We start from the raw sequence: 57,671 nt of genomic DNA, 5'->3' as shown, positions 1-57,671 counted from the left end.
GGCGACCGGCGTCCCCGTCACCATCGCCAAGGCGGGCGGCAACCCGGTCAACGCCGCGTCGATGCTGGCGCTGCTGGGCCTGGGTGCGCAGGGCGGCGAGGAGATCGTTCTCGCTTCCGAGGCCGAAGGTGCGGACGCGGCTCTGGACCGTCTCGCGAAGCTGGTCGCCGAGGGCCTGGACGAGCTCCCCGAGACCGTCTGACCTTCTCGGGCCCCATTGGGCCGCGCCCGTACGGGCGAATTCTGCAGCGGAAGCCGCGGCACCCAGAATTCGGGGGCCGCGGCTTCTTTGCTGTCCCAGGGAATTGGGTGGGGGGCGCGGTTGCGTCCTGGGGAAAGTGGATTACGAAGATGTATGCGTGCCCGGAAATGTACGGAAGTCCTGTATACGGCCCTGTTGTTAAATCCGGCCGCCCGCCACGTTGACGGCATGTTGCGGAATCCTCATGCGGTACGAGGCCGTCGTCCGTTCCGCGTGCCGCGCGGTCAGCGCCCTGGCCCGGTCCGCGTCGCGCCTAACCACCGCGTCGACGATCGCACCGCGCTCCGCCCATGTCTCGGCGGGACGGGCCGCCCGTTCCGCCACGTACATCCAGGCGATCTTGTGCTGCAACTGGGTCAGCAGGGTGATGAGGCCGGGGCTGGCGGACGCCTGGGCGAGAGTCTCGTGGAACCAGCCGGTGAGGGCTCCCAGGTCCTCGCCCTCCGCCCGCCCGGCCCGCTCCTGCCCCAGCCTGACCAGCCCGCGGAGCACCTTGAGGTGCGCCTCCGTCCGCCGAACAGCCGCACGCGCCGCACCCAGCGGCTCCAGCAGCGCACGCATCTCCAGCAGGTCCCCGGCCTCCTGCGCGGTCGGCTCCGCGACGCAGGCGCCCGCGTGCCTGCGCAGGGTCACGAAGCCCTCGGCCTGGAGGGTGCGCAGCGCCTCGCGGACCGGGACGCGCGAGACGCCGTACCGGCGGGCCAGGACTTCCTCGGTGAGCCGGCTGCCCCGTGGCAGGACGCCGGACACGATGTCGTCGCGGATCGCCCTGCACACCGAATGCGCGGGAATGCGCATGACCCGACCTCCGTCTGCCCGCCGAAGCAATTCGTCAACCGCATTGCAACGTACGGGAATTACGGCGGAGTTGTCATGACGTCACGGAAACAATTCCGGTGCCGTCGGTGCACGCGATTTCTTCCGCCCCCTTGAGTAACCTCCGTACGCCTGGGCATGCCGAAGGCCCCGGCTCACGAGGAGCCGGGGCCTTCGGGACAATCCGCTCCCGATGGGAGCGGCAGGTTCGGTCAGACGCTGACGCCGTGGCCGCGCAGGTAGGCGACCGGGTCGATGTCCGAGCCGTACTCGGGCGAGGTACGGGCCTCGAAGTGCAGGTGCGGGCCCGTGGAGTTGCCCGTGGAGCCGGAGAGGGCTATCTGCTCGCCGGACGCGACGGACTGGCCGACGGAGACACCGATCGAGGAGAGGTGGCCGTACTGGGTGTACGAGCCGTCGTTCATCTTGATCACGATGTTGTTGCCGTACGCCCCGCCCCAGCCGGCCTCGACGACGGTGCCGGCGCCGACGGCGACGACGGAGGTGCCGGAGGCGGCGTGGAAGTCGACGCCCGAGTGGCTCCCGGAGGACCACAGCGAACCGCCGGACTGGTAGCCGGTGGAGACGTACGAGCCGGCGACGGGCAGCCGGAAGGCGTTGAGGCGCTTGCGCTCCGCCTCGCGGGCGGCGCGCTCGCGGTCCTCGCGCTCCTTCTTGGCCTTGGCCTCCGCCTTGCGCTTGGCCTCGGCCTTGCGCTCCGCCTCGGCCTTGCGCTCGGCCTCGGCCTTCTCGTAGGCCTGCTTCTGCGCGGTGGCCTGGGCCTCGACCTGGGCGGTGAGGGTCTCGGTCACGGAGTTCTCCATGACGACGGCGCGGATGGTGCCGGTGTCCTCCGCGGCCATGTCGTGCTCGGCGGCGATGGCCTGCGGGGCCAGCGTTCCGATGACACCGGTCGTGGTGAGGGCGGCGACTCCGGCGATTTTTGCGCTCTTGCGCGACAGCACGGAGGGACGCCGGTGCTTCCCGGCGGCACGGGTGAACGCCATGAAGTGGCTGTTTCCTTTCCTTCCTTCTCGCCTACCGGGTTAGCTGACGGGTTCGGAGCAGGAAGGTCTCCTACGGGCCCCACCGGCCCGATGAGGGCGATGGCGTCCGATTCACCCCAGGGACTGAGTGGGTCCCCGGCTCCCCAGGCTCGCGCCTGACGGGGACTCGGCGATGACTGCCCGGTGCCGCGGTTGCGACGCACTTCGACGGACAGCCGGACCGACGCTAAGCGGCACTTCTTTCAATCACCAAACAGACAGCCCCTTTTGTAACGGAGCCCACACGGCAGACAGGCAACCTCTCCAATAAATCGGACATAAGGGAGGACCCCGACGACCTGCCGGTCGCCGGGGCCCCTCTTGTCCTGATTTGTACGGGTTGACCGGCTGACCTTTGATCGGTCATCCGGTCAACCGGGCGCCGTCGACCGATCACCCTCAACGGTCTTCGCCGGCTGTTCTCCGTAGGCCGGTCAGCCCGTGACGACCGTGACCTCTCCGATGTCCAGTGCCCGTACGGCGTCCGCGATCCGCGCGGCGTCACCGACCAGAACCGTGACCAGCTTGTCCACCGGGAACGCGCTGACCACGGCCGCGGTCGCCTCCACGGTGCCGGTCGCGGCGAGCTTCGCGTACAGCTGCGCCTGGAAGTCGTCGGGCAGGTGCTGCTCGACCTGGTCGGCCAGGGTGGCCGCGACGGCCGAGGCCGTCTCGTACTTGAGCGGGGCGACGCCCACCAGGTTCTGCACGGCGACGTCACGCTCGGCGTCGGTGAGGCCCTCGGCCGCGAGCGTCCGCAGGACCTTCCAGAGGTCGTCCAGGGCGGGACCGGTGGACTCGGTGTCCACGGAGCCGCTGATGGCCAGCATGGCGGCCCCCGTGCCCTCCGCCGTGGAGCGCAGCACCTGGCCGAACGCGCGGACGCCGTAGGTGTAACCCTTCTCCTCGCGCAGGACGCGGTCCAGTCGCGAGGTGAGGGTGCCGCCGAGGCAGTACGTGCCGAGGACCTGGGCGGGCCAGACCCGGTCGTGCCGGTCGGCGCCGATGCGGCCGATCAGCAGCTGGGTCTGCACCGCGCCGGGGCGGTCCACGATGACCACCCGGCCGGTGTCGTCCGCGGTCACCGGCGTCGCCGGGCGCGGGGCGGCGGTGTTGCCCGTCCACTCCCCCAGCGTGTCGGCCAGGACGGCGTCCAGGTCGGTCTCGGTCAGGTCGCCGACCACCACGGCGGTGGCGGTGGCGGGCCGCACGTGCGCCTCGTAGAAGGCGCGGACGGCCGCGGAGTCGATGGCCTTGACCGTCTCCTCGGTGCCCTGGCGGGGCCGCGACATCCGCAGGTCCGCCGGGAAGAGCTCCTTGGAGAGCTGCTTGGCGGCCCGCCTGGACGGGTTGGCCGCCTCGTGCGGGAGCTCGTCGAGACGGTTGCGTACGAGGCGCTCGATCTCGGCGTCCGCGAACGCGGGGGCGCGCAGCGCGTCGGCGAGCAGCCCGAGCGCCTTGGGCAGCCGGGAGACCGGGACCTCCAGGGAGACCCGGACACCGGGGTGGTCGGCGAACGCGTCGAGGGTGGCGCCGCAGCGCTCCAGCTCGGCGGCGAACTCCTCGGCGGAGTGCTTGTCGGTGCCCTCGGTGAAGGCGCGCGACATGATCGTGGCCACGCCGTCCAGGCCCTTGGGTTCCGCCTCCAGCGGCGCCGCGAGGAAGACCTCGACGGCGACCAGCTTCTGGCCGGGGCGATCGCAGCGCAGCACGGTCAGGCCGTTGGCCAGGGCGCCGCGGTCGGGGGCCGGGAAGGCCCACGGGGTGGCGGGGCCCGCCTGCGGCTGCGGGTGGAACTGCATGTCGCTGGTCACAGCTGCGGTCTCCGTCACTGGTCCGCCCCTTCGTGCTGGTCTTCCTGTACGTCGTCGGCGGCCGTGCCGTCGGCGGACCCGGCGGCGGCCGCGAGCGGCTCGTACACCAGGGACGCGCGGTTGTCCGGGCGCAGACGCGCCTCGGCGACGGCCCTGACCTCGTCCGCCGTCACCTCCAGCACGCGTCCCACCGCGGTCAGGGCGAGCTGCGGGTCGCCGAACAGCACGGCGTACCGGCAGAGTTCGTCGGCGCGGCCCGCGACCGTACCCAGCCGGTCCAGCCACTCGCGCTCCAACTGGGCCTGGGCGCGCTCCATCTCCTCGGCCGTCGGGCCCTCGGCGGCGAACCGCGCGAGCTCCTCGTCGACGGCCACCTCGACCTGCGGGATCTCGACGCCGCCGGACGTCTTGACGTCCAGCCAGCCGAGCGAGGGGGCCCCGGAGAGGCGCAGCAGTCCGAAGCCGGCCGCCACGGCCGTCTGATCGCGTCGCACCAGTCGGTTGTGGAGTCGGGAGGACTCGCCGCCGCCGAGGATGGTGAGCGCCAGGTCGGCGGCGTCCGCCTCGCGGGTGCCGTCGCTGGGCAGCCGGTAGGCGGACATCAGCGCACGCGCCGGGACCTCCTCCTCGACGACCTCGCGCAGTTCGCCACCGATGACGTCGGGCAGCGCGCCGTCGCGCGGCGGCTGCTTGCCGTCGTGCGAGGGGATCGAGCCGAAGTACTTCTCGACCCAGGCCAGCGTCGCCTCGGGGTCGATGTCGCCGACCACGGACAGCACCGCGTTGTTGGGCGCGTAGTACGTACGGAAGAAGGCGCGGGCGTCTTCCAGCGTGGCCGCGTCCAGGTCGGCCATCGAGCCGATCGGGGTGTGGTGGTAGGGGTGGCCCTCGGGGTACATCAGGGCGGTGAGCTTCTCGAAGGCGGTGCCGTAGGGCACGTTGTCGTAACGCTGGCGGCGCTCGTTCTTGACGACGTCGCGCTGGTTCTCCATGGACTCGTCGTCGAGCGCGGTGAGCAGCGAGCCCATCCGGTCGGCTTCCAGCCACAGCGCCAGCTCCAGCTGGTGCGCGGGCATCGTCTCGAAGTAGTTGGTGCGCTCGAAGCTGGTGGTGCCGTTGAGCGATCCGCCGGCGCCCTGCACCAGCTCGAAGTGCCCGTTGCCGTGCACCTGGGCGGAGCCCTGGAACATCAGGTGCTCGAAGAGGTGCGCAAGGCCCGTACGGCCCTTGACCTCGTGGCGGGAGCCGACGTCGTACCAGAGGCAGACCGCGGCGACCGGGGTCAGGTGGTCCTCGGAGAGGATCACCCGCAGACCGTTCGCAAGCCGGTGCTCGGTCGCTGTCAGGCCGCCGGAGCCGGCCTGCGCTGTGGCCGTGTGACCCATGGGCATGTACGTCCCTTCGATCGCGTGTGGATCAGGTCCTGCAATTAGGTCCTGCCACTGTATGCAAGCGCACTGACAGTCCGCGAAGTTCCCGTTCCGGGCAGTCTCCCCGGAGATGCCCCAGAATCCGCTACGGACGGGTCGAGGTCGGCGTTGTCGGTGGGGCGGTCCACAATGGTCCGCGTCACCACCCTCGCGTCCCGCACCACGAACCCAGCAACCGCCCGTCGAACAGTGAGAAGGAGCCGCAGCCGCGATGGCCCGCCGCAGCACGAAGACCCCGCAGCCTGACGAGGCGTTCGAGGAGAAGATCCTCGACGTCGACGTCGTCGACGAGATGCAGGGCTCCTTCCTCGAGTACGCGTACTCGGTGATCTACTCGCGCGCCCTGCCGGACGCGCGGGACGGCCTGAAGCCGGTGCACCGCCGCATCGTCTACCAGATGAACGAGATGGGCCTGCGCCCCGACCGGGGGTACGTCAAGTGCGCCCGGGTCGTCGGCGAGGTGATGGGCAAGCTGCACCCGCACGGCGACGCGTCCATCTACGACGCGCTGGTCCGCATGGCGCAGCCGTTCTCCATGCGGCTGCCGCTGGTCGACGGGCACGGCAACTTCGGCTCGCTCGGCAACGACGACCCGCCGGCCGCGATGCGTTACACCGAGTGCAAGATGGCCGACGCGACATCGCTGATGACGGAGTCGATCGACGAGAACACGGTCGACTTCAACCCGAACTACGACGGCAAGGAGCGCGAGCCCGTCGCGCTGCCGGCCGCGTACCCGAACCTGCTGGTCAACGGCGCCACCGGGATCGCGGTCGGCATGGCCACCAACATGCCGCCGCACAACCTCGGCGAGGTCGTCTCGGCCGCCCGCCACCTGATCAAGCACCCGGGCGCCGACCTCGACACGCTCATGCGTTTCGTGCCCGGCCCCGACCTGCCCACCGGCGGCCGGATCGTCGGCCTGACCGGCATCAAGGACGCGTACGAGAAGGGCCGCGGCAGCTTCAAGATCCGCGCCACGGTCGCCGTGGAGAACGTCACGGCGCGCCGCAAGGGGCTCGTCGTCACCGAACTGCCCTTCACCGTCGGCCCGGAGAAGGTGATCGCGAAGATCAAGGACCTGGTCGGCGCGAAGAAGATCCAGGGCATCGCGGACGTCAAGGACCTCACCGACCGGTCGCACGGCCTGCGCCTGGTCATCGAGATCAAGAACGGCTTCGTGCCGGAGGCCGTCCTGGAGCAGCTCTACAAGCTGACGCCGATGGAGGAGTCCTTCGGCATCAACAACGTGGCCCTGGTGGACGGTCAGCCGCTCACCCTCGGCCTCAAGGAGCTCCTTGAGGTCTACCTCGACCACCGCTTCGAGGTCGTACGACGACGCAGCGAGTTCCGCCGCACCAAGCGCCGGGACCGGCTGCACCTGGTCGAGGGCCTGCTCGTCGCGCTCATCGACATCGACGAGGTCATCCGCCTCATCCGCTCCAGCGAGAACTCGGCGCAGGCCAAGGAACGGCTGATCGAGCGCTTCGGGCTGAGCGAGATCCAGACGCAGTACATCCTGGACACCCCGCTGCGCCGGCTGACCAAGTTCGACCGCATCGAGCTGGAGTCGGAGCGCGACCGGCTGAACGGCGAGATCGACGAGCTGACCGGCATCCTGGATTCGGACGCGGAGCTGCGCAAGCTGGTCTCGGCGGAACTGGCCGCGGTGGCCAAGAAGTTCGGCACCGAGCGGCGCACGGTGCTGCTGGAGTCCGGTGCGTCAGCCGTCGCCACCGTTGCGCTCGAAGTCCCCGACGACCCGTGCCGCGTGCTGCTCTCGTCCACCGGACTGCTCGCCCGTACGCCCAACGGCGAACCGCTCGCGCTCGACGACGCACGGCGCACCAAGCACGACGTGATCGTCTCCGCGGTCCCCGCGACGGCCCGGGGTGACATCGGCGCGGTGACGTCGGCGGGCCGCCTGCTCCGCCTCTCCGTCATCGATCTGCCGCAGCTTCCCGACACGGCGTCCGCGCCGAACCTGTCGGGCGGGGCCCCGATGGCGGAGTTCCTGTCCCTCGAAGGCGACGAGACACTCATCTGCCTGACCACGCTCGACGAGTCCTCACCCGGACTGGCGATCGGCACCGAGCAGGGCGTCGTCAAGCGGGTCGTGCCCGACTACCCCTCCCACAAGGACGAGTTGGAGGTGATCTCCCTGCGGGGCGGTGACCGCATCGTCGGCGCGCAGGAACTGCGCACCGGCGAGGAGGACCTCGTCTTCATCACGGACGACGCCCAACTCCTGCGCTACCAGGCCTCGCAGGTCCGCCCGCAGGGACGCCCGGCGGGCGGTATGGCGGGCGTGAAGCTGAGCGCGGGCGCCAAGGTGATCGCCTTCAGCGCGGTGGACCCGGCTGCGGACGCGGCGGTCTTCACCGTCGCGGGCTCGAAGGGCACCCTGCTCGGCGACGCCGAGTCGTCCGCGAAACTCACCCCGTTCGACCAGTACCCGCGCAAGGGCCGGGCCACCGGCGGAGTGCGCTGCCAGCGGTTCCTGCGGGGCGAGGACATCCTGATGCTGGCCTGGGCGGGCCCTGCCCCGGCCCGCGCGGCCCAGAAGAACGGCACCCCGGTCGACCTCCCGGCCCCGGACCCCCGCAGGGACGGCTCGGGCGTCCCCCTGCCGAAGCAGGTGGCGGCGCTGGCGGGGCCGGTGTAGCCCGGGGGCGGAGGAGCGCGGGGGCCCGGGGGCGGGATAGCCCGGGGGCCCGGGGCGGCGGCATGTGGCACGGCCGGGGTGGCGCGGCGGTCCCGGCTGCGGTGGTGCGTGCGGCGGTCCCGGCCGGGGTAGCGCGGCGGTCCCGGCCGGGGTCGCCGGGTGCGCGTCGGCGCGTCCTCGGTGCCGCTTCGCCGCGGCCGGGCTCTGGCTGGCCGGGTGCGGCTCCCGCCGGGTGGGTCAGGCCAGGGACGGGGGTCCGGCCGTGTCCCGCCCATCGGACTGCTCATCGGGCTGCTCATCGGACTGCTCATCTGGCTGCTCATCTGGCTGCTCCACGTAACGCAGCACGCCCCACATGGCACGGTCACCCGGGGTGTCCGGCTCGGAACCCGGGTCGCCTGCTTCCGTCTCCACGTCCCCGGTCGCCGGCGGGGCCGTCGCCAGGTCAGGCGTCGGGCCCGTCGCGACACAGTCCCGCAGCTCCGCACGCAGCGACTCGCTGTCCGTGCCCGATCCGATGAGCACGAGCTGCGTGAGGCGCTCCTCGCCGTTCCCCCACGGCTCCGGGTAGAACCGCAGGAACCTGCCCACCGCGTGCACCGCGTACCTGTTCCGCACGTCGCCGGCGCCGAAGTCCACGTACCCCTTGATCCGGTAGAGGCCCTCGGGCCGCTCGTCGAGGAAGCGCATCAGCCGCTGCGGGTCCATCGGTACGTCGGAGACGAAGTCCACGCTCTCGTACGTGGCGTGCAGATGGCCTTCGTGCTCCTCCTCCCCGCCCTCGGCCTCCGCCCGTAGGTCCTCGAAACTCAGCTGCCAGCCATCCGCGCGGTGCTGGTCGTCGCCACGGCGGTCGAAGAGGACCTCGGGGTCGATCCGCCCGTACTCGGCGCAGATCACCGATCCAGCGCCGAGGCCGGTCAACTCCGTTCGCAGGGCGTCGCGTTTTTGCTGCCCCACCCGGTCGGTCTTGTTGAGCACGACCAGGTCGGCGACGGCCAGGTGCCGCACGATCTCCGGGTGCCGTTGCCGGGTGGCCCCGAACTCGGCCGCGTCCACCACCTCGACCAGCCCGCCGTACACCACGTGCGGGTTCTCGCTGGCGAGCAGCATCTTGACCAGTTCCTGCGGCTCGGCGAGCCCGCTCGCCTCGATGACGATCACGTCCATGCCCGCCCCTGGCTCCGCGAGCTTCCCCAGGTACACGTCGAGCTCACTCGCGTCCACGGCACAGCACAGACACCCGTTGCCCAGGGAAACGGTGGAGTCCCCGAGCTGCCCGGCCACCGCCATGGCGTCGATCTCGATCGCCCCGAAGTCATTGACGATCGCCCCGATCCGGGTGCCGCGACTCCGCTTGAGCAGATGGTTGAGCAGAGTCGTCTTCCCCGAACCCAGGAACCCTGCAAGGACGACGACGGGAATCTGTTGCCTGGACATCCCCCGATCGTAGATGAGCACTGCCTTCGGGTACGGACGGCAGACGCTGAGGGGCCGCGCTTCTACGGGCCGCGCTCCTGCCGACCGCGCTCCTGGAGGCCACGCTCCCACCGGCCGCGCCGAACGCGTCCCGATGCCCCGGCGGAGACAGCGGACGCGCTGGACGGGCCCGTGCCCCGTGCGTCTACCGTTCGTACTCATGCGCATCTCCTGGCCGCAGCGCGTCGTCACCCAGTTCCTGCTGATGCAACTGACGATTGCCACCGGCGTCACCGTTCTCGCCACCGGCCTCTTTCTCGCCCCCCTCGGCGACCAGCTCGACGACCAGGCGATGCGGCGGGCGCTGGCCATCGCGCAGACCACCGCGTCGCCGCGTACCGCCGCCACGCTGCTCGCCTCACCCGCCGAGCCCGGCGGGCCCGTGCAGCGGGAGGCGGAACGGATCCGGCGGGCGACCGGCGCCGAATACATCGTGATCATGGACCGGCGAGGAGTCCGTTGGTCGCACACGGCGACCGCGCAGATCGGCCGTGTCGTGTCGACCGATCCCAGCGGCGCCCTCTCGGGCGGCGAGGTGATGGAGATCGACAGCGGCACCCTCGGCCGCTCCGCACGCGGCAAGGTCCCGCTGCGTGACGAACGTGGCCGGGTCGTCGGCGCCGTCTCGGTCGGGATCGAGTACGACACCGTGCGCGGCCGGCTGCTGTCGGCGATCCCCGGACTGCTCGCGTACGCGGGCGGAGCCATCGCGGTGGGCGCCCTCGCCGCGTACCTCATCTCCCGCCGCCTCCAGCGTCAGGTCCATGACCTGGCCTTCTCCGACATCGCGGCGCTGCTCACCGAGCGCGAGGCGATGCTGCACGGCATCCGGGAGGGCGTGGTGGCCCTCGACTCCCGGGGCAGGGTGCGCCTGATCAACGACGAGGCCCAGCGGCTGCTCGGCGTGGGCGGCGAGGCCACCGGCCGACCGCTGGACGAGGTGCTGGGCGAGGGCCGCACCGCCGACGTGCTGACGGGCCGGGTCTCCGGCGAGGATCTGCTGACCGTGCGGGGGCCACGGGTGCTGGTCGCCAACCGGATGCCGACGGACGACGGCGGCGCGGTGGCCACCTTGCGCGACCGCACCGAGCTGGAGCAACTGGGCCGGGAGCTCGACTCCACCCGCGGACTGATCGACGCCCTGCGTGCCCAGGACCACGAGCACGCGAACCGGTTGCACACCCTCCTGGGCCTGCTCGAACTGGAGATGTACGAGGAGGCCGCCGACTTCGTTACGGAGGTGGCCGGGGGGCGCCGGGCCACGGCCGAGGAGTTCACCGACCGCGTCCACGACCCGTTGCTGGCCGCGCTCCTGGTCGGGAAGGCCACCGTGGCGGCGGAACGTGCGGTGGTGCTGCGCCCGGCGGACGGCACGCTGTTGCCGGACCGGCTGGTGGATCCACGCGGGCTGGTGACGATGGTCGGCAATCTGGTGGACAACGCGCTGGACGCCTCGGCCGGGTCACCGGGCGCGTTCGTCGAGGTCGCACTGCACGCCCGGGAGCGGGAGGTCGTACTGCGGGTGACGGACAGCGGGCAGGGAGTACCGGCCGACCGACGAGAGACGATCTTCACCGAGGGCTGGACCACCAAGGAGCTGCCGGCCCACGGCAGGAGGGGGCTGGGCCTGGCGCTGGTACGGAGGCTGGCCGAGCGGCAGGGCGGGAGCGTACGGGTCGCCGAGGCGCCGGGCGGCGGCGCGGAGTTCTCGGTCGTACTGCCCGAGGCGTTGCACCCGGACCCGGACCCGGACCCGGACCCGGACCCGGCGGTATCGCACCCGGACCTGAGAACATCGCGCTTTGGCCCCCCGGAAGCGCTACACCCCGGGTCGGCGGCTCCGGCACCCGGGCCCGGCGGAGGTCCCGGCGGGCCCGGCGGCGGACCCGGCGAAGTACGCAGTGGTGGACCCGGCGGAGGGCCCAGCGGTGGACCCGGTGGAGGCGATTAGGCCGCCCCCGCCCCCGTCAGCGACCGCACCTCCGTCTCCGCGTGCTTGGCCTCGTCCGGCGGCTCGGACGAGGTGACGGTCCCCAGCCAGCCCGCCAGGAAGCCGAGCGGAATCGACACGAGACCGGGGTTCTGCAACGGGAAGATTTGGATGTCGGCGCCGGGGAAAAGCGATTCGGGACTGCCCGACACGACCGGCGACACAATCACGAGCAGCACGGCGGGGATCAGTCCGCCGTAGACCGACCAGACGGCCCCACGCGTCGTGAAGCCGCGCCAGAACAGCGAGTAGAGCAGCACCGGCAGGTTGGCCGAGGCGGCCACGGCGAAGGCCAGACCCACCAGGAACGCCACGTTCAGGTCCCGGGCGAGCAGGCCGAGGGCGATGGCCACCACCCCGATGCCCCCCGCGGCGACTCGCGCGACCGCGACCTCGCTGTACTGCTTGGCACGCTTGCGCCTGCTGCGCAGCGACGCGTAGAGGTCGTGGGCGACGGACGCGGAAGAGGCCAGGGTGATGCCGGCGACAACGGCGAGGATCGTGGCGAACGCGACCGCGGCGACCACCGCGAAGAGAACCGTTCCGCCCGTGGAGCCCGCGCCGCCGCCCAGGTCGTGGGCGAGCAGGGGGACCGCCGTGTTCCCCGCCGCGTTGGATTCCCGTACCCGGTCGGAGCCGAGGACGGCTGCCGCACCGAAGCCGAGCACGATGGTCATCAGGTAGAAACTGCCGATGAGGCCGACCGCCCAGACCACCGAGCGTCGGGCGGCCCGCGCGGTGGGCACGGTGTAGAAGCGCGACAGGATGTGCGGCAGTCCCGCCGTGCCCAGAACCAGCGCGAGGCCGAGGCTGATGAAGTCGAGGCGCGCGGTCCAGTCGCCGCCGTACCGCAGGCCCGGCGCGAGGAAATCCTTGCCATGGCCGCTGCGGTCCGCCGCGGTGGCCAGGAGCTGGTTGAAGTCGCCGTGGAAGCGCACCAGGACGAGCACGGTGAGCGTGAGCGCGCCGAGCATCAGCAGGACGGCCTTCACGATCTGGATCCAGGTGGTGGCGCGCATCCCGCCCAGGGTCACGTAGATCACCATCAGCGCGCCGACGCCGATGACCGTCCAGGTCTGGGCCGCCCCGCTGCTGCCGCCGAGCAGCAGGCCGACGAGAGAACCCGCTCCGACCATCTGGGCCACCAGGTAGAGAACGGACACGGTGACCGAGGAAGTTCCCGCCGCGATCCGCACCGGACGCTCCCGCATCCGGGAGACGACCACGTCGGCGAGGGTGAACCGGCCGCAGTTGCGCACCAGTTCGGCGACGAAGAAGAGCACGACGAGCCAGGCCACCAGGAAACCGACCGAGTAGAGCATGCCGTCGTAGCCGAAGAGGGCGATGAGGCCGGAGATACCGAGGAAGGAGGCGGCCGACATGTAGTCGCCTGCGATGGCGAAACCGTTCTCCATGGGCGAGAACAGCCGTCCGCCGACGTAGAACTCCTCCGCGGAACCGTGCCGGTTGCGGCTCACCCACGTGGTGATCGCCAGGGTGGTCGTCACGAACGCGCTGAACAGGAGCAGCGCCAGGGTCTGGTGTCCCTGATTCACCGGGCGTACCCCCCGGCCTCTCCGAGCCGCCCTGCCGGACCAACCGTCCCGAGCGTCCCGGGAGCCCCGGCCGTCCCGCCTGCCCCGCCAGACCCGGCGGGCCCGTCGAGCGCGACATGCCTCGCCGGGTCGGCAGGGTTCGACAGGTTAGACGGGATGACAGCACTTGACGACCCAGCAGAGCCGGACAGCCTGGTCAACTCCTGTGTGTCCCAACGTAATTCCAACGCGAGCCGGTCCCGTCGGAGCCTGGCGTGCCTGGCGTACGCCCAGGTCAGTACGAACGTGGAGAGAAACTGTCCGAGCCCCGCGACCATCGCGACATTGACCGCTCCGGCAACCGGGCGGGCCATCAGCCCAGGAGCCGCGGTCGCGGCGACGACGTAAGCGACGTACCAGGCGAGAAAGGCAAGAGTCGCGGGAACGACGAACCGCCGGTAGCGACTGCGCACTTCCTGGAAGGCCGCACTGCTCTGCACCTCCAGGTAGATGTCGGCGGCGCTCTGCTCGCGCGCCGGGACGGCGGGCGCGGGCGGCAGCGTGTGCGCCGGGGCGCCCGCGCCGTCCAGTTCGCCCCAGCCGGAGGCGAGCGCGTCGTACCACGGGTCGTCGATCCGCATCGCTGCGGCGTCGCGCCCTTCGTGCTTCTCCACCGAACAAATCTCCTTGTCCGCGGCCGGATTGGTCCGCGCGCCCCAGGATGGGCAGACAGGAGAGATCGTCGGCCCGGCAATCCCCTCTCTTCACCCCATTAGGTGACACCCACACCTGATGCGCCCGCGGCCGGAGGTGCGGCGAGGCCCTCCCGGTAGGCGTACCGAGCGGCCTGCGTCCGGTCGTGCACCCCGGTCTTCGCGAAGAGGTTGTTGATGTGTGTCTTCACCGTGGCCTGGCCGATGTGCAGGGTCCGCGCGATCTCCGCGTTGGGCAGCCCTTCCGCGATCAGCACCAGCACCTCGGCCTCCCGTGGCGTGAGCCCGTCGGGGAGTTCGTCGGGGCGAGGCGCCGGTGGATCCGGCGCGGTGACCCGGTCGAGAAGCCGTCGTTGCACCCCCGGGGACAGCCCCGCCTGCCCCGACATCACGCCCTGCACCGCCCTTACGATCTCCTCCCCGTCTGCGTCCTTGGTGAGGTAACCGCGCGCGCCGGCCCTCAGCGCGGGAAACAGCCAGTCGTCGTCGGCATACGTCGTGAGCACCACGACGTGTGTCGAGGGGTGCCGGTCGCGGATCCTGCGAGTCGCCTCCACCCCGTCGCAGCGGGGCATCCGCAGGTCCATGAGCACCACGTCCGGCGCGTGGACGGCGACCATCTCGACGGCCTCCTCACCGTCCCCCGCCGAGCCGACCACCTCGATACCGGGCAGCAGTCCGAGGAGCAGCACAATCCCCTCGCGCACCATCGCCTGGTCGTCGACGACGAGCACCCGCACCGCGCTGTCCGGCGCGTCCTCGGGTCTGTTCACACCGGCATCCGGAGCTTCACCACGAACCCCTTCCCCTCCCGGCCCGCCTCCAGCGTGCCCCCGAGCAGTTCCGCCCGCTCCCGCATTCCCAGCAGACCGTATCCGGCGCCTGTTGCGGCCAGCTCGCCCCGCGCACCGGGCCGGCCCCAGTCCCGTACTTCCAGGGTGACTGCGCGCGGCCCGTACGCGAGCAGGATCCTGACCGCGGCCCCCGGGGCGTGTTTACGGACGTTGGTGAGAGCCTCCTGGGCCACCCGCCGCACCGCCTGCGATGCGTCGGCCGTCAACTTCTGCCGCTCCCCCGACACTTGGATCTCGGCCCGCTCCACGGCCCCCAGCTCTCTCAGATAGTCCTCGACGGGCACCATGTCCCCTCGGAGCGCGGAGAGCGCCTGACGGGTCTCCGCGAGCCCCTCGCGGGCCATCCCCCGCGCCGCGACGACCCGTTCCAGCACTCCGTCTCGGAATGCGCCCTGCGGCTCCCGCTCGATCAGCAGCCGGGCCGCCTCCAGGTGCACCATCTGCGCGGAGAGGCTGTGGGCGAGTACGTCGTGTATCTCCCTGGCTATTCGCGCCCGTTCGGCGAGGGCCGCGGACTCGGCCTCGGCCGTGCGGGCCGCCCGCTCCTGCGCCAGGAGCCGGAAGCCGGAGCCGCGTGCCTGCGCATCGAGCCGCAGCATGTATCCGATGGCCAGGACCCCGCAGGTCACCACCGCCTGCTCCCTGGCACTCACCTCGCTCAGCACCGCGTGCATGCTCACGATTGCCGCTCCCGCCGGCAGGCCGACCGCCAGCGGCAGTCGCACCGTGGCCTGCACCCCGCAGATGATCAGCAGGACGGCGCCTGGATCGGGCGCCCCCACCAGGTGCGACGCGACGGCCACAAGCGTCACCGTCCCGAGCACCGCGAGTGAGGGCAGCAGCCGGTGCCGTACGGTCTGCCGGTCGTACAGCTCAGCCGCCCCGGTGACAGCCACCAGGACGAGCGGCGGCACCACCAGGGCCACCCCCTGGAACACCCCGGAGTCGTACGCCTCCCAGAGGATCCACAGACCCATCCCCAGCCACAGGGCGATGTCGATCGCCATCCGCACCCGGGGCACCCCGAGCCGCGACAGCTCCTCCGTGGAGGGCCAGGCGGTGAACCCGCCGCTCGACTGCGTCGTCTGCGATCCCATGCCGTCGACATTACGGATCGGTGGGACGCCCCGGATCGGAGCCTGGGTGGAGCTTTTCCCTCCACCCACGGGTTGACTCCGGCCCCGGCCGACCTGGCGGCGCCCCGCCCGACCCGGCTGGCGCGCACCCCGGGACGAGCTTGCGCGGCGCGCCCCGGCCCCACCCGGCGCCGCGCAGCCCGGCGCCCGGGACAGACTCGGTCAGGCGTCGATGCGGGAGCGGTCCAGGGTCGCTGCGGCGCTGGTGATGAATTCCTTGCGGGGGGCTACTTCGTTCCCCATCAGGAGGTCGAAGACCTGCTCGGCGGCGTCGAGGTCGCCGATGTTGATCCGGCGCAGGGTGCGGTGACGGGGGTCGAGCGTGGTTTCGGCGAGTTGGTCGGCGTCCATTTCGCCGAGGCCCTTGTACCGCTGGATGTCGTCCTTGTAGCGGACGTTCTTGCGCTGGAACTCCAGCAGGGTCTGGCGCAGTTCGTTGTCCGAGTAGGTGTAGACGTACTTGTCCTGGCCCTTCTTGGGCTGGACGAGCTCGATGCGGTGCAGGGGCGGCACGGCGGCGAAGACCCGGCCGGCCTCGACCATGGGGCGCATGTAGCGCTGGAAGAGGGTGAGCAGCAGGATCCGGATGTGGGCGCCGTCGACGTCTGCGTCGACCAGCAGCACGATCTTTCCGTAGCGGGCGGCGTCGATGTCGAAGGTCCGGCCCGAGCCTGCTCCTATGACCTGGATGATCGCCCCGCACTCGGCGTTCTTCAGCATGTCCGAGACGGACGCCTTCTGAACGTTGAGGATCTTGCCCCGGATCGGCAGGAGCGCCTGGAACTCGGAGTTCCGGGCCAGCTTGGCGGTACCGAGCGCGGAGTCCCCCTCGACGATGAACAGCTCGCTGCGTTCCACGTCGTCGCTGCGGCAGTCGGCCAGCTTGGCGGGCAGCGAGGACGATTCCAGGGCCGTCTTACGACGCTGGGCGTCCTTGTGCTGGCGGGCGGCGATCCGGGTGCGGGCGGCGGCGACGATCTTCTCCATCACCGTGCGGGCCTGCGCCTTGCCGTCACGCTTGGTGGACGTCAGGAAGCCCTTGAGCTCCTTGGCCACCACCGCCGCGACGATGCGGTTGGCCGCCGAGGTGCCGAGCACCTCCTTGGTCTGGCCCTCGAACTGCGGCTCGGCCAGCCGCACGGTGACGACCGCGGTGAGGCCTTCCATCGCGTCGTCCTTGACGACGTCGTCCTCGGCGACACGCAGCAGCTTGGCCGAGCGCAGCGACTCGTTCACCGTCTTGGTCAGGGAGCGCTCGAAGCCCGAGACGTGGGTGCCGCCCTTGGGGGTGGCGATGATGTTGACGAAGGACTTGACCGTGGTGTCGTACCCGGTGCCCCAGCGCAGGGCGATGTCCACGGCCAGCTCGCGGGTGACCTCGGTGGGGGTCATGTGACCGCGGTCGTCGAGGACCGGCACGGTCTCCTTGAAGCTGCCCTGCCCGGTCAGACGCGTGACGTCACAGATCGCCTTGTCCTGCGCGAGGTACTCGCAGAACTCGCTGATGCCCCCGTCGAAGCGGAACGTCTCCTCACTCTTGCCCACACCCTCAAGATCACGCTCGTCCCGGACCACGATGGTCAGGCCGGGGACGAGGAAGGCCGTCTGGCGGGCCCGCTGGTACAGCGTGTCCAGCGAGAGCTTCGCGTCCTTGAGGAAGATCTGCCGATCCGCCCAGTAGCGCACCCGGGTGCCGGTGCGGGTCTTGGGCACCCGCTTGCTCTTGCGCAGCCCGCTGCCGGGGTCGAAGGGGGAGTCGGGACCGGACTCGGTGAAGATGCCGGGGACGCCGCGGCGGAAGCTGATCGCGTGCGTGGAGCTGTTGCGGTCGATCTCGACGTCGAGGCGCGCGGAGAGCGCGTTCACCACGGAGGCGCCCACGCCGTGCAGACCGCCGGAGGCCGCGTAGGAGCCACCGCCGAACTTGCCACCGGCGTGCAGTTTGGTCATGACGACCTCGACACCGGACAGGCCCGTCTTGGGCTCGACGTCGACCGGGATGCCGCGGCCGTTGTCCTGGACCTCGACGGAGCCGTCCTCGTGCAGGATCACTTCGATGCGGTCGCAGTAACCGCCCAGGGCCTCGTCGACGGAATTGTCGATGATCTCCCAGATGCAGTGCATCAGGCCACGGCTGTCGGTGGACCCGATGTACATGCCGGGGCGCTTGCGGACCGCCTCAAGGCCTTCGAGGACGAGCAGGTGCCGCGCGGTGTAATTGGAACCGTCACGGTCCGCGCCGCTCAGCAGTGCGGTGGACGGGACGGTCGTATCGGCGGTCACGCGGTTCGCTCCTCGCTGAATTTCAAATGGGCCCCGATGGGGTACGGGGTCGGCGTCGGTCGCCGCTCAGAGGGTAACGGGGCCTGGTAGAGCGGGTGTAACGCCCCACCCGGGAAATCTCATGCTAGTCCAGTTGCGTACACGTGTTCGATCCCTCGATGGAGTGAAGCACATGTCACGTTCCCTTCCGGGCATGAACCATTTAGGCTCCGGGCACGTCCTCATCAACAAGCCGGCAACCCAGCCGGACGGACACCACCCCAAGACAAGCCAGCAACGCGAAACCGTAAAGCGACGCAATACGGCTCATTCGCCGCCAACCGGCAACAGACAACCACTCCGGAAGACCTTCGGAAGAAGTTTCAAGGAAAAGCCACGAGCGGGAACGTTTTCGGCCTGGTTGGATGTTGACCCTGGTACGACAGCTCGTCGAGCTAGAGAAGAGGCGACGTGACTACTGTTCTGACCCCCGCGAGCCCCCTGACGGCCGCTGACCGATGCGATCGCTGCGGCGCCCAGGCATATCTGCGCGTTCTCCTGGCCAGCGGTGGCGAACTGCTCTTCTGCGCCCACCACGGTCGCAAGTTCGAGCCCGAGCTCAAGAAGATCGCCTCGGAAATACAGGACGAGACGGACCGGCTGACGGTCTCCCCCTCGTCCTCGGAGGACGACGAACACTGACGCGCCAAGAGCGTCCAAGCTGACGCCCTAAGAGCGTCCACGACGAGCCGAGGACCGGTGCCAGACCGGTCGACGGGCGGTTTCCCCCGGGTGTGCGGGGGAGGCCGCCCGTTCTCGTCGCTCGCGTCCGCGTGGCCACGAATGCACCCGACGGCCACGTACGTACGCGTCCGTACGCCTGACAGTCACCCACTCGTACATATATTCGACATAACGGCCGGTGCCGGTGCGTCTGACCGGCAGGGGTCGCCCGTGCCAGGACCGCACTGCGGCCCCGCACACCCCACCGGGGTGCCAGGGCCGCAGCCGCGCCGTCGAACGGCCTCGCCGTCAGCTCTGCTGGTCCAGGATCCGTGCCAGTGCCGGGATCCGCGTGTACACCCCAGGGCTCTCCGCCTTTCCGCAGCCGCTGCCCCAGGACACCACCCCGATCAGCCGCCCCTTGGCCACCAGCGGACCGCCACTGTCCCCCTGACAGGCGTCGTGACCACCGTCCGGGTCCCCCGCACAGAGCATCGTGGCCGGAAGATACGTTCCGTCCGCGTTCCCGGGGTACGCCTTCGCACACGCGTCGTCCGGCAGTACCTGCACCTGCGCGGCTCTCAGGGAGTCCGCGTACGACCCGCCTCCGGTGGTGTCACCCCAGCCGTACACGGTCGCCGCCACCCCCGGGTCCGCCGCGCTGCTTCCCTCGCTCGCCATGCGGAGCACGGAGCTCTTGGGGAGCGCGGCGTCCAGAGTCAGCACCGCGACGTCGCCGGAGTTCGTCCCGGGGTCGTACGACGGGTTGATCCAGGTCCCGCTCACGGCGATCTCCCGCCCGTCACTCCCCCGCAGCTCCCCGCGACCCGCGATGACCGTCAGGTCGTTCACCTCACCCAGCTGCGCACCGAGCACGTCCTGGGTCAGGCAGTGCGCCGCCGTGACCACCTTTGTCGGCGCCACCACCACTCCCCCGCAGAACTGCCCCGCCCTCGTACCCCCGAACCGGTCACGGCTGGACAGCGCCACCACCCACGGGCTGTCCGCCACCCGAACAGCCTGCCCGCCTATGACCACTCCGTCGGCGGCGGCCGGGCCCGGCGCCGCGAGGGGTGCCACCGCCGCTGCAGCGGTCAGGGTCAGGGCACCTATCAGTGATCGAGTGATGGGTCGACGCATGCGTCCTCCTTACTCAGTGGTGAACTCCGAACACCCAGAGTCATCCACCTTTCGGCGCCTCGCACCCGCGCACGCAGCGGGCCCGGCCGCGTCCGGCACGGCGAGATCGCTCGTACGGACGTAGCCGGGCCCAGAAAGAACAGCGGTCTCGCTCAGTCGAGGTAGTCGCGCAGCACCTGCGAACGCGACGGGTGGCGCAGCTTGGACATCGTCTTGGACTCGATCTGGCGGATGCGCTCACGCGTCACTCCGTAGACCTTGCCGATCTCGTCCAGCGTCTTGGGCTGACCGTCGGTGAGCCCGAAACGCATCGAGACGACGCCCGCCTCGCGCTCGGAGAGGGTGTCGAGGACCGAGTGCAACTGCTCCTGCAGAAGCGTGAAACTGACCGCGTCGGCCGGGACCACGGCCTCCGAGTCCTCGATCAGGTCACCGAACTCGCTGTCACCGTCCTCGCCCAGCGGAGTGTGCAGGGAAATCGGCTCGCGGCCGTACTTCTGGACCTCGATGACCTTCTCGGGGGTCATGTCGAGTTCCTTGGCCAGCTCCTCGGGGGTGGGCTCGCGGCCCAGGTCCTGGAGCATCTGGCGCTGGACGCGAGCCAGCTTGTTGATGACCTCGACCATGTGCACCGGGATACGGATGGTGCGGGCCTGGTCGGCCATCGCGCGGGTGATCGCCTGCCGGATCCACCAGGTCGCATACGTCGAGAACTTGTAGCCCTTGGTGTAGTCGAACTTCTCGACGGCACGGATCAGGCCGAGGTTGCCCTCCTGGATCAGGTCCAGGAAGAGCATGCCGCGGCCGGTGTAGCGCTTGGCGAGGGAGACGACGAGGCGGAGGTTCGCCTCCAGCAGGTGATTCTTGGCCCGGCCGCCGTCCTGGGCGATGATCTCCAGCTCGCGCTTGAGCTTGGGCGCGAGTTTGTCCGAGTTGGCGAGTTTGTCCTCGGCGAACAGACCGGCCTCGATGCGCTTGGCGAGCTCCACCTCCTGTTCCGCGTTGAGGAGGGGCACCTTGCCGATCTGCTTGAGGTAGTCCTTGACCGGGTCGGCGGTGGCGCCGGCGACCGCGACCTGCTGCGCGGGTGCGTCATCCTCGTCGTCGTCGGAGAGGACGAAACCCTTCGCCTCCCCGGCCTCCCCGGTCTCGGCGCTCTCCTCCTCATCGCCGGGCTTGGACTGCGCGTCCTGGGACTGCCCGTCGGCCGCTTCGTCCTTCTTCGCCGCGGTCTTCTTCGCCGTCGTCTTCTTGACGGCGGTCTTCTTGGCGGCGGACTTCTTCGCCGGCGTCTTCTTCACGGCCGACTTCCCGGCCGGTGCGACGGCCGTCTCCTCGGTGACGGCCCCCTCCCCCGCGGAGGCGTCTGCCGTGACGACACTCACGGCGTCGGCGGCCGGGGCGGCCGTTGCCGCAACGACCCGGGGGGCGGCGGCACTTGCGGCGAAGGTCCGGGGTACGGCACCCCTCACCGGGCTCTTCGCCTGGACGCCCTTGCGGGCACGCTGGGGCGGCTCCGCGGCAGTGACCATCAGCGTCACACCCTCTTCCTCAAGGATCTGATTGAGGCTGCGCAGGACGTTCTTCCACCGGGTCGGCGGAATGCGGTCAGCATCGAATGCCCGACGCACGTCGTCGCCGGCGATCTGCCCATCAGCCTTTCCCCGCTCGATGAGCGCCAACACAGACTCGGACTCGGCGATCTCCGGCGGGAGCGTACGGGATGTGCTGGCCGACACGGACAACCTCTCGGAACGATGGAATTGGCGTCCGACCCCGCCCGTCAGGGCCTGAGCCGACGACCACCGGCTGGGGGTGTACCGGCGGACCTGGCAAGGGTCCGGGGCTCTCCGCGGCGCCGCGAGCGGCATCCGCTTTCCTCCCCGGCTCTCACCTCTTAGGTCATCGCGGGATCCCCAGGAGCGTTACGCCCCGACTTCGTGGCCCGAGTCACATCCGATTCGCAACGAACTCCCGCACAAAGGGCGGGTGCCCAACAATCGTGTCGCCGAACCCGTGGGGCCCGGCGACACGTGTTCCGTACGCCCCCTCCGGGCGGCGGACATTCAGGGGTGACGCACCGTCAGTGCTCACGGGGTGCGGGAACGACACGCTCCACTTCCGGGTGCACTGTGAGGAGTTGCCGCATCGCCGACTCGGCCCCCTGGCCGTCGCCGGCCGCAAGGGCGTCCGCGATGCGCGCGTGGTGGGAGAGGGATACGTCGGTGGGACGGTCACAGCCGAAGATCGGGCCGCCGGACACCTGGAGGGCGGCGGAGACGATGCCGGAAAGGTGCTCAAGCATCCGGTTTCCCGCGAGCTGGATCAGCAGGGAGTGGAACTCGGCATCGGCCCTGGAGAAGGTGAGGGAATCGCCCTGGGCAAGGGCGTGACCCATGATCTCCACCATGTCGCAGAGGCGTCGTTGTACGTCCTCGCGGCCGTGCCCGGCGGCGAGGCGGGCCGCGAGCGGCTCGATCGTCCAACGCAGCTCGACGAGTTCACGCCGCTGGTCGTCCCGCTGGGGTCCGAAGGCGCGCCACTCGATGATGTCCTGGTCGAGCAGGTTCCAGTCGCTGACCGGTCGGACGCGGGTACCCACGTTGGGACGGGCGCTGACCAGGCCCTTGGCCTCAAGCACGCGCAGCGACTCACGGACAACCGTGCGCGAGACCTCGAAACGCTGGCCGATCTCCTCCGGCACGAGCGGGCGGTCGGCCCCGAGGTCGCCCGAGACGATCATCTGGCCAAGCTGCTGGACGAGTTGGCCGTGCAGCCCGCGGCCGCGGTTCCCGGCCGCTCGGCGGCCGACCCGGCCCAGGTCTGATTCCGGACTGTCCCAGCCGAGGGGGCCGACACGGTCGGCCCCGGGGGTGTCCCCGTAGGGGTAACGGTCGAGTTCGCCAGGCCCGGCGAGACCTGAGTCGACGGGGCGGGCGGCGGTCATCATGGTGTGCGCAAGGGTACTCACGGATGAGTTGTCGGCGGGACTCCGCTGCCCCTTGAGGTCTTTGGTGAAAAGCACACGAAAGGGTGATCACCGCCCTCCCTGCAATTGACGCCTTATCGGAAAGAATTGGGCTTTCCAAGGGGAGTTGTGGGCGATTCGAAGTCTCTCCGACCCAATGTGCTCACCAACGGGCCTTACGGCGAAGCCCGGTGAACAGATACGCACACAGGAGCGCAGGGAGCGACAACGTCATGGCCACCCCGACGGGTTGGGCGACGAGGTGCATCGCAGCGAGCAGCCACTGATCCAGCTCGCCGGGAAGCCGGAGCCACACCAGTTCCCGCAGCCTGCTCGGGAGTCCGGCCATCGAACGGACTGCCGGGCTGGTGAGAAGGTGCTGCACCGCGGGCGCGACGGCGACAGGTACGGCCAGAACCGCGGCGACCCCGGCCGCCGTGACCCGGAAGGCCCCGGCGCCGAGCAGCCCGGCCCAGGCGCATCCGACGCACAGCGCGGCCCAACGCGCCGCCGCGCCGAGCAGCCCGGCGGGAAGCGGTGTCAACTCCGCCCCGTACAGCAGGCGAAGGAACAGGAAGTCGGTGCAGACCGTGAGGCCCGCGAGGGCGAGTGCGGTACCCGCAGACACGGTCAGTTTGGCCACCAGCAACCCAAGTTGCCGGGGTGAGGTGCCGCGGGACGCGGCGAGAGCCGGGTAGCGGTACTCGTCACCGAAGGCGAGCGCACCGAGCAGCCCTGCCCCGAAGGCCGCCGGCGGCAGCGGCAGGAGACCGGGCCAGGCCACGAGGGCCGTCGTCAGAGATGCGGCTCCGTTGTGGGTGAGCAGTGCGCAGAGAGCCGCGGACATGCCCAGGACCGCGGTGAGGACCAGCAGGGCGCTCCGGGTCCCGAAGGCGCGTCGCAGTTCGTACCGGAGAGGGCGGAGAGGGCTACGGGCGGGACGCGGCAGCGGATCATCGGCCGCGGGCCCCGGCGCGGGGACCGGCAGCCGGGTGGACACGGGGCTCTGCCCCGGCCCCACCGCGAGACCGGGCACCGGTACCGGGATTGGCCCGGGGTGCGGCTCCGGGGCGGTCGCGGAGGCAGATGCCGGCTCGGGTGCGGGGCTCGGCCGTGGAGTGTTCTCGGGTGCGGGGCTCGGCCGTGGAGTGGTCGCGGGTGCGGTACTGGGCGCCGGGGAGGTCGCCGAGGCGGGTACCGGCTCGGGGCTCGGCGGCGGGGTCGGCGTGGGGACTGTTGGGGAGTGCGGGCGGGGCTCGGTGGACGGTACGGGGGACGGATTCGCCGGCCGCCCGATCCGTGCGGCAGGCGGCCCCATGTCGCCGATCTCGTCGGCCAGTTGGTGCAGGAGCACGCCGTGCCGGAAAGCGGTGTCGCCGATCTCCGCGCAGCTGCTTCCGTAGACGGAGAGATGGTTTCCGCCTTCCGGCACCACCTCCACGGAATGCCGGTTCGCCCTCGCCTCCTTGTTGAGGAGCGCGCCGAGGCGCAGCGCCTGGGGGGTGCGAACGGTGACGCGCGGACGCAGCCGGGTGCGTGCGAAGTCCACCGCCGCCTGGTCGGCGACGAGTCGGCCCTCCACGAGGGTAACGACACGGTCGGCGGTGCGGGCGGCTTCCTTGGGGTCACCCGTGGTGCACAGAACGGTGCCGCCATGTGCGGCGTGGGCGCGCAACAGTCCGTACAGCCAGCTGTTGTCGCGGGGCGAGAGACCGGCGGCGGGCTCGTCGAGGATCAGCGTGTGCGGGTCCGCCAGGAGGGCGGAGGCGAGCCCGAGCCTGCGGTCCATACCGAGGGAGAGGTTCCCGAGACGCTGATTGCCCAGGCCGGTGAGGCCGACGATTTCGAGCAGCTCGTCGGCGCGCGTGGCGGGTACCCCGGCGGCGGCGCACAGCATCCGGAGCTGCCCCCTGGCGGTGCGTGCCGGGTGGCCGGGGACGTCGCCGAGGAGGGCGCCCACCTCTCGGGCGGGGTGGGCGATGCGGTGCAGTGGGCGGCCTCTGAAGTACGTGGCGCCACGGCCCTGTTCGAGGGCGAGCATCAGGCGGAGCGCCGTGGTCCGGCCGGAGCCCGGGGCGCCGAGAAGGGCGGTGACCTCGCCCGGCATGGCCTCGAAGGACAGGTCGTCCACGGCGGGCCGACGGGCCCGGCGTGCCGTGCTGGTGAGTCCGATGGCCTGGAGCATCGCTTCCCTCGCGTCTCTTGCGTCTCCCGCGTGTGCCGCAGCTCCCGCGGGCGGTGGGGGGTGAGGCGGAAGAGGCCGGTATCGAAGCAAGATAACGCGACATTTTGGACTTTTTGCGCAGCGCGAGAAGGTGCGGGTGTCAGAACGGCCGTCGCACGGCCCACGCGCGGGGCATGAGGGGGGCCGGACGAAGCGAGCGCGCCGCACGGAACGGTGCCGCGGAAGGGGGTGTCCCTCAGACCTCGGGACGCAGCATGGGGGGATTGAGCACGGTCGCCCCTCCCGCCCTGAACAACTGTGCGGGCCGACCCCCCTGACGGGTCGTCGTACCGCCGGAGGGGACGAGGAACCCCGGGGTCCCCGTCACCTTGCGATGGAAGTTGCGGGGATCGAGAACGACGCCCCACACCGCCTCGTACACCCGCCGGAGCTCCCCGACGGTGAACTCCGGCGGGCAGAAGGCGGTGGCGAGCGAGGAGTACTCGATTTTCGAGCGGGCCCTCTCGACGCCGTCCGCGAGGATCTGTCCGTGGTCGAACGCGAGCGGGGCCGCCTGGTCCTCGTCCCTGGCGAACGAGTCCGCGTGGCCGAGCAACGACTCCACCGGGGCCCAGCGTGCGCTGTTCGCGTCGCCGCCCGCGCGGGGGGCGGGCAGGTCGGGTGCGAGCGCCAGATGAGCGACGCTCACCACCCGCATCCGGGGGTCGCGTCCCGGATCGCCGTAGGTGGCGAGCTGCTCCAGGTGGGCACCGTTGCCGGGGGCCGCGGCGAGGGGTTCGTGCCCGGTGGGTGCGGACAGGGCGCTCAGTCCGGTCTCTTCGGCGAGTTCGCGGGCCGCGGCCGTCGCAAGGTCCTCATCGGCCCGGACGAAACCGCCCGGCAGTGCCCACCGCCCCTGGAACGGCTGCTCCCCACGGCGTACGACCAGGGCGCAGAGCGCGTGCCGACGCACGGTGAGCACGGCCAGATCCACGGTGACGGCGAACGGCGGAAAGGCCGACGGATCGTAGGGCGACATGCCGTGATCATAGTCGTCTTCCTGACGATAAACAGTCCCCACGAGCCTCTCCCCCGCTGCCGCGTCCCGTGCCTCACCCACCTAGCTGAAGGCTGTCCGCCGCCTCCTCCACCATGCCGAGGCCGAGTCGGCCGACGCGCGCGGCGAAGGCCTCACCCGCGACCCGCAGCCCGGAGAGCCGCAGCGCACCAAGGGGTGCGCTGCTGACCGGGACCAGTCGGACGGTGCCGGCGGGAGCGTCTGGCCGGATGCCTACGAGAGTGCAGAGCAGATGAATTCCGGCGGCGGCCGAGACCGCTGCCGGGCGGCACGCGGCAGGGTGCGGCAGCGGGGTGCTGTCGGCGGTGCGCTGCTCCCCCGCGAACATCTCCGGCAACCGGTAGTCGAAGGCAGCCGCCGCGTCCAGCAGTCCGCGCAGGAGCGAGCCGGCCTCCTTCTCGTATCCGGCGGCAGCGAGTCCGGAGACCGCGACGGCCGTCTCGTGCACCCGCACCGCGCCACTGCGATGGCCGAACGGGTTGTGCGCCACCTCCCTGGCTCCAAGGCCTCGAAGCCCCCACCCCGAATCCATGGCAGGGCCGCCGAGCAGGCGGACCAGCTGTTCTGTCTGCACCTTGTCCAGCAGACCTGGCGCCAGCTGCCCGGCTCCCAGCAGTCCCGTGTCCAGCAGATGCACGCTCGTACCGTCGAGGTGGGGCACGTGCCGTCCGTCACCGGTACGGGCGGCCGACGGCCGGCCGCCCGCGCGGTCGTCGAGCCAGAACTCCTCGCGGAAGGCCCTGCGCAGGTCGGCCGCCCACTGTCGCCAGCCTTCGGCTCCGGGGCGTCCGCAGGACTCCAGCAGGTCCGCACCCAGCAGAGCGGCCCGGTGCGCATGGGCCTGGGTCTCGGCCCGCCGCAGTCCGCCGGAGCCGGGGTCGACCACGTAAACGCCGCCACCAGCCGCGCTGCGCAGCCAGTCCAGGCAGCCCTCGGCAGCAGGCAGCAACTCCGCCAGGTCCTGCTCGGGCAAACCCCAGCGTCGGGCCTCCGCAAGCACCACCGGGAAGGCCAGGGTGGCCTCCACCCCTGTGCAGCCGGCAGGCAGATGCGGTCCCGCGTCGCGGAACGGGCCGGGGATGCGACCGCTGCGGGCCTCCTGGGTACGGGCCAGCGTACGCAGCGTGTTCGCCGCCAGCCGGGTCCCGAGCGGCAGCGCCATCCGGACCGCCCAGAGCGCCTCGGCGGGGGCCAGGCCGCAGCGCCACGGGACGCCTGCCGCCGGATAGATGTCCGAGGGGTGGGCGGGATCTCGCATCAGCAGGGAGCGCAGGTCGTCGACGCTCGTGCGGAGCAGTTCCCCCACCCTGGGGTCGTCGCCCTCGGCACTCACCTCAGGCAGAGGGCAACCACCCGTCCTGCCCGCCGAGCGCACGACGCGCTCGGTCCTGACCCGCAGTTCGATGGTGCGGGAGCCGCCGGGCGGCAGCTCCATCTCCCAACGCAGCAAGCCTGCCGAGGCGAGGGCGTCATCGGGCGGAGGGTCGGCGCTCACCTGCGCGTGCGTGCCTCCGGTGGTCCAGCGCAGTCCGGAACCGTGAACACTGGCGGGCAGTTCGGGACCCGGGCGGCCCGCACCGATCGCGCCCAGGTCCGCCAGATCCGTGCCCAGGGTGATCTCCACCGAAATCCGCAGCGGCCGGGGCGCGGAGTTGCACAAGGTGATGCGCTCGGTGCCGTCCGCGGTCCTGATCCGCTCCACCGCGACGCCGGGGTCGGGACCGATGTCGCCAGGCGTTCGGACCACGGCCATGAACCGCGCGCGGTCGGCCGCCGCCAACCTGCCCTGCACCGGCACGGGTTCACGGCCCGCCACGCGCAGCACACAGCGGGACAGCAGCCTGCGGCCGGCCTGGTAGAAACCTTCCAGACCACGCCCGGTCAACTGGCCGTGCTCGGCGGAGACGGCCAACGAGGGCAGGTCCGCGCAGACGATCATCGTGTGCACCGCGGGCAGGTCGGCCAAGCCCCCCGGTCCCGGAGCGCCTCCCCTGGTGGAGGCGGAGGCGGGTGAGGACCGACGGGACTGCGCGGGCAGGCCGCGCACTGCGGAGGACGGCGGGACGGTGAGGGCCATACGGTGCCTTCTCTGTACTCCGGAGGACGATGGCGGTTGTGGCGACGCCGTGTGTGCGGTGCCGCCACTCAGGTGAACGGCGGCACGGGCAACGGGGTCACGGCCGGGGGGCCTGGCGAAAGCGGCGAGCTCGGCGACGCCGCCGAGACCGGTGGGCGGACGCGCCACACGCGCCCGACGAGGTGCATCCGCCCCTCGCACATCACGCGCCCATTGCGGCGCGTCTACCTCACGCGCATCACGCGCCCGTCGAGGCGCTTTCAGGCTCGCCCGTCGCATGGAGCACTCCCGTCGTACGCCCGGAACGTTCATCGTCCGCTCCTTGTCCCCCGTCGGGGCCGTCGCGGCGTCTCGCGGCGGCGTGTGCCGCCCTGCTCCCCCGACGGCCCTGGCCACGGGCCGGTCACGCCGGCGGGACGGACGCGGTCCCTCCCCTCTCGCGACCCGTTTCGTGTCGCCGGCCCGCCGCTGCCCCCGGGCCCGTTCCCGTCAGCGGACCGGAGTCCGCTTCCGCGCCCGCTTCCGGGGGCCTGCCGCTCCCGCGCTGCCGACCGAGCGCGGGTTGTTGATCGCGCATCCACCCCGGACCGCGGGCGGGCCGACGGGCGGCCTCGCCCTTTACGCAGGCCGGGCCGGGCGCTCGCGGCACGCTTCCGCACGGAGCGGTCCCCGCGCAGACACACACGCAACTGCTCGGGGTCGAGGCCCTCGTTGCACGCCTGGTGGAGCAACTGCGCGAAGGTGTAGTGCTCGTCGGCCTGGAGCGCGAGTCCCAGAGCGACCCGGGCCCCCGGTTCGTCGCCGGTGGACCAGGCGACCCAGCCCGCGAGGCTGAGCGGGGGCGCCGCATAGGTGACGTACGCCCCGACGCACCGCCGGGCAAGGACACGCCAGAGCCGTAGCGCGTGGACGGCTTCCGGGCCCTCCATCCACTCCGCGGCGTGGTCCCTGGTGTCCCGGTCCTGGATCCCCACGATGAGAACGGCGGCCTCCTCGTCACTGACGAGATCGTCGTCGAAGCTGTCGGCCTCCGCCCAGGACCCCTTCGCCGGAGGTGCCTGGGCCAGCCGCCGGATGAGCACCCGCGCAAGATCGAGGGCCTCCTTCTCCACCTGCGCACGACCGGTGTCGCTCAGAATTCTCGGCACCACGGCGTTGCTCGCGCTGTCCAGGGCACGCACCCGGGCCCGGCGGGTGGCCGCATCCTGTGCCCCGGGAGAGAGCCGTTCCTCCATCTCGCGCAGGCTGCCCCGGACTTGGATGCCGGCGTACGCGGCGGCTGCGGCCATCACCGACGTACCGGGAAGGGCGAGGCCTGTCCCCTCGGGCGGGCAGCAGCGTCCGTCGGGACAGCAATAGGACCAGAAGCGCCCGCCCGAGAGGCACAGCGCTTCGAGCACCGGCACGTCGAGGGCGCCGCATGCCGTCCGCAACCGCTGGGCGAAGGTGCGCAGCCGCTCCATCACCTGCCTGCCGGTCTGCCCGGCCGCGGGATCCTGGCAGAGGAAGACGAGAACGCCGTCCGGACGGGCGCCCCGCCGTTCACTGTTGGCCATCAGGCATTCGGCGAGGTGGGTGGCGACCGGCGCCCACTCCCGCGGCGACTGGGGAATGCCGACCCTGAGCCGGCCGCCGAACCTGCCGTTGCGGCCGTGCAGTGCCACCAGCACCACGGAGTCGGTGGGGTGGAAACCGAGCAGGTAAGGCAGGCAGTCGGCGAGTTGAGCGGGGCCACGGAGTGTGACCTGCTGCTCGTCCGCCTGTGCGGTGGTGTGGGAACTGTCGTCGTTGGACACGTCGGTGGTGTCGTGGGGCCCATGGGCGTCACTGTTCGTGCTCATGCCGCTACGTTCCACTGTTCCGAGTCTGGTGCGCCACCCCTGTGGATAAAGTTATCCACAGGCGGGACGGTGGGTTCGCCCGATGTCGGTGCCATCGGGTTGCATGGGGGCATGACCCACCCAGACGCCTCAGATCCAGCAAACGCCGCAGAGTCCGCCGACGTCCCGCTGCCCGCGGACGCTCCGATCCCTTCGACCCCCGCGACCGCACCCGACCGCGCGGAGCTCCGGGCCGAGGCGGACGCTGTGCTCGCTCGCCTCGTCGCGGACCCCGACGGCACGGCCCGGTTGCGCGAGGATCAGTGGCGAGCCATCGAGGCGCTTGTCGCGGACGGGCGCAGGGCGCTGGTCGTCCAGCGGACCGGCTGGGGCAAGTCCGCCGTCTACTTCGTGGCGACCTCCCTGCTGAGAGCCCGGGGCAGCGGCCCGACCGTGATCGTCTCCCCGCTGCTCGCGCTCATGCGCAACCAGGTGGAGGCCGCCGCACGGGCCGGCATCCGGGCGCGCAGCATCAACTCCTCCAACCAGGAGGAGTGGGACACCGTCCAGGCCGAGGTGGCGGCGGGCGAGGTCGACGTCCTGCTCGTCTCCCCCGAGCGCCTCAACAACCCGGATTTCCGCGACAACGTCCTGCCCAAGCTGTCCGCCGCCACCGGACTCCTGGTGGTCGACGAGGCACACTGCATCTCCGACTGGGGGCACGACTTCCGCCCCGACTACCGGCGGTTGCGCACCATGCTGGCCGAACTGCCGTCGGGCGTCCCGGTACTGGCCACCACCGCCACCGCCAACTCCCGGGTGACCGCCGACGTGGCCGAGCAGTTGGGCACGGGAGCGGGCACCGACGCCCTGGTCCTGCGCGGCCCGCTGGACCGGGAAAGCCTCAGTCTGAACGTGCTGCAGCTCCCCGACGCGGCAAGCAGACTGGGCTGGCTGGCCGACCACCTCCACGAGCTGCCGGGCTCGGGAATCATCTACACGCTGACCGTGGCCGCCGCCGAGGAGGTCACCGCGTACCTGCGCCAGTGCGGGCACACGGTCGCCTCGTACACGGGCCGCACGGAGAACGCGGACCGCGTGCAGGCCGAGGACGACCTGCTGGCCAACCGGGTGAAGGCGCTGGTCGCGACGTCCGCGCTGGGCATGGGATTCGACAAGAGCGACCTCGGATTCGTGGTGCACCTGGGCTCGCCGTCGTCCCCGATCGCCTACTACCAGCAGGTGGGCCGCGCGGGCCGCGGTGTGGAGCACGCCGAGGTGCTGTTGCTGCCAGGCAAGGAGGACGAGGCGATCTGGAAGTACTTCGCCTCCGTCTCCTTCCCGCCGGAGCAGCTCGTAAGGCGCACGCTCGACACCCTGGCGCAGGCGTCAAAGCCGCTTTCGCTGCCCGCGCTGGAGCCGATGGTGGATCTGCGGCGCACCCGGCTCGAAGCGATGCTCAAGGTCCTCGACGTGGACGGCGCGGTGCACCGCACCAAGGGTGGTTGGACGTCCACGGGACAGCCGTGGGTGTACGACGCCGAGCGGTACGAATGGGTCGCCCGGCAGCGCCAGGCGGAGCAGCAGGCCATGCGGGAGTACGCGGCGACGGACGGTTGCCGCATGGAGTTCCTCCGGCGTCAGCTGGACGACGAGCTCGCTGCCCCCTGCGGGCGCTGTGACAACTGCGCGGGCGCCAGGTTCGACGGCAAGGTGTCGGCGGCCGCTCTCGACGCGGCCCGCGGCGAACTCGGGCGCCCGGGGGTGGAGGTGGAGCCGCGCAAGATGTGGCCGACGGGACTGCCGGCCGTGGGGGTCGACCTCAAGGGGCGTATCCCGCAGGGCGAAATCGCCTTTGCCGGGCGGGGGCTCGGCCGGCTCTCCGACATCGGGTGGGGCAACCGGCTCCGCCCGATGCTGGCCGACCAGGCCCCGGACGGGCCGGTTCCGGATGATGTGGTCCAGGCGGTGGTGACCGTGCTGGCGGACTGGGCGAAAGGGCCCGGCGGATGGGCCTCCGGGTCGCCGGACGCACCCCCGCGGCCGGTGGGCGTCGTCTCGGTCCCGTCGCACCGCAGGCCCGGACTCGTAGGGTCGTTGGCGACGCGCATCGCGGAGGTGGGCCGGATGCCGTTCCTCGGTTCGCTGGAGTACACCCCGGAGTCCGCCGGGTCCTCGCTGCCGAAGGCCAACAGCGCTCAGCGGGTCCGTTCGCTGCACCAGGCACTGACCGTACCGGCGGAACTCGCGCAGGCACTCACCCAGGCAGGCGGCCCGGTGCTGCTGGTGGACGACCTGTCCGACACAGGCTGGACCCTCGCCGTGTCCGCGCGGATGCTGCGGCGGGCCGGCGCGGAGGGGGTGTTTCCGCTGGTCCTCGCCGTGCAGGGGTAGAGGAGGCGTCGAGGGTGGTCGGACTGGGCAGAGATATCTGTGCCATACCCACAGAATCCGGCCGGCCGCCCAAATTGTTCGTTGCCCCCGGTGCCCACGCCAGGAAGAATTGAAAGCGCTCCCCGCACGGTTTCGAGGTGACCCTGAAGGCTGTGCCGCGGTGCGCCCACCCGACCTTGCCCGCAGCTGTGGGCGCGTATGCGAAGGGAGGACCGTGACCTTCGGATTCGCGCCGGCACCTGGTTCGCTGAGCCCGTCGTCCGCCGATGCCACCAGCCGCCAGGGCCGCACCCTGGAACCGGCCGAATGGGCCTCGGCCGGAATTCCCCTGCTGCGCAACCCCCGTGAGGTGGTCAGCGGCCTGCACGCCCGTCATCTGCCCGCCCCCGCGACCGCGGTGGTGGCGGTGCTGGACACCGAGGAGCGGCTGATCGCCAGTGCCTCGTTCTCCCGCCGGTCGGCGCCCGCGGACGGTTGGGAGCTGCGTAACGCACTCCTCGCCCACCTGCGCCGGATCATCCCGCACGACCTGCGTCGGCGTACCCCCGTGCGTACGGCCGTGCTGCTCTACTGCCGCGACGGTGACGAGCGGTGGACGGAGGAGGACGGCGCCTGGATGTGGGGACTGCGCGACGCCTGCACCCTGCACGGGCTGCGCTGCGGGGCGTACATCACCCTGACCGGCGGCGGCTGGCAGGTGCTGGGGGAGGGCCGCGGCGGCCGTCGGCCCTTTGTGGGCTCGCCGCCTTCCGGCCTCGCGGGCCCGCAGGCCGAAACTGAGGGAACGCCGCAGCGCAGTGGCGGCGGATCGGCGGACGCCCTGCGCCGAGCGGCGGCCCGCTGATCCGGCAGCCGAGCTGCCGGATCCACGGAATCCGTCGTGACACAAGCGTCGCAAGTGACACAAGTGGGCGCCAGGTGACGCAAGTGGCGCAGGTGCTGCGAGTCGCATGGGTGACGCGACTGACTCGCTCAATGCAAGTAGCGCCGGTGCCGAGGCTGACGCAGCGGCGTAAGTGCCGTCAGACGCCCGCGCCGAGGCCGGAGTTGACGCGTTCCGGGTCGCCGCAGACGATCATCAGCACTCCAGCGCGGTCCCGTGCGGCGGGCAGCGTCCGGGCCAGCACGTCGGCCGGTCCGGTGTCGTTGACGGCGACGATGACCACGGGGCGCGTCACCGCACGCTCCAGGGTGCTCACGTCCGCGTAGAACACATCGTCCCCGGCGTCGTGCTGCGCCCAGTACGACGCTTCGCCGAACGTCAACTCATGGGCTGCCCACGGGTGTTGTTCGCCAGTAGTGAGCACCAGTACCTCGCCCGGCGCACGGCCGGAGTCGAGGAGCAGGTCCACGGCTTCGCCGGCGGCATCGAGCGCGCCGTTGGCGGGAGCCGGGATCAGCTGGATCTGGGCCTGCGACGAGTCCGCAGCCGGCGCCGCGGCGGGCACGGGGACCGGAGTCGCGGCGGGCACCGGGGCCGAAGGCGCGGCAGCAGCCGTGGCAGCCGCAGCCGAGGCAGCGACCCGAGCGGCGGCAGGCTTCGCGGAACGATTCTCCGCAACGGAGGCCTGGGACCGGTTGCCCGGCGGCTGCGTCCGCTGGATGGGAGGGGCAGGGCGGGCGGGACCGGGGCGCGGCACCGCCGCGGGACGCGGACCGGGTACGGGGCGAGGGGTCGGCGCGGTGCGGCCGGCAGCCGGGGTGGCGCGGGGACCCTGGGCGCTCTCGTGAATCTGAGACTCCTGGTGGATGAGAGGCATGAGTGGGATGTCTATCAAACGCCGGTGCGAAGGGCTCCGGCGGGTGGGACGTAAATGGCAGCAAAGGCGCGTGACCAGCCAGAACGTGACGGGACACAGACCGGGGACCTGCGGTGGGTGCGACCAAGAACAAGAACAAATGTGAACGGTCAGAATTCGAAGCCGAGTTGGCCCCCGCTTTCCAGTGCCGCGGCCTCGGCCGAGATCCGGTGCTTCTTGAGGTGCCGCCACTGCGGGAGCCCGTCGAGATAGGACCAGGAGAGGCGGTGGTGCGCGGTCGGCCCGAGTTCCGCGAGGGCCGCCTGGTGCACGGGGGACGGATAGCCGGCGTTGGCCGCGAAACCGTAGGGCGCGCAGCCCCCGGACACCGAGTCCAGTTCCGCCATCATCGCGTCCCTGCGCACCTTGGCCAGCACCGAGGCAGCCGCGACCGCGATGCAGGACTGGTCGCCCTTGATCACCGTACGAACCTTCCAGGGTGCCCCGAGGTAGTCGTGCTTCCCGTCGAGAATGACCGCATCGGGCCGTACCGGCAAGGCATTTAGCGCACGTTCGGCGGCCAGCCGCAGCGCAGCCGTCATGCCGAGGGCGTCGATCTCCTCGGGTGAGGAGTGGCCGAGCGCGTACGACGTCACCCACTCCTCGAGCAGCAGCACGAGCGCGTCGCGGCGCTTGGGGGTGAGGAGCTTGGAGTCGGTGAGGCCGGGGGGCGGGCGGCGCAGTCCTGTGACGGCGGCGCACACGGTGACGGGCCCGGCCCACGCTCCGCGCCCGACCTCGTCGACTCCGGCGACGATCTTGGCACCGGAGGTGGCGCGCAGTGAGCGCTCGACGGTGTGTGTGGGAGGTTCGTACGGCATGGCGCCAGCCAGGTTACGCCGCCTGCCCCGGCCGCAACACCCCGGCCCCGGGACATGGCCGCCAAGGGCCTTGTCGCGGGGGCCCGACACCCGGATCATCTCGTTCGCGTACGCACATTTCTGAAGCGCGGGGAGCTCGCGTCCACGCACTTCTGAAGCGCAGGGGGACGCGCGAACGCACATTCCTGGAGCGGGTAGGCCTGGGCAGCCTCACCGGGCGCCAGTCTCGGTAGCAGCCAGCCTCGACCGGCACCCGGTGACCGAGCACCGACAGCCCCCGCCGAGGCCCCCCCAGGACCGCGCTGAGGCCCCACCAGGACCCCGCCGAGGCCCCACCAGGACCGCGCCGTCAGCGCCCGTACTCCCCACTGTTCACCGGCGAGAGTTGGCGGCATTCCGCGACGCTCGCCCTGAGCGGATGCGCAGCGACCAGGGCGAGCGCGCGCCGTTCGCCGATGCTGGTGGCGTACCAGGGCCGCTCCTCAAGCCCGTCCGCGATGCCCCGCAGCGCACAGCTGCGCTGTGGTTCCGGGAGGCGGTTCAGGGCGGGAACGGCGTCCGCCGACAGGCCCTGGAGGTAGTCGATGTCGATGCTCTTGTGCTCGGCGAACCGTTGCACGCCGCTCTGCGCGATCAGTGCGTCAGGTGACATGAGGCCGAAGGCCACCACCGCCGCCCCCGCGCTCGCGGCGATCGCGCGCGGCAGCAGGCGCGCGCCGAACACCCCGGCGGCCAGGATCAGGACGATCACCAGGCCCAGCCACAGCTCCACCGCGGCCACCGAGATCCGCAGCCGGGTCAGCCCGTACATGTCGACATAGAGATTCATCCTGCTCAGGGCGGATGCGACGACCACGAGGGTGAGCAGACACAGCACTCCGAGCACGGACCGCACGAGCGTCCGGTCGCCCCCGTTGCCCCGCGGGGCCCAGCGCTTCGCGAAGGCAATGACGACGAGGGTCAGGACGGTTGCCCAGAGGAGCTGCCAGAAGCCTTGTCTGGCGTACTCGGAGTAGCTCAGTCCGGTCTCGTCGAGCACCTTGGCGTAGCCGCCGAGCAGCACGGCGAGCTGCACCGCGATGAACGCCGCGAACAGCAGGTTGAGCACGACGAGCGGAAGTGCCCATTCCATGCGGCCTCTCGCACGCCCCGGAGCGATCCTGGCCTTGTCCCACTGAAGCGGTGCGGCAGCGGTACGGGCCGCGGCGAGCGCCCCGACGAGGCCCAGCGCGAAGAGCAGGATCCGCCACGGGCCGTCGGAGACCGACACGTCGGGCACCAGCCCTCCGAGCAGTTCGGCGAACGCGGCGTCCGCGCTCGCGAACAGCGCCCCGAACACCACCAGCAGGACGAGGGCGACGCCGGCGGTACGCAGTACCGGGCCCCAGCGCTCGCGCGAACCGCCCGCCCGCTCGCGCAGTCCCTTCCAGCCCCAGCCGACACCCGGGACCACCGAGCCCCAGATCCCCAGCGAGCCGACGAGGACACCGAACCAGGACCGGCTGCCGTGCAGGGCGAGGGAGCCGAGTGCCAGCGCGGAGAGCATCGCGAGGAACGTGGGCCAGCCCGCGTCACGCAGCGCGGGCACCAGAAGCAGGGCGATCCCTCCGAGCCCCCACACGAGCGTCCAGGCACGGATGCGCCGACCGGCCGCCTGGGCGGCGAAGTACGCGGCGAGAGCGGCGGGCAGCGCCACGAGGAGCAGATTCAGCCCCAGTCCCTCGCCGAGGAACAGAGCGCTGAGCAGCCCGGTGGCCAGCACCGCCCAGAGGGTGGCGGCACGCACCCGGGCCGGCGGGCCCGGCCGGACCCCGGCCCGCCAGGCGGGCGGGTTGGCGAGCTTCTGCCGACGCTGCTGCTGCATGTGCTGGTGGGCCTGCCACTGCTGCCACTGCTCCTGCTGACGCCGCTGGAGAGTGGACGGCGGCTGCGGCGTGTGGGCGGGCGCGCGGCGCGCCTGCGGCACAGCATCCTGAACGGCCCCGGCGGACGCCGCCGCACCTCCTGCCGCGGGTGTCTCGCGCGACTCCGGAGTGGCGCCCCGCACCCCACCGGCCGACGCGGCGGAAGCCTTCTCGCCGCCGCCCTCCCCCTCCGACGCGGCCGACGGCCCGGCCGCCGAAGTTGCCGGGGTTGCTGCGCTTGCTGCAGTTGCTGAAGTTGCCGCGGTTGCTGAAGTTGGTGCGCTTGCTGAAGTTGCCGGTATACCCGGCGGCGCGTCTTCTGGTTCAGGCACGGGACCCCCTCCCGACCAGGCACTTCGCGCCTCGCGCGGTACGTGGCGGGGTGGGCCCGGCGTCTTGTTCGGCGCACGCCGGTCATGATCGACGCGGCGGCGTGGCCGTCAGACTAGCCCGGTGCCCTCACGCCTCCCCCATCAGCGCGAAGATGCGGACAGAACCGTGACGCCGGCCCTGCCCGCCCTTGCCCCGAAGGAGTCATCGCGCCCGCGCGGGCACCCATCGAGGCAACGCCTCGGTCTGTTCCAGCCAGCCGCCCGGGGGGCTTCCCGCCTTCGCCCCGGCGAGGACGCCGCCGACGATCGCGCAGTTCGTGTCGACGTCACCGCCCACCCGGGCGGTCGACCAGAACGCACCCTCGAAGTCGCCCAGCCCGCGGGCCGCCGACCAGAGCGCGAACGGCACGGTGTCGTGGGCGCTGGTGCGCCGTCCGCAACCGAGCACCGCGGCGACGGTGTTCGCGTCGTCGTAGTCCAGCATGTTGCGGGCCCTGCGCAGTCCGGCGGCGACGGCGCTGCGCGGCACGAGCGCGATCACACCGTCCAGCAGTCCCTCGGACGTCGGCGGCCCGGCGGGGTCGGCCGCGATCGCCGCAGCAGCGGCGACCGCCATCGCGCCCGTCACGGCCTCCCGGTGCTGATGGGTGACGTAGGCGGAGATCTCGGCCTGGTGGGTGGCCTGCTCGGGATCGTCCGCGTACCAGGCCCCGAGCGGCGCGATCCGCATCGCGGCGCCGTTGCCCCAGGAACCGCGCCCGTCGAACAGCGCGGCGGCCAGCTCGCGCCAGTCACCGCCCTCGCGGACCAGTCGGAGCATCCGGTTGACGGCGGGCCCGTAACCGCGGTCGAAGTCGTGGTGGTCGGCGAAGGAGGCGGCGAGGGCGTCCTGGTCGATGCGGCCGTGACCGGCGAGGACGGCCAGCACGGAGGCGGCCATCTCGGTGTCGTCGGTCCACTGCCACGGGCCGGGCGGCAGTTCGCCCTTCTTGAGGAGCGGGTAGTTGACGGGGACGAAGAACTGGGAGCCCAGGGCGTCTCCCACGGACAGCCCGCGCAGGCTGTCCAGTGCGCGCTCGAAGCGCGGGTCGCAAGCGGAGTCAGCGGTCATCGCTCAGAACTCTAGCCGGTGATCCCGTACGACTCCGGGGCGCACCAGTGCGCGAACGGCCGGTCCAGCGTGTACCGGCCGTCGTCGCCGAGCTCCAGCACGCGCATCTCGGCGTTGCCGGGGTTGGACAGCGATTCGAACTCCGCCACCGGCCAGTGGAACCACCTCATGCAGAACAGCCGCATGGTCAGCCCGTGCGTGACGATCAGTACGTTCTCCGGGTGGTCGGCGGCCTCGAAGCTGCGGTAGAGGCTCTCCAGGAAGGCCCCCACCCGGTCGTAGACGTCGGCGCCCGACTCCCCCTGCGCGAACCGGTAGAAGAAGTGCCCGTACGCGTCCCGATAGGCCTTCTGCAGGCGTACGTCGTCCCGGTCCTGCCAGTTCCCCCAGTCCTGCTCCCGCAGTCTGGGCTCCTCCCTGACCCTTACCCGTCCCGGATCGAGGTCGAAGGCGCGGAAGGTCTCGTGGGTGCGCCGGTAGGGCGAGACGTACGCGCTGATCCGTTCGTCGCCGAAGAGCGCGCGCAGCCGCTCCCCCGCCGCTCTCGCCTGCTGCCATCCGTTGTCGGTGAGTCTCAGGGCATGGTCGGGCTCGCGCTCGTAGACGGTGTCATCGGCGTTCCCCTCCGACTCGCCGTGCCGGACGAGGACGATGCGTCGCGGTCGTGCCATGCCGAAACCCTAGTTCGAACGTAAGGGGCGGGCTCGACCGGCCTACTGCCGGGACGCCATCCGGAGTATCCACCGGCCTCCCCACCCGCCGTACGGAAAGGGATCACAGCGTCCAGGCGCACCCGCCGTACGGAAAGAGATCACAGCGTCCAGGCGCACCCGCCGTACGGAAAGAGATCACACCGTCCAGGACGGCTCCAGTTCCACCACGTCACCGGCCAGCGCCGCCACGTCCGCCTCGGTCTGCGCGCGCAGTGACAGCCGCTCGACCCGCTCCGCCCGGTACTTGCCGCGCTCGGCGGCCGACTGCCACATGGAGAGCACCAGGAACTCGTTGCCCGGCGCCTCCCCGAACACCCCTCGCAGCATCCCGGGCGATCCCGCCATCGCGGGGTTCCAGACCTTCTCCTGCATCAGCGCGAAGTGCTCGACCCGGTCCGCACGCACCTTGCAGTGCGCGATCCGCACCACGTCGGCATCGGTGAACTTCGGTTCGAAGCCGGTCTTGACGTCGAAGCGGTAGTCGAAGAGTCGCACCTGGCTGTCCTTGTACGTGCCCGACTGTCCGGCCGCGAGTCTGTCGTGCGCGCGGGCCATGAAGGAGTCGTAGAAGGCGCGGCTCTCCCAGAAGGCGAAGACGTGGGCCACCCCGTCCCGCCCTCTGCTCCAGCCGCCGCTCTGGCCCCGGAATCCCGGTTCACCGAGCTGCCCGGCCCACTTGCGCTGCCCCCGTTCGAAACCTCGGCGGTCGATGACGGTGCAACGAATCCACTTGACCAGCACCGCGCCATCGTACGGCCAAGCGGGTGACAGCGGGCACCTCGCGGCAGGGGCGCGGCCGGCCTCGGGTTCAGTGCGTTCCTGTCGCGCGGCCGGGTACCGGACAGCTCTGTGCGAGCCGGCCAACTCGTCGGCCACCACGGCTCCTTCGGTGACAATGATCGTCACCGTCGCACCCGGCCGACGGGCTTGTCGCGTCCTGTCGGCCCTGTGAGGATCGGTCCACGACTGGAAGCGGAGGAACACACACGGTGAGCAGCTTCAACAAGGGCATCCGGAAGGCCGAGGTCACCCTCAAGTGGGACCCCAGTCCACGCGGTGCGACCGCCGCCGATCTCGACATCGTGGCCGCTGTCTACCGCGGCGACGACCTGTACGGGGAGCCCGTGTACCTGGTGCACTTCGGCAGCCGTTCGCCCGACGGCACCATCACCCTGCACAGGGACAGCAAGACCGGCCAGGGCTTCGGTGCGGACGAGCAGATGACGCTCGAACTGGACCGGCTGTCGCAGGACTACGGACGGGTGGTCGTCGGGGTGGCCATCCAGCAGCGTGACGGCAGGATGGAGTTCGGCTACATACAGAGCACCCACCTGCAGATCTCCGAGGGTTACACCGAGCTTCTGCACAACGGCTTCGACGCGGTCCAGGGGTCCACGGCGGCCACTGTCGCCGAGTTCGTACGAGACGCCAACGGCAGTTGGGACCTGCACGAGACAGTGCACGGTTTCGACGCGGAACCGGAGGAGTTCACCCGGCTGATGGGCGCACGCCGAAGCTGACACAAGCCGAAGGTGGCGCACGCCAGGGCCGGCACAACCCACAGCTGACACAACCCAAAGCTGACGCGTGCCGAAACTGACGCACGCCAAAGGGCGGCGACCCCCTCGGGGATCGCCGCCCTCCGTCTCACACCTTCACTCAGGCGTCAGCCGTGCCGTGTCAGCTGCAGCCGCTGGTCGAGCCGCAGCCCTCGCAGATGTAGCAGCTGCCCGCGCGCTGCATCTTCGTGCCGCAGGAGAAGCACAGCGGTGCGTCGGCGCTGATACCCAGCTGCATCTCGACCAGCTCGGCCGAGGTGTGCGGCGCCTGCTTGACGGCCGGTGCTTCGGTCGCCACCTGGGGGGCGGCCACCGGGACCAGCGGGGCGGACTGCGAATGCCCCTCCGCCTCCAGTTCGGCCTCCTCCAGCGACGGCTCGTACGAACCGGTGTCGAGGTGGCGCTGACGCTCCTCGGCGGAGTGGATGCCGAGGGCCGAACGCGTCTCGAAGGGCAGGAAGTCCAGCGCCAGGCGGCGGAAGATGTAGTCGACGATCGACTGCGCCATCCGCACGTCCGGGTCGTCCGTCATACCGGCCGGCTCGAAGCGCATGTTGACGAACTTCGAGACGTACGTCTCCAGCGGGACGCCGTACTGCAGGCCCACGGACACCGCGATCGAGAAGGCGTCCATCATGCCCGCGAGGGTCGAGCCCTGCTTGGACATCTTGAGGAAGACCTCGCCGAGACCGTCGTCCGGGTAGGAGTTGGCGGTCATGTAACCCTCGGCGCCGCCCACCGTGAAGGAGGTGGTGATGCCGGGACGGCCCTTGGGGAGGCGCTTGCGGACCGGACGGTACTCGATGACCTTCTCGACGGCCGTACGGATGGTGTCCTCGGCCTTGGCGGTGACCGCCTCCTTCTCCTTGTCCTTGGTCTTGGCGGAGAGGGGCTGACCGACCTTGCAGTTGTCGCGGTAGATGGCGAGCGCCTTGACGCCCATCTTCCACGCCTCGAAATAGACCTCTTCGACGTCCTCGACGGTCGCCGTCTCCGGCAGGTTGACCGTCTTGGACAGGGCGCCGGAGATCCAGGGCTGGATGGCCGCCATCATGCGGACGTGGCCCATCGCGGAGATGGAACGCTCGCCCATCGCGCAGTCGAAGACCTCGTAGTGCTCGGTCTTCAGGCTCGGGGCGTCGATCACGTTGCCGTTCTCGGCGATGTGGGCGACGATCGCCTCGATCTGCTCCTCCTGGTAACCCAGGCGGCGCAGGGCCTGCGGGACGGTGCCGTTGACGATCTGCATCGAGCCGCCGCCGACGAGCTTCTTGAACTTGACCAGGGCGAGGTCGGGCTCAAGGCCGGTGGTGTCGCAGGACATCGCGAGACCGATGGTGCCGGTGGGGGCGATCACGGACGCCTGCGCGTTGCGGAAACCGTTCTTCGCACCGAGGCGGACGACGTCCTGCCAGGTCTCCGTGGCGGCGGCCCAGATCGGGTTGTCCAGGTCGTCGACGTGCACGGCCACCGCGTTGGCGTCGGCGTGCTGCTTCATGACGCGCTGGTGCGGCTCGGCATTGCGGGCGTAGCCGTCGTAGGGGCCGACGACCGCGGCCAGCTCGGCGCTGCGCCTGTACGAGGTGCCCGTCATCAGCGAGGTGATCGCGCCGGCGAGGGCACGGCCGCCGTCGGAGTCGTACGCGTGGCCGGTCGCCATGAGGAGCGCGCCCAGGTTGGCGTAGCCGATGCCCAGCTGACGGAAGGCGCGGGTGTTCTCACCGATCTTCTCGGTGGGGAAGTCCGCGAAGCAGATCGAGATGTCCATCGCGGTGATGACCAGCTCGACGACCTTGGCGAACCGCTCCACCTCGAAGGACTGGTTGCCCAGACCGTCGTCCTTGAGGAACTTCATCAGGTTGAGCGAGGCGAGGTTGCACGAGGTGTTGTCCAGGTGCATGTACTCGCTGCACGGGTTCGAGCCGTTGATGCGGCCGGACTCCGGGCAGGTGTGCCACTTGTTAATGGTGTCGTCGTACTGGATGCCCGGGTCGGCGCAGGCCCAGGCGGCCTCGGCCATCTTGCGGAAGAGGGACTTGGCCTCGACCTCTTCGATGACGTCGCCGGTCATACGGGCGCGCAGACCGAACTTGCCGCCGGTCTCGACGGCCTTCATGAACTCGTCGTTCACCCGGACCGAGTTGTTGGCGTTCTGGTACTGGACGGACGTGATGTCGTCGCCGCCCAGGTCCATGTCGAAGCCCGCGTCGCGCAGGGCGCGGATCTTCTCCTCCTCCTTCACCTTGGTCTCGATGAAGTTCTCGATGTCGGGGTGGTCGACGTCGAGGATGACCATCTTGGCCGCGCGGCGGGTGGCGCCGCCGGACTTGATGGTTCCGGCGGAGGCGTCGGCACCGCGCATGAAGGAGACCGGGCCGGAGGCGTTGCCGCCGGAGGACAGCAGCTCCTTGGAGGAGCGGATACGGGAGAGGTTCAGGCCGGCGCCGGAGCCGCCCTTGAAGATCATGCCCTCTTCCTTGTACCAGTCGAGGATCGACTCCATGGAGTCGTCGACGGCCAGGATGAAGCAGGCCGAGACCTGCTGCGGCTGGGGCGTGCCGACGTTGAACCAGACCGGGGAGTTGAAGCTGAAGACCTGGTGCAGGAGGGCGTACGCCAGCTCGTGCTCGAAGATCTCGGCGTCCGCCGGGGAGGCGAAGTAGTTGTGGTCCTCGCCGGCCTTCCGGTACGTCTTCACGATCCGGTCGATCAGCTGGCGCAGGCCCGTCTCGCGCTGCGGGGTGCCCACGGCGCCACGGAAGTACTTGCTGGTGACGATGTTGACCGCGTTCACCGACCAGAAGTCGGGGAACTCGACGCCACGCTGCTCGAAGTTGACCGAGCCGTCGCGCCAGTTGGTCATGACGACGTCACGATGCTCCCAGACCACCTCGTCGTACGGATGCACGCCAGGAGTGGTGTGGATGCGCTCGATACGCAGACCCTTGCCGCCCTTGGCTCCCTTGCTGCGGGAACCTCGTGCCGGGCCGCTCGTCGTCTCGGTCATGCCGCCTCCCATATCGGGCTAAAACGCCCAGAAGTGCCCAGTTCTTCCTTGGGCACGGTGTGTGTCTGACGTCCCGGGCCGCCGCGGGTACGCGGCGGGCCCGTGACAGGTCCTGATGTGCCGCCGAAGGTGCCGCTGTGCGGCTGACCGACTGGAGGGGCCGGTCTATTCGGCGGCGGCGGGCACGGGAACCGCAGGATTCCCGGCGGGCCCGCCCTCCTGGGCCGGAGGCCGCCGGTCACGGAGTTCCGTGATCGCGGCCTCGAAGTCCTCCAGCGAATCGAATGCCCGGTAAACGGACGCGAAACGCAGATAAGCGACGACGTCGAGCTCCTGGAGCGGGCCGAGGATGGCCAGCCCCACGTCATGGGTGGTCAGCTCGGCGCTGCCGGTGGCACGCACCGCCTCCTCCACCCGTTGCCCGAGCTTGGCGAGGGCGTCCTCGGTGACCGGACGGCCCTGGCACGCCTTGCGCACACCGGAGATCACCTTCGTACGGCTGAACGGTTCGGTCACCCCGCTGCGCTTGATCACCATCAGCGAGGCCGTCTCCACCGTCGTGAAACGGCGGGAACAGTCGGGGCACTGGCGACGCCTGCGGATCGACGTCCCGTCGTCCGTGGTGCGACTGTCGACCACTCGACTGTCGGGGTGCCTGCAGAAGGGGCAGTGCATGGTTCCAAGGCCTCCTTCGCGGCACGACTGAAGAGCTCCTGGGGGCCGCGTGGCGGACCTTCGAAGCAGTACCCAGCATAAGCGATGACCAGGCCCGATTGGACCGTGGACCACAACTTGTGGGTAGCTGTAGCGATTCAACCACTAGATCTGGGGGTTGACCGGACTTGGGCCCCTACGCGCGTGTCGCGCCGGAAAGGGGCCGCGGCGGTCGCCCACGAGAGTACGGGACCCGGGGGGCGAACCGGGATTCCGGTCCCCCGGACGGCTCAGCCGCCGCCGGACTGCGACTCCCAGGGGCTCCGGAAGGGCCGCGAGCGGCGGGGCGGACGGCCACACAGGGGGCGTGTCCGCACGCGCGGCGCGGTGTTCGATCCGACGGAGAAGGCTACCGTAATGAGCCGAATTGCCGTTCGGGAGATCGTCCCGAGGGCCGCCCCAGGGGCCGAGCCATACACCCATCCGTACGAATAGGGCAGCCATTCTGCAGTTTTTCACTCGAACGTGTGTTTGGCGCAACCTTTCGAAAGCTACTACCGTTGTCCGGTCAGGGAGACCATTCGAGAGGGGCCGACCATGACCACCACCGCGGACAGCGCAACGATCGCCGCCCAGGACCGCTCCCTGGGCCGACTTGAGCCGGTGCATGCCATGAACGACGCAACCACGAACCCCGAGGGTGCCAAGCCCGCGCGTTCGCTGCCCGGCCGACCTCCGGGGATCAGGGCGGACAGCTCCGGTCTCACGGACCGGCAACGGCGGGTCATCGAGGTCATCAGGGACTCCGTGCAGCGCCGGGGATACCCGCCGTCCATGCGCGAGATCGGGCAGGCGGTGGGGCTCTCCAGCACCTCCTCCGTGGCCCACCAGCTGATGGCTCTCGAACGGAAGGGCTTCCTCCGCCGCGACCCGCACCGCCCTCGTGCGTACGAGGTCCGCGGCTCCGACCAGCCGAGCACCCAGACCACGGACACGGCGGGCAAGCCGGCCGCTTCGTACGTCCCGCTGGTCGGCAGGATCGCGGCCGGCGGCCCGATCCTCGCCGAGGAGTCCGTCGAGGACGTCTTCCCGCTCCCGCGGCAGCTGGTGGGGGACGGCGAGCTCTTCGTCCTCAAGGTCGTCGGCGACTCGATGGTCGAGGCCGCGATCTGTGACGGCGACTGGGTGACGGTCCGCCGGCAGCCGGTCGCGGAGAACGGCGACATCGTGGCCGCGATGCTCGACGGAGAGGCCACGGTGAAGCGCTTCAAGCGCGAGGACAACCACATCTGGCTGCTCCCGCACAACGCCGCCTACCAGCCGATCCCGGGCGACGACGCGACCATTCTGGGCAAGGTCGTCGCGGTACTCCGGCGTGTCTGACGTCCGGCGTTCGTGCGTGCAGGGCCCTGGAACCCGCGGAGACCGCGGTGGCTTCCAGGGCCCTGCACGTACGAAACCGCGGCGCGCCGGTTCCCGGCCGGGCGCGGAGAGCTAGGTCGCGTCGGCCTCGGCGGCCTTGGCCGCCGCGTCGATGGCGGCGAGCGAGCGTCGGACCTGGTTGCGGTCCGTGGTGTACCAGAAGTCGGGCATGGAGGCCTTGAGGTAGCTGCCGTAGCGTGCCGTGGCCAGCCGCTGGTCGAGGACCGCCACGACGCCCTTGTCACCCGTCGCCCGCACGAGACGACCGGCGCCCTGGGCCATCAGCAGCGCGGCGTGCGTGGCGGCGACGGCCATGAAGCCGTTCCCCCCGTTCTCCTCGACCGCCTTCTGGCGTGCGCTCATCAGCGGGTCGTCGGGCCTGGGGAACGGGATCTTGTCCATCACGACGAGCTGACAGCTCGCCCCGGGCACGTCGACGCCCTGCCAGAGCGACAGCGTGCCGAACAGACAGGTCTGCGGGTCGGCCGCGAAGTTCTTGATCAGCTCGCCCAGGGTGTCCTCACCCTGCAGGAGGACCGGCACGTCGAGCCTGCCGCGCATCGACTCGGCCGCGGTCTGGGCCGCCTTCATCGACGAGAACAGCCCGAGGGTGCGCCCGCCGGCGGCCTCGACCAGCTCTGCGAGCTCGTCCAGCATGTCCTCGCGTCCGGCGTCCCTGGTGGGGCGGGCCAGGTGCTTGGCGACATACAGGATCCCCTGCTTGGGGTAGTCGAACGGCGAGCCGACGTCGAGGCCCTTCCACTCCGGAAACTCCTCGCCGTGGGTGCCCTCAGGGGCCAGCCCGAGCGAGGCACCGACACCGTTGAAGTCGCCGCCCAGCTTGAGGGTGGCGGAGGTGAGCACGACGGAGCGCTCGGTGAAGAGCTTCTCGCGCAGCAGTCCGGAGACCGAGAGCGGGGCCACCCGCAGGGAGGCTCCGTAGCGGTCGTGGCGCTCGAACCAGACGACGTCGTACTCGGAGCCGTTGGCGATGCGCTCGGCCACGCCGTGCACGTTCTCGATGGCGGCCAGAGCCTGTTTGCGGACGGCGTCCTCGTCGGTGACGGACTTGTCGCGGGTCGAGCCGAGTGCGGAGATCACTGTCCGCGCGGCGTCGCGCAGTGCCATCAGTGCGTAGCCGAGGTCCTCCGGGATTTCCTCCAGCCGCCCCGGCAGGGCCAGCTCCATCAACCGCTCGAAGTTCTCCGACGCGGACTGCAGGGCGTCGGCCGCCTTCTCGTTGACGATCTTCGCGGCGCGTCGTACGGCCCGGTTGACCTGGCCGGGAGTGAGTTCGCCGGTGGCGACGCCGGTGACCCGGGAGACCAGCTCGTGCGCCTCGTCGACGATCAGCACCTCGTGCTGCGGCAGCACGGGGGCGCCCTCGATGGCGTCGATGGCGAGCAGCGCGTGGTTGGTGACGACGACGTCGGCGAGCTTGGCCCGCTCCCGCGCCGCCTCCGCGAAGCACTCCGCCCCGTACGCGCACTTGCTCGCGCCCAGGCACTCGCGCGAGGAGACGGAGACCTGCGCCCACGCCTTGTCGGAGACGCCGGGGGTGAGGTCGTCGCGGTCGCCGGTCTCGGTCTCGTCGGCCCAGTCGCGCATTCGCAGCAGGTCCTTGCCGAGCTTGCTGGAGGGCCCGGACGCCTCCAGCTGCTCCAGCGGGTTGAAGAGGCCGTCCTCCTCGTCCTGCGGGGCTCCCTCGTGGAGACGGTGCAGGCACAGGTAGTTCGACCGGCCCTTGAGCATGGCGAACTGCGGGGTGCGGCGCAGCAGCGGCTTCAGTGCGTCCACCGTGCGCGGCAGGTCACGCTCCACGAGCTGGCGCTGGAGGGCCAGCGTCGCCGTGGCGACCACGACGCGCTCGCCGTGCGCGAGGGCAGGCACCAGATAACCGAGGGACTTTCCGGTGCCGGTGCCCGCCTGGACGAGCAGGTGTGAATTGTCGTCGACCGCGTCGGCGACGGCCTCGGCCATGGTGACCTGGCCTGGCCGCTCCACGCCGCCGACGGAGGCGACGGCGGCGTGGAGGAGCTCGGGGAGTGAGGGCTTCGTCATAGCCCGACCACCCTACGGTGCACCGCTGACAACGCCGGTCACGGCCGCTGCCGCCGTGGGCGCCGCAGCGGACGTCACGGCCGGTGGAGCGGGTTGGCGACGGTGCCGTGCACGGCGGCGTGCGGACGGTGCGGGCGGTCCCGGTAGCCGTCGGTGTGCAGCCGGTTGCGGTTGAGGCACAGGCGTTCCAGGCGGGGCGCCAGCAGGTCGAACATCTCGAAGCGCTCCTTCAGCTCCGGGAAGCGGGCCTGGTACCTGACGATCTCTGCCCGTACGAGTGACCAGAAGTGCGCCTCGGGCACCCCCAGTTGCTCCTCGCACAGGGGCGCGAGATAGCGGAAGACCCCGATGAACAGCCCTGACTGGATGAACTGGGGCAGGAAGGAGGGGGGTTCGGTGAGCAGGGTGGCGCGTACGTCGTCGGGCATGCCGTCGTGCTCGGGCAGCGGGACCGCGCTGATGTTGACGTCGTCGACGAAGTCCTTGATCGCGAGGCGGACCGGTACGTCGTGCTCGTCGAAGACGACGATGGCGTTCTCGCCGTGCGGGGAGAACACCGTCCCGTACTTGTAGAGGAAGTGCAGCAGCGGCGGCAGCAACGCGGCGAAGAGGCTGCGCAGCCAGGCCGCCGGGTCCGTGCCTGAGCGCTCGACGAGCTCGGCGGTGAAGGCTCTCCCGTGCGGGTCGGTGTGCAGCAGGGCGGCCAGGGTGCGGGCCCGCTCCCCGGGGTCGAGGCGGTCGGCGAGGGGCTCGCGCCAGATCGCGCCGAGGAGTTCCTTGTACTGGTAGGGCACCTCGGGGAGGTGGTCGTAGACCGGGTGCTCGACGGCCACCGACGCGACCTCGCCCAGCAGCACCGCGCGGCACTCGTCCCGGAGGAAGGGGTCGGCCGCGTGCAGTCCCTGGACCCAGGCGGTGACGGCGGGCGCGGCCACGGTCCGCTCGGTGGGCAGGCCGCGCCAGACCAGGGTGTTGAGCACGGACAGCGGCAGTTTGACCGTGTGCCGGTCGGGGCGGCTGACGTTGAGGAACGTACGGATGGACTGCTGGGGCAGCCGCAGGTCGCCGTCGGCAGGCAACGGGACGATGTCACCGCGCGCGATCGCGGGGGCGAAGAGCGGCAGGATCGCGTCGTCCCACTGCCAGGGGTGCACGGGCAGGTAGAGGTACGTGTCCGGGCTCAGCCCGCGCGCCCGCAGGGTGGCGTCGAAGCTCGCGCGCGTGGCGCTGTCCAGCTCGCGCGCGTACAGCTGCTCGGGAGCGGCCAGCGAGGTCACGCCCTGGTACCGGGCGAGCGAGGTGCTGACGGCGATCCAGGGAAGTCTGGTGGGGGTGCGGGCCTCGGGCGCCCAGGCGGCGGCGTCCTGGGCGGAGAAGCCGACGCGCCCCTTGTTGAGGACCAGCCAGGGGTGACCGGTCTGGTGCCCCTCGAGTTCGGCGTAGCCGAGGTCGGCGAGGCGGGCGGCGGGCAGGGCGCTGTGGTCGAGTCTGGCGTCGGCGGCGAGGGTGGTGGTGAGCTCGCGGACGAGGTGGCCGAGGGTCGCACCGTCGAGGGCCAGCAGGCCGCGGGCCAGGGCGAGGAACCGCACGGGATCGTGGAAGGGACGGCTGCCGCCGTCGTCCGGGTACCGGATCGCGAGGGTGTCCGGGTCGACCCGCCAGCTGCCGTAGGAGCCGCGCCTGGCGCGGAAGCCCAGTATCTCGCCGTTGTCGAGGCGGAGCGTGTACGAGCCGGGGGGTACGCCGCGGCCCTCGCTTGTGGCCGCGTCGGCCGACGGAGCAGGGTCCACGCTCTCCTCGTACGCGAACGGCACCGGTTCGATGATCTCTTCGTAGGCGAACTCGGCGAGTGTCTTGGCGAGCAGCCGGCGGGAGACCCGGTCCCATACCTCGGGGGTCAGCTCGGGCGGGTCCAGCAGGACCGGCGTGGCGGGGTCCTGGGCAGGCCGTGGCGTTTCGGGGTGGGGCGAGGACCGCGGCTGGGCGGGGACGGCGGTGGGTGTGTGGGCGGGGGCCGGCTTCGACACGATGACTCCTCGGGAGAGAACCGATTCGGTACGAGCGGTGCGGTGGAAGCAGCGGGGTTGTCGTAGCGGCGGACGGCGAGGGGCGTTGCCTTGGTCGCGGTGACGGTGGCGGGACGTCGGAGCGTTACAGCTGGTGGCGGTGGGCGCGGTCGCGCATCATCAACGCGGCCCGCTTCTCGGGCAGGTCGATCTCGGCGGAGAGACGGAAGCCGGCTCCGAGGAAGGCGGAGACGGAGGGTGTGTTGCGCAGGTCCGGTTCGGCCACCACCCGGGAGCACGCGGGCCGGTGGTCGAGGACGAGCTCGGAGACGGCCCGCAGGAGCGTGGTGCCGAGGCCGCAACCTCGGTCGGCGACCCCGCCGATGAGGAGGTGGATGCCGGTGTCGTGCGGGCGGGCCGGGTAGTGCCGGGCCAGCGGGTCGAGGTCGGCGCGGTAGATCTCCCAGTAGCTCATGGGGGTGCCGTCGAGAAGTCCCAGGCAGGGGACGCTGCGTCCGTCGCCGTCCAGTTGGGCGCGCAGATGGGCGGCGGTGACGTCCTCGCCGCCCGCGAGCTCCCAGAACTCGGCCACGACCGGGTCGTTCATCCACCGCGTGAGCAGCGCCAGATCGCGACCGGGGTGTACGGGCAGGAGCCGGAACTCTCCTGCCGGGGTGCGGGCAGGCCCCCATCGGACGAGTGAGTCGAGGAGGTCCTGGCCCGTGGCGGAGGGCCGTTGGCCACTCGTGCGGGCGTCTCCTGCGCCTTCAGCGTCTGCGCGTTCGTCGACGGAGCGGCCTGCTGTCACCCGCCCCACACCTGTGCGTCCGTCACCCTTCGGCCCGGCGGGAGGGGCGTGGGCCGCCTCCTCCGCCGCGCAGAGCGCGAGGAACTCGTCGGGCAGCCGGAGGTCCAGAGTGTCCTCGTTGCCCGGCGCCGTGCGGGGAGCGGGGCCGGCTCCGGTCTCGGTGCTCGCATCGGTGGGAGGCATGCCAGCGCTCTCCTGTCAGCAGGTCGGTAGGGGGAAGGTGGGTATCACGGGCGGAGGGGGACGGTGGGGAAAAACGGGCGAAGGGGGGGTCGTGGGGAGTCAGGGGCGGAGGGGGTTGGCGATGGTGACGTAGACGGACTGGGTGTCGACCGGACCCACCAGCTCGTCCAGGCCGTGCATCCTGGTCAGCAGGTTGGCCTTGCAACGGAGGGTGCGGGTTTCGAGGAGCTGGGCGGGGAGCGGGGAGCCCAAGCCGGCGCACTTGCCGAGGAACTGACGCAGGGCGGCGATCAGGACGCGTTCGTCCGCGAGACGTTGGGCGCCGAACGCCCCGATGAGGCCGAGGATGTTGTTGATGCCGAGGTAGTAGGCGAACCGCTCGTCGGTGACGTCGTCGGCGACGAAGGTGTCGCTGCGGCTGCCGACGCCGGGGAGACGGGCTTCGAGGGCTTCCCGGTGCGACTCGCGGAAGTAGTAGCCCTGGTTGTCGCGGTAGCGGCCCCCGATGGGCCAGCCCTCGTGGTCGAGGAGGACCAGCGTGTTCTGCTGGTGGGCCTCCAGCGCGATGCCCGCCCGGCCGTCGAGCCAGAGCACCGGTCGTACGACGTGGTCGAGGTAGCGCAGGAACCACTCCGCGGCGACCGCCCCGGCGGGCCTGCCGGTGCGCGCGGCGAGTCGGGCCACGCAGTCCGCGAGCCGGGAGTACATGCCGGTCCGTCCCGGCCAGGGGCGGGGTGCGGTGAGGCCCGCGATGCAGACGGCGTCGTCGTGCGGACCGAAGGGGTTGTGCCGCACCACGACGTCGAGGCCGGGGACCGGGGTGCCGTCCGGGGCGTCCACGGCGAGCCACGCCGGGTCACGGACGATGTCGAAGCACGGGTGGGCGGCGTGCCATTCCTCGGCGAGGCCGCCGCGCAGCAGGCGCTGGACCTCGACGCCTCGGTGGAGTTCCTTGCGGAGGTTCTCACGGCGGGAGTTGGTGATGCGGACACCGAGGGAGAGCTTGAGCATCGCCGCGGCCCCCGGCCGGTGGACCGTACGGACGGAGGAAGTGGGGAACCAGCGCTCGCCGTACGGGCCCAGGTCGTGCAGGAGTCCGTCGTCGAGGAGCGCGGCCACGGCAGGCCTGAATGCCAACTCGCGGGCCTGCCAAGGATGCAGGGGAAGTGGCTCGGTGCCTTCGGGAAGCTTGAGGCCACCGGCCAGCCGGGCGACGACCTGTTCCGCCGGGAGCGTGCGGCCCCGCTCGGTCCAGGCGGACTCTCCCGCGAGCACGGACCGGTCGACCGCCATCCAGTGCAGGGGGAAGGAGCCGCGCAGTTCGGGCGAGTAGCGACGGGCCTCCGAGTCGGAGAGCCCTTCCCGGCTCTTGGGGGTGGGGTGCATGGGGTGGCCGAGGAGGAGGGACTGCTCGGCGGTGAGGAAGAGGTCGGCGCCGTCCGACGGCCCGGGGTGGCGACGGCGTGCGTCGATGAACTCGGCGGTGCGGCGCACGGAGTCGGCGACACGGGCGACCAGGTCCGAACCCGTGGGGGCTGCCACCGGGACGCCGGGTCCGGCCGCGTCCGTCACGTCCGCGGTCGCTGTCCCGGGGTCGCCCGGGCAGGCGGTGTCCGTGCCTCCCGCAACCGCTACGGCGGCGTCCACGACCACCGCACCGGTCACACATGCCGCACCTGCCACTCCGGTCGCACCAGCCACCTTCCCTGCGTCAGCGTCACTGCCGAGTGCGGTGGGGCCGGTCCCTGCGGCGGACTCCCTGCCCAGCAGGGAGGCGACGGTGACCGCGTCCACCGGAGGAGCGTGACGCGGCCCGCACGCCAGCATCGGCGTGCCGAAGCGGTGCCAGCCTGCCGCGGACCAGTAACGGACGGGGACGAGCAGGGACGTGCCGCTGTTGTCCAGCGGGATCCGCAAGGTGCGCCCCTGGGGCTTGCCGAGCCCGGTCTCCCGTACCCAGCAGCGCAGCAGGTTCTCGACGGCCGCCGCGTCCGCCGCCGTATGCGGGTCGGGGTGGTTGAGAAGGTCCGGCTGGGCGTGCGGCACGGTGGGGGCGGACGCCTGCTGACCGCCGCGCGCCTTGGCCTTCTGCCGGGGCACCGTCACCGGCTCGTCCGTGTCGACGGCCATGGCAGCCCCGGCAGCCCCGGCGGCCCCCGCGGCGACGGCGGTCCCGGTTGTGCCGGTGCTCGCGGTCGTGTCGACGGTGACGGTCGTGCCGGTGCTCCCCACGGGGTCGGCAGGCCTTCCGCCCGGCGCGCCGCTCGTCACCCCGGTCGTCCCTGTCGCCGGTGCGACGGCCGCCTCTGCTGACGTGTCCTCGTACGTGTCGGGTGCGGGTGTGGGGTTCACGGAGGCTTCCTTGTGAGGTGGTGCCGGCATGGCCGGGGCTGGATCGCCGGTGTCAGTACGAGTGCTGGATCGGTTCCCGGCGGTACCGCTGCGTGTCGTGGCGCGCGTGCCCGCCCTCGACCTGCCGGTAGGGCGACCGTTCGGCGGCTGCCAGCGCGTCCGCGAACCGGTCCAGGACCGCGTCGGCCTGCTCGTCGGTGAGCGTGAGCGGCGGCAGCAGGCGTACGACGGCGGAGTGCCGCCCGCCCACTTCGACGATGAGTCCGCGCCGCAGGCACTCCCGCTGCACCGCCGCGGCGAGCGCGGTCGACGCGGGCGCCGGGCCGGTGAAAGAGTCGCCGTCCGGACGGGAACCGCCGGCATTCACCGCCTGCTGCGCCGCGCCCGACTCCCCCGCCGCGCCCGACTGCCCCGCTGTCCCTGAGTGCCCCGCCGCCGCCTCCGGGTCGACCAGTTCGATGCCGATCATCAGGCCGCGCCCTCGGACGTCACCGATCACCGGGTGCTCGGCGGCCAGTTGCCGTAGCCGGCCGAGCATCCGCGCCCCGAGCTCTCCCGCGCGCTCGGCGAGTCCGTTCTTGCGTACGTACGCCATGGTCGCCGCCCCCGCCGCCATGGCGAGCTGATTTCCGCGGAACGTACCGGCGTGCGCCCCCGGTTCCCAGGCGTCCAGGTCGGCCCGGTAGACGATCACGGCCAGCGGGAGGCTGCCGCCGATGGCCTTGGACATGACCATGACGTCGGGCACCGTCCCGCTGTGCTCCACCGCCCAGAACTTGCCGGTCCTGCCGACACCGGTCTGCACCTCGTCGACGATCAGCGGGATCGACCGGTCCGCGGTGATCTCCCGCATCCGGCGCATCCAGCTGTCCGGCGCGGGGATCACGCCGCCCTCCCCCTGCACCGGCTCAAGGATCATCCCGGCCGGCCTCGCCACCCCGCTCTTGGGGTCGTCCAGCAGGCCGGTGGTCCAGCGGGCGGACAGCTCCGCGCCGCGCTCCCCGCCCGTCCCGAACGGGCAGCGGTAGTCGTACGGGTAGGGCAGCCGGGTCACCCGCACGTCCGACGCCCCGCCCGAGACGTCCAGCGCCCCCGCCGTCATCCCGTGGTACGCGCCGGTGAAGGCCAGCAGTCCGCTGCGGCCCGTGGCGGTGCGCACCAGCTTCAGCGCGGCCTCGACCGCGTCCGTCCCCGCCGGGCCGCAGAACTGCACCCTGGCGTTGTCGGCCAGCGGGCCCGGCAGCGTCTCGAAGAGTTCGGTGGTGAAGGCGTCCTTGACCGGCGTCGCCAGGTCCAGGACGTGCAGCGGGGCCCCCGAGTCGATGACCTTCTTGATCGCTTCGAGGACCACCGGGTGGTTGTGCCCGAGCGCCAGCGTGCCGGCGCCGGAGAGGCAGTCCAGATAACGCCGCCCGTCGGCGCCCTCGATCGTCAGCCCGCGCGCGCGTACGGGAACGATGGGCAGCGACCGCGCGTACGTACGGGCCGCGGACTCGCGCAGCGACTGCCGTCGCAGGATGCCCTCGTGGGCAACGGTCGGCCGGTCGGCGGGCACCACCGCCGAAGCAGGTTCGGTCACGGCCACGACTGCTGGTCCTCCCCCAGGTATACGTATGTACGGATTCGCACCTGATTGCCCCTCAGGGCTGAACGGCGCCCCGATGTCCCTCGTACGTACCAACGACGGTGAACCCGAAGGATCACGGGCAATCAGAAGATCCTTCCGGCGGCGGAACCGCGGCCCTGCCGTTCACCGTCCCCATCGGCACCGGCATAGTGGAGCCGGGCCCGCTCCACCCGCAGCACCGCCCGGCGCCGCCCGCACCGGACGCGCCGCCGACTCGGCCCCGCCGCACCCGCGTTGCCCGCTCCATCCGGCTTGCCCGCCGCACCCGCCTTTGCCCGTCACGTTCGAAGTCCCAGGGGGATCACGACATGCGACCCATACGCCCGGCCTGCACCGCACCCCGTGGGAGGAGCGCACGTCGCAGAAGCGCCCCCCTGCTCGCGGTCGTCGGCCTCACCTCCGCGCTCGCCCTGACCGCGACCGCCTGCGGTCCCACCGAGGACGGCGCCGCCGGTACCCCCACCGCGCAGGCCACCAACTCGGCCGCTGCCTCCGGCGGTTCCGCGGACGGCAAGATCACCATCCCGGACGACCTGAAGGACCGGCTCAAGGAGCACGGGGTCGACCTGGACAAGTGGAAGAACGGCGAGTGGAAGAACTGGAACAGGGACCAGTGGCTCCGTGAGGCCCAGGACTTCATCAACCCGATCATCGCGGGCCTGTGGGACCCGGACCGCATGAAGGACGCGGAGAAGCCCCCCAAGCAACCCGTCGCCAATGACATCTCCGGCGACTCGGGTGTGACGGACCCGGTACCGGCCCGCCTTCCGGCGACCGCCGTCAAGGCGCCGTACCACTCCAGCGCCGCGGAGGCCGGCCGGCTCCTCTTCGACGGCCCCGAGGGCTCGATGGCCTGCTCCGCCACGGTCGTCAAGGACCCGGCCCACCCCGGCAGGTCCAACCTGGTGTGGACGGCCGGCCACTGCGTGCACGCGGGCGCCAAGGGCGGCTGGTACCGGAACATCGCTTTCGTCCCCTCGTACAACGACCAGGCGCTGCGGGTGACCAAAACCACGCCCCGCGAGCAGGTCGCGCCGTACGGCGTGTGGTGGGCCAAGAGCGCGCTCACCTCGGACCAGTGGATCGCGCAGGGCGGCCCCACCGGTGGCGACGGCGCCCCGTACGACTTCGCGGTGCTGAGCGTGACGCCGGAGAGCGGCAGCGGCAAGTCCCTGGAGGAGACGGTCGGTTCCGCGCTGCCGGTCGAGTTCGACGCACCGGCCGTGCCGAAGATCGCGAACATGCGGGCGACCGGCTACCCGGCGGCCCCGCCGTTCGACGGCGAGCGCATGTTCCAGTGCGCGGACAGGCCGGGCCGGCTCTCGGTCAAGCCCGCCCAGCCGACCATGTACCGCATCGGCTGCACGATGACCGGCGGTTCGTCCGGCGGCGGCTGGGTCGCGCAGGGCCAGGACGGCAAGCCCGCGCTGGTCTCCAACACCTCGATCGGCCCGGTGACGGCCGGCTGGCTGGCCGGCCCCCGGCTCGGCCCCGAGGCCAAGGCCCTCTACGAAGAGGCCGGTAGGAAGTAGCAGCACCCAGGAGGGCTCCCGGGACGTTCCCCGGGGGCCCTCTGCTACGTTCCGCACTGCGCTCCCGAATGACACGCTCATGACATCGCTGGGCCACGACAGGCGCGCCCGAAAACATAGTTGAAAGCACACAGGGGGAACGTTTCCATGCGATCCATACGTCCGCTGCGGGCCGTCACCGGCCTCGTCGCGGCACTCGCGCTGACGGCCACGGCCTGCGGCCCCACGGAGGACAAGCCGGGCGGGAACACCGCCGACAAGGCCGCCGCCCCGGCCGCTTCCACTCCCGCCGCCGGCCAGGGCGCCGATGACGCCGCGCTTCCCAAGGACCTCGCCGACAAGCTCAAGGAGCGCGGCGTCGACCCCGACAGGTGGAAGAGCGGTGAGTGGAAGAACTGGGACAAGGACAAGTGGCTGCGCGCGGCGGAGGACTTCGTCAACCCGGTCATCGCCGGACTGTGGGCGCCGGAGCGGATGCGGTCCGCCAAGGACCCGGCGAAGACGATGACCGCGAGTGATCTCTCCAGCGGTCAGGGCGTTTCCGACCCGGAGCCCCGCCCGGTGCGGGCGGTGCGCGAGAAGACCCCGTACACCGAGCACGGCGCTCCGGTGGGCAAGCTGTTCTTCGACTCCCCCAAGGGCCACATGGTCTGCTCCGGCACCGTGGTCAAGGACGTGAACAACCCCGGGAGGTCCAACCTCGTCTGGACCGCTGGGCACTGCGTGCACGCGGGCGGCGCCGGCGGCTGGTACCGGAACATCGTCTTCGTCCCGGCGTACAACAACAACGCCAAGTCACCGGCCGCACTGCGGGCAGCGCCGCCGCAGGAAGAGGCCCCCTACGGCGCGTACTGGGCGGACTGGGTCTCGACCTCCGGCGAGTGGATCCGTGACGGCGGCCCGACGGGCGGCACCGGCGCACCGTACGACTACGCGGTCATGCACGTGAGGCCGGAGAACGGCGGGAAGTCCCTGGAGGAGACCGTCGGCGCCGCGATCCCGGTGAACTTCCAGGCTCCCGACACCCGGCGGATCAGCGCGATGGGCGCCTGGGGTTACCCGGCGGGGCCGCCCTACGACGGCTTCGTCATGCACAAGTGCATCGACCGCCCGAGCCGGTTGTCCATCAGCCCGGCCACTCCCACGATGCACCGCATCGGCTGCACCATGACCGGTGGTTCCTCGGGCGGCGGCTGGTTCGCCACCCAGCCGAACGGGCAGCTGGCGCTGGTGTCCAACACGTCCATCGGCCCGGTCACGCACGGCTGGCTGGCCGGTCCACGCCTCGGCGAGGGCGCGCAGCAGATCTACACGACGATGAGCAGGAAGTACGGCAGCAAGTAGCGCACGCGAAAGGCCGATGGCCGCGCCCCCGTGTCAGGGGCGCGGCCATCGGCCTCTTGCCTTGCCGCCG

At 71.1% G+C, this 57,671-nt stretch carries 38 protein-coding genes, 2 pseudogenes and 1 riboswitch (1 of these 41 only partly in view); of the genes and pseudogenes, 10 read left to right on the top strand and 30 right to left on the bottom strand.

Going from position 1 to position 57,671, the window contains the following annotated elements; genetic code table 11:
* Nucleotides 1-202, top strand: the 3' portion of a protein-coding gene (locus tag ACIQM4_RS00430; RefSeq protein ID WP_189823340.1) for an HPr family phosphocarrier protein. The gene continues 80 nt to the left of window position 1, outside the view; the window shows 202 of its 282 coding nt (coding positions 81-282); the start codon falls outside the window, past its left edge; the stop codon is at nucleotides 200-202.
* A 198-nt stretch (nucleotides 203-400) separates the two neighbouring features.
* Here ACIQM4_RS00430 and ACIQM4_RS00425 read toward each other — a convergent pair whose 3' ends face one another.
* From ACIQM4_RS00425 to ACIQM4_RS00410, 4 genes are all read right to left on the bottom strand, one after another.
* Nucleotides 401-1,060 (bottom strand): GntR family transcriptional regulator, encoded by a 660-nt coding sequence (locus tag ACIQM4_RS00425; protein ID WP_401583900.1) that lies wholly within the window; start codon nucleotides 1,058-1,060, stop codon nucleotides 401-403.
* Between the two features lie 230 nt (nucleotides 1,061-1,290).
* Entirely contained in the window at nucleotides 1,291-2,085 is a 795-nt protein-coding gene (locus ACIQM4_RS00420; protein ID WP_401583897.1) for a M23 family metallopeptidase, read from the bottom strand.
* Between the two features lie 13 nt (nucleotides 2,086-2,098).
* A riboswitch (cyclic di-AMP (ydaO/yuaA leader) is annotated at nucleotides 2,099-2,267 on the bottom strand.
* Nucleotides 2,268-2,558: 291 nt separating this feature from the next.
* Nucleotides 2,559-3,926, bottom strand: a complete 1,368-nt coding sequence (locus ACIQM4_RS00415; protein WP_401585978.1) for a M16 family metallopeptidase — start codon at nucleotides 3,924-3,926, stop codon at nucleotides 2,559-2,561.
* 26 nt (nucleotides 3,927-3,952) lie between these two features.
* On the bottom strand, nucleotides 3,953-5,329 hold the full coding sequence (locus ACIQM4_RS00410) for a M16 family metallopeptidase (protein ID WP_401583894.1): 1,377 nt from the start codon (nucleotides 5,327-5,329) through the stop codon (nucleotides 3,953-3,955).
* A 250-nt stretch (nucleotides 5,330-5,579) separates the two neighbouring features.
* Between ACIQM4_RS00410 and ACIQM4_RS00405 the strand changes: the two genes are divergently transcribed.
* The gene (locus tag ACIQM4_RS00405) at nucleotides 5,580-8,033 is read left to right on the top strand and encodes a DNA topoisomerase (ATP-hydrolyzing) subunit A (protein ID WP_401583892.1); all 2,454 of its coding nucleotides are present in this window, start codon (nucleotides 5,580-5,582) and stop codon (nucleotides 8,031-8,033) included.
* A 237-nt stretch (nucleotides 8,034-8,270) separates the two neighbouring features.
* Here ACIQM4_RS00405 and ACIQM4_RS00400 read toward each other — a convergent pair whose 3' ends face one another.
* Entirely contained in the window at nucleotides 8,271-9,473 is a 1,203-nt protein-coding gene (locus ACIQM4_RS00400) for a CobW family GTP-binding protein (RefSeq protein ID WP_401583889.1), read from the bottom strand.
* 199 nt (nucleotides 9,474-9,672) lie between these two features.
* Between ACIQM4_RS00400 and ACIQM4_RS00395 the strand changes: the two genes are divergently transcribed.
* Complete coding sequence (locus ACIQM4_RS00395; protein WP_401583887.1) at nucleotides 9,673-11,463, top strand: ATP-binding protein; 1,791 nt, start codon at nucleotides 9,673-9,675, stop codon at nucleotides 11,461-11,463.
* On the opposite strand, the gene ACIQM4_RS00390 is transcribed toward ACIQM4_RS00395, so the two are convergent.
* From ACIQM4_RS00390 to ACIQM4_RS00370, 5 genes and pseudogenes are all read right to left on the bottom strand, one after another.
* Nucleotides 11,460-13,058: a cation acetate symporter gene (locus tag ACIQM4_RS00390; protein ID WP_401583884.1), complete on the bottom strand. Its 1,599-nt coding sequence runs from the start codon at nucleotides 13,056-13,058 to the stop codon at nucleotides 11,460-11,462. The two genes, ACIQM4_RS00395 and ACIQM4_RS00390, sit on opposite strands and share 4 nt — an antisense overlap.
* A gap of 176 nt (nucleotides 13,059-13,234) precedes the next feature.
* Nucleotides 13,235-13,678 (bottom strand): annotated as a pseudogene (locus ACIQM4_RS00385) (DUF485 domain-containing protein); the annotation flags it as partial.
* Between the two features lie 131 nt (nucleotides 13,679-13,809).
* Nucleotides 13,810-14,460: a response regulator gene (locus ACIQM4_RS00380; protein WP_401585976.1), complete on the bottom strand. Its 651-nt coding sequence runs from the start codon at nucleotides 14,458-14,460 to the stop codon at nucleotides 13,810-13,812.
* 59 nt (nucleotides 14,461-14,519) lie between these two features.
* Nucleotides 14,520-15,701 carry a sensor histidine kinase gene (locus ACIQM4_RS00375; protein ID WP_401583881.1) on the bottom strand — a complete coding sequence of 394 codons (1,182 nt, stop codon included), beginning with the start codon at nucleotides 15,699-15,701 and terminating at the stop codon, nucleotides 14,520-14,522.
* A 201-nt stretch (nucleotides 15,702-15,902) separates the two neighbouring features.
* The gene (locus tag ACIQM4_RS00370) at nucleotides 15,903-18,023 is read right to left on the bottom strand and encodes a type IIA DNA topoisomerase subunit B (protein WP_401583878.1); all 2,121 of its coding nucleotides are present in this window, start codon (nucleotides 18,021-18,023) and stop codon (nucleotides 15,903-15,905) included.
* A gap of 450 nt (nucleotides 18,024-18,473) precedes the next feature.
* Between ACIQM4_RS00370 and ACIQM4_RS00365 the strand changes: the two genes are divergently transcribed.
* Nucleotides 18,474-18,704, top strand: a complete 231-nt coding sequence (locus ACIQM4_RS00365; RefSeq protein ID WP_401583876.1) for a hypothetical protein — start codon at nucleotides 18,474-18,476, stop codon at nucleotides 18,702-18,704.
* Between the two features lie 330 nt (nucleotides 18,705-19,034).
* Here the strand turns inward: ACIQM4_RS00365 and ACIQM4_RS00360 are convergent, their stop codons facing one another.
* The 7 genes from ACIQM4_RS00360 to ACIQM4_RS00330 form a co-directional block, all read right to left on the bottom strand.
* On the bottom strand, nucleotides 19,035-19,865 hold the full coding sequence (locus tag ACIQM4_RS00360) for a S1 family peptidase (RefSeq protein WP_401583874.1): 831 nt from the start codon (nucleotides 19,863-19,865) through the stop codon (nucleotides 19,035-19,037).
* 152 nt (nucleotides 19,866-20,017) lie between these two features.
* Nucleotides 20,018-21,604, bottom strand: a complete 1,587-nt coding sequence (locus ACIQM4_RS00355; RefSeq protein ID WP_401583871.1) for an RNA polymerase sigma factor — start codon at nucleotides 21,602-21,604, stop codon at nucleotides 20,018-20,020.
* Nucleotides 21,605-21,948: 344 nt separating this feature from the next.
* Nucleotides 21,949-22,836: a FadR/GntR family transcriptional regulator gene (locus ACIQM4_RS00350; protein ID WP_401583868.1), complete on the bottom strand. Its 888-nt coding sequence runs from the start codon at nucleotides 22,834-22,836 to the stop codon at nucleotides 21,949-21,951.
* A gap of 160 nt (nucleotides 22,837-22,996) precedes the next feature.
* Nucleotides 22,997-25,018 carry an ATP-binding cassette domain-containing protein gene (locus ACIQM4_RS00345; RefSeq protein ID WP_401583866.1) on the bottom strand — a complete coding sequence of 674 codons (2,022 nt, stop codon included), beginning with the start codon at nucleotides 25,016-25,018 and terminating at the stop codon, nucleotides 22,997-22,999.
* A gap of 235 nt (nucleotides 25,019-25,253) precedes the next feature.
* Complete coding sequence (locus ACIQM4_RS00340; RefSeq protein ID WP_401583863.1) at nucleotides 25,254-26,036, bottom strand: NUDIX hydrolase; 783 nt, start codon at nucleotides 26,034-26,036, stop codon at nucleotides 25,254-25,256.
* Nucleotides 26,037-26,109: 73 nt separating this feature from the next.
* Complete coding sequence (locus ACIQM4_RS00335; RefSeq protein WP_401583860.1) at nucleotides 26,110-28,152, bottom strand: glycogen debranching N-terminal domain-containing protein; 2,043 nt, start codon at nucleotides 28,150-28,152, stop codon at nucleotides 26,110-26,112.
* A 308-nt stretch (nucleotides 28,153-28,460) separates the two neighbouring features.
* Nucleotides 28,461-29,993: a DUF4192 domain-containing protein gene (locus tag ACIQM4_RS00330; protein ID WP_401583857.1), complete on the bottom strand. Its 1,533-nt coding sequence runs from the start codon at nucleotides 29,991-29,993 to the stop codon at nucleotides 28,461-28,463.
* Nucleotides 29,994-30,104: 111 nt separating this feature from the next.
* Here ACIQM4_RS00330 and ACIQM4_RS00325 point away from each other — a divergent pair, with 111 nt between their 5' ends.
* Together ACIQM4_RS00325 and ACIQM4_RS00320 are read left to right on the top strand one after the other, a co-directional pair.
* The gene (locus ACIQM4_RS00325; protein WP_401583855.1) at nucleotides 30,105-32,366 is read left to right on the top strand and encodes a RecQ family ATP-dependent DNA helicase; all 2,262 of its coding nucleotides are present in this window, start codon (nucleotides 30,105-30,107) and stop codon (nucleotides 32,364-32,366) included.
* A gap of 214 nt (nucleotides 32,367-32,580) precedes the next feature.
* Complete coding sequence (locus ACIQM4_RS00320; protein ID WP_401583852.1) at nucleotides 32,581-33,210, top strand: hypothetical protein; 630 nt, start codon at nucleotides 32,581-32,583, stop codon at nucleotides 33,208-33,210.
* A gap of 178 nt (nucleotides 33,211-33,388) precedes the next feature.
* Here ACIQM4_RS00320 and ACIQM4_RS00315 read toward each other — a convergent pair whose 3' ends face one another.
* From ACIQM4_RS00315 to ACIQM4_RS00290, 6 genes are all read right to left on the bottom strand, one after another.
* Entirely contained in the window at nucleotides 33,389-34,126 is a 738-nt protein-coding gene (locus tag ACIQM4_RS00315) for a hypothetical protein (protein ID WP_401583849.1), read from the bottom strand.
* Nucleotides 34,127-34,275: 149 nt separating this feature from the next.
* Nucleotides 34,276-34,986 (bottom strand): ribonuclease HII, encoded by a 711-nt coding sequence (locus tag ACIQM4_RS00310; RefSeq protein ID WP_401583847.1) that lies wholly within the window; start codon nucleotides 34,984-34,986, stop codon nucleotides 34,276-34,278.
* A 349-nt stretch (nucleotides 34,987-35,335) separates the two neighbouring features.
* Nucleotides 35,336-36,952, bottom strand: a complete 1,617-nt coding sequence (locus ACIQM4_RS00305) for a DUF4153 domain-containing protein (protein WP_401583844.1) — start codon at nucleotides 36,950-36,952, stop codon at nucleotides 35,336-35,338.
* Nucleotides 36,953-37,424: 472 nt separating this feature from the next.
* Nucleotides 37,425-38,333, bottom strand: coding sequence for an ADP-ribosylglycohydrolase family protein (locus ACIQM4_RS00300; protein WP_401583843.1), 909 nt, complete (start codon nucleotides 38,331-38,333; stop codon nucleotides 37,425-37,427).
* Between the two features lie 11 nt (nucleotides 38,334-38,344).
* Nucleotides 38,345-39,004: a histidine phosphatase family protein gene (locus ACIQM4_RS00295; protein WP_401583841.1), complete on the bottom strand. Its 660-nt coding sequence runs from the start codon at nucleotides 39,002-39,004 to the stop codon at nucleotides 38,345-38,347.
* Nucleotides 39,005-39,181: 177 nt separating this feature from the next.
* On the bottom strand, nucleotides 39,182-39,787 hold the full coding sequence (locus ACIQM4_RS00290; RefSeq protein ID WP_401583838.1) for a YdbC family protein: 606 nt from the start codon (nucleotides 39,785-39,787) through the stop codon (nucleotides 39,182-39,184).
* Nucleotides 39,788-40,014: 227 nt separating this feature from the next.
* Here ACIQM4_RS00290 and ACIQM4_RS00285 point away from each other — a divergent pair.
* Nucleotides 40,015-40,566, top strand: a pseudogene (locus ACIQM4_RS00285) (TerD family protein); the annotation flags it as partial.
* Between the two features lie 160 nt (nucleotides 40,567-40,726).
* Here the strand turns inward: ACIQM4_RS00285 and ACIQM4_RS00280 are convergent.
* Both ACIQM4_RS00280 and nrdR read right to left on the bottom strand, forming a co-directional pair.
* The gene (locus ACIQM4_RS00280) at nucleotides 40,727-43,612 is read right to left on the bottom strand and encodes a vitamin B12-dependent ribonucleotide reductase (protein WP_401583835.1); all 2,886 of its coding nucleotides are present in this window, start codon (nucleotides 43,610-43,612) and stop codon (nucleotides 40,727-40,729) included.
* Nucleotides 43,613-43,777: 165 nt separating this feature from the next.
* Nucleotides 43,778-44,287, bottom strand: a complete 510-nt coding sequence (gene nrdR, locus ACIQM4_RS00275; protein ID WP_401583832.1) for a transcriptional regulator NrdR — start codon at nucleotides 44,285-44,287, stop codon at nucleotides 43,778-43,780.
* 576 nt (nucleotides 44,288-44,863) lie between these two features.
* Between nrdR and lexA the strand changes: the two genes are divergently transcribed.
* On the top strand, nucleotides 44,864-45,649 hold the full coding sequence (gene lexA, locus ACIQM4_RS00270) for a transcriptional repressor LexA (protein ID WP_401583829.1): 786 nt from the start codon (nucleotides 44,864-44,866) through the stop codon (nucleotides 45,647-45,649).
* A 111-nt stretch (nucleotides 45,650-45,760) separates the two neighbouring features.
* Here lexA and ACIQM4_RS00265 read toward each other — a convergent pair whose 3' ends face one another.
* From ACIQM4_RS00265 to ACIQM4_RS00245, 5 genes are all read right to left on the bottom strand, one after another.
* Nucleotides 45,761-47,749, bottom strand: a complete 1,989-nt coding sequence (locus ACIQM4_RS00265; protein ID WP_401583826.1) for an ATP-dependent DNA helicase — start codon at nucleotides 47,747-47,749, stop codon at nucleotides 45,761-45,763.
* A 74-nt stretch (nucleotides 47,750-47,823) separates the two neighbouring features.
* Nucleotides 47,824-49,776, bottom strand: coding sequence for an IucA/IucC family protein (locus tag ACIQM4_RS00260; protein ID WP_401583824.1), 1,953 nt, complete (start codon nucleotides 49,774-49,776; stop codon nucleotides 47,824-47,826).
* 124 nt (nucleotides 49,777-49,900) lie between these two features.
* On the bottom strand, nucleotides 49,901-50,746 hold the full coding sequence (locus ACIQM4_RS00255; protein WP_401583821.1) for a GNAT family N-acetyltransferase: 846 nt from the start codon (nucleotides 50,744-50,746) through the stop codon (nucleotides 49,901-49,903).
* A gap of 99 nt (nucleotides 50,747-50,845) precedes the next feature.
* Entirely contained in the window at nucleotides 50,846-52,876 is a 2,031-nt protein-coding gene (locus tag ACIQM4_RS00250; protein ID WP_401585974.1) for an IucA/IucC family protein, read from the bottom strand.
* Between the two features lie 274 nt (nucleotides 52,877-53,150).
* The gene (locus tag ACIQM4_RS00245; protein WP_401583818.1) at nucleotides 53,151-54,683 is read right to left on the bottom strand and encodes a diaminobutyrate--2-oxoglutarate transaminase family protein; all 1,533 of its coding nucleotides are present in this window, start codon (nucleotides 54,681-54,683) and stop codon (nucleotides 53,151-53,153) included.
* Nucleotides 54,684-55,033: 350 nt separating this feature from the next.
* Here ACIQM4_RS00245 and ACIQM4_RS00240 point away from each other — a divergent pair, with 350 nt between their 5' ends.
* Together ACIQM4_RS00240 and ACIQM4_RS00235 are read left to right on the top strand one after the other, a co-directional pair.
* On the top strand, nucleotides 55,034-56,257 hold the full coding sequence (locus ACIQM4_RS00240; protein WP_401583815.1) for a trypsin-like serine peptidase: 1,224 nt from the start codon (nucleotides 55,034-55,036) through the stop codon (nucleotides 56,255-56,257).
* A 147-nt stretch (nucleotides 56,258-56,404) separates the two neighbouring features.
* Nucleotides 56,405-57,601, top strand: a complete 1,197-nt coding sequence (locus ACIQM4_RS00235) for a trypsin-like serine peptidase (protein ID WP_401583812.1) — start codon at nucleotides 56,405-56,407, stop codon at nucleotides 57,599-57,601.
* Nucleotides 57,602-57,671 lie beyond the last annotated feature (70 nt).

Source organism: Streptomyces sp. NPDC091272, assembly GCF_044757485.1.
GTDB lineage: Bacteria > Actinomycetota > Actinomycetes > Streptomycetales > Streptomycetaceae > Streptomyces.
Note: the sequence above shows the minus strand (reverse complement) of the source record. Positions and strands in the feature narration are given on the sequence as shown.

What these genes read in the sequence shown, in the direction of transcription:
- ACIQM4_RS00250 (WP_401585974.1), bottom strand. Translation starts at nt 52,876, where the DNA reads ATGGCCGTCGACACGGACGAGCCGGTGACGGTGCCCCGGCAGAAGGCC.
- nrdR (WP_401583832.1), bottom strand. Translation starts at nt 44,287, where the DNA reads ATGCACTGCCCCTTCTGCAGGCACCCCGACAGTCGAGTGGTCGACAGT.
- ACIQM4_RS00415 (WP_401585978.1), bottom strand. Translation starts at nt 3,926, where the DNA reads ATGCAGTTCCACCCGCAGCCGCAGGCGGGCCCCGCCACCCCGTGGGCC.
- ACIQM4_RS00265 (WP_401583826.1), bottom strand. Translation starts at nt 47,749, where the DNA reads ATGACGAAGCCCTCACTCCCCGAGCTCCTCCACGCCGCCGTCGCCTCC.
- ACIQM4_RS00395 (WP_401583887.1), top strand. Translation starts at nt 9,673, where the DNA reads ATGCGCATCTCCTGGCCGCAGCGCGTCGTCACCCAGTTCCTGCTGATG.
- ACIQM4_RS00235 (WP_401583812.1), top strand. Translation starts at nt 56,405, where the DNA reads ATGCGATCCATACGTCCGCTGCGGGCCGTCACCGGCCTCGTCGCGGCA.
- lexA (WP_401583829.1), top strand. Translation starts at nt 44,864, where the DNA reads ATGACCACCACCGCGGACAGCGCAACGATCGCCGCCCAGGACCGCTCC.
- ACIQM4_RS00405 (WP_401583892.1), top strand. Translation starts at nt 5,580, where the DNA reads ATGGCCCGCCGCAGCACGAAGACCCCGCAGCCTGACGAGGCGTTCGAG.
- ACIQM4_RS00345 (WP_401583866.1), bottom strand. Translation starts at nt 25,018, where the DNA reads ATGCTCCAGGCCATCGGACTCACCAGCACGGCACGCCGGGCCCGTCGG.
- ACIQM4_RS00255 (WP_401583821.1), bottom strand. Translation starts at nt 50,746, where the DNA reads ATGCCTCCCACCGATGCGAGCACCGAGACCGGAGCCGGCCCCGCTCCC.
- ACIQM4_RS00340 (WP_401583863.1), bottom strand. Translation starts at nt 26,036, where the DNA reads ATGTCGCCCTACGATCCGTCGGCCTTTCCGCCGTTCGCCGTCACCGTG.
- ACIQM4_RS00300 (WP_401583843.1), bottom strand. Translation starts at nt 38,333, where the DNA reads ATGACCGCTGACTCCGCTTGCGACCCGCGCTTCGAGCGCGCACTGGAC.
- ACIQM4_RS00310 (WP_401583847.1), bottom strand. Translation starts at nt 34,986, where the DNA reads ATGCCGTACGAACCTCCCACACACACCGTCGAGCGCTCACTGCGCGCC.
- ACIQM4_RS00410 (WP_401583894.1), bottom strand. Translation starts at nt 5,329, where the DNA reads ATGCCCATGGGTCACACGGCCACAGCGCAGGCCGGCTCCGGCGGCCTG.
- ACIQM4_RS00315 (WP_401583849.1), bottom strand. Translation starts at nt 34,126, where the DNA reads ATGCCTCTCATCCACCAGGAGTCTCAGATTCACGAGAGCGCCCAGGGT.
- ACIQM4_RS00400 (WP_401583889.1), bottom strand. Translation starts at nt 9,473, where the DNA reads ATGTCCAGGCAACAGATTCCCGTCGTCGTCCTTGCAGGGTTCCTGGGT.
- ACIQM4_RS00325 (WP_401583855.1), top strand. Translation starts at nt 30,105, where the DNA reads ATGACCCACCCAGACGCCTCAGATCCAGCAAACGCCGCAGAGTCCGCC.
- ACIQM4_RS00280 (WP_401583835.1), bottom strand. Translation starts at nt 43,612, where the DNA reads ATGACCGAGACGACGAGCGGCCCGGCACGAGGTTCCCGCAGCAAGGGA.
- ACIQM4_RS00425 (WP_401583900.1), bottom strand. Translation starts at nt 1,060, where the DNA reads ATGCGCATTCCCGCGCATTCGGTGTGCAGGGCGATCCGCGACGACATC.
- ACIQM4_RS00335 (WP_401583860.1), bottom strand. Translation starts at nt 28,152, where the DNA reads ATGGCCCTCACCGTCCCGCCGTCCTCCGCAGTGCGCGGCCTGCCCGCG.
- ACIQM4_RS00380 (WP_401585976.1), bottom strand. Translation starts at nt 14,460, where the DNA reads ATGGTGCGCGAGGGGATTGTGCTGCTCCTCGGACTGCTGCCCGGTATC.
- ACIQM4_RS00330 (WP_401583857.1), bottom strand. Translation starts at nt 29,993, where the DNA reads ATGAGCACGAACAGTGACGCCCATGGGCCCCACGACACCACCGACGTG.
- ACIQM4_RS00360 (WP_401583874.1), bottom strand. Translation starts at nt 19,865, where the DNA reads ATGCGTCGACCCATCACTCGATCACTGATAGGTGCCCTGACCCTGACC.
- ACIQM4_RS00375 (WP_401583881.1), bottom strand. Translation starts at nt 15,701, where the DNA reads ATGGGATCGCAGACGACGCAGTCGAGCGGCGGGTTCACCGCCTGGCCC.
- ACIQM4_RS00295 (WP_401583841.1), bottom strand. Translation starts at nt 39,004, where the DNA reads ATGGCACGACCGCGACGCATCGTCCTCGTCCGGCACGGCGAGTCGGAG.
- ACIQM4_RS00420 (WP_401583897.1), bottom strand. Translation starts at nt 2,085, where the DNA reads ATGGCGTTCACCCGTGCCGCCGGGAAGCACCGGCGTCCCTCCGTGCTG.
- ACIQM4_RS00240 (WP_401583815.1), top strand. Translation starts at nt 55,034, where the DNA reads ATGCGACCCATACGCCCGGCCTGCACCGCACCCCGTGGGAGGAGCGCA.